This is a genomic window from Herbiconiux sp. (assembly GCF_023264855.1).
In the GTDB taxonomy this organism is placed as follows: domain Bacteria; phylum Actinomycetota; class Actinomycetes; order Actinomycetales; family Microbacteriaceae; genus Herbiconiux.
This window is the reverse complement of sequence record NZ_JAHFUW010000006.1, coordinates 54,088-110,723: the sequence shown is the minus strand read 5'-3', so window position 1 is coordinate 110,723 and position 56,636 is coordinate 54,088. Positions and strand designations below refer to the sequence as shown.

Genomic DNA, 56,636 nt, shown 5'->3' with positions numbered 1-56,636 from the left:
CCAGTCGCGCAGTTCCCGCTCCTGGGCGCGGGCGAGCCGCGCCGCCTCGCTCTGCGGCCCAGCCTTCTGCTGGATGAGCGCAAGCGTCTGCAGCACGGAGTCGTGCAGGTGCGCGGCGATCTCGGCCCGCTCGTTCGCGCGCTCGTGCGCGGCCCGCTCCGCGCCGAGATCGCGGGAGAGCCGCACCACCCAGGGCAGTGCCACGAGTCCCACGCCCAGCAGCACCGAGACGGCGGCCACCACGACGGTCCACACGTTCGGGGTCTCGCCGGTGATGAAGAACAGCAGGATGCCCGTGGCCACGAGCACGAGTGCGCCGAGCGAGCGCACCACGAGGGTCGGCGCCGTGGCGGCGGCGCCCGCCCGCAGGTCGGCGAACTGCCGCCAGGCCAGCGCGACGCCCGCGAGCACCACGATGCCGGGGATCACGACCGCGAGCGGCACCTCCATCCCGAGCCGGCTCGCCACGAGCGCACCGCCCGCGCCGATCAGCGCGAGACCCAGCAGGATCTCGGTGACGGGGGCTCGGCGCAGCTGCTCGGCGCTCACGCCGTCCTCCCGGCCGTCGTCGGCGCGGGGCGGGGCCCCCGGCGCCGTGAGGCTCGCACGCAGGAGAGGATCCCGTTCGGCCTCCGCCACGGGCGTCGCCGCCCACAGCCAGGCATAGAGCAGCAGGCCGGCCCCGCCGCAGAGCGCCAGCAGCACGGCCGCCGTGCGCACCACCGCGACCGGCGCACCGAGATGCGCGGCGGTTCCCGCGCACACGCCGCCGACCACGCGCAGGCGCGGGCGCACGATCGATGCGGCGGTCTCCATTCCAGCATCCAACCAGGTCGGGCAGCCCGCCCACGCATCGCGGCCCCGATCTCAGGGCCGATCTCAGGGTCGGATCAGGGTGCTCCCCCATATCGGACACTCCCGGTGCGTCGCCAGACTGGGAGCATGTCCACTCCGCCTCCCCCGTCTGCCGAATCGGCCCAGCCCGCATCGCCCCCTTTCACACCTCCGCAGTCCGCGCCGTCGCAGTCCGCACCGCCGCATCCCGGCGCCCGGCCGGTGGGGGCCCCGTTCTTCGGCTGGCTGCGCGGCCTCGGCATCACCCGCCGCGACGACGCCTGGGTGGCCGGCGTCTGCTCCGGCATCGCGGCCCGCACCGGCCTGGACCCGCTGCTGGTGCGCGGAGTCGCGATCGTAATCGCCGTGCTCGGCGGCCCCGTGTTCCTCGCCTACGCCGTGGGCTGGGCGCTGCTACCCGACTCCCGCGGCCACATCCACGCCGAGAGCGCGGTGAACGGCGTGTTCACCTACCCCATGGTGTTCATCGGGCTGGCGGCCGCGCTCACCTTCGTCCCGTTCATGCGGGGCATCTGGTTCGACGCCGTGCCGGGGGTCTGGGGCATGCCGGACTGGCTCGAGGCGACGCTGCGCACCCTCTGGGTGCTCGCCCTGATCGCCGCCGGCATCTGGCTCACCGTCGCGATCGCCCGGCGGGTGCCCCGCTCAGGCGCGCACGACGTGCCCGGTGCGCAGGCTCCGGATGCCGCCACTCCCGGCACCCCGGATGCCACGACTCGCGACATCCCGCACGCCGACGCGCCCGCGCCGGCTGCCGCACCCACTCCCCCGCCCGGAACGTGGTGGACCCACCAGGGCGCCACGCAGCACGGCACGAGCCGCGAGCGCCACGAGCAGGCGCGCGAGGCGGCCCGGGCCCGCGCCGCGGCCTGGCGCGCGGCGCATCCTCAGCCTCGAGGCGCGGGTGCAGCGTTCTCCTCTGTGGTGCTCGGCATCGCGCTCGTGGCGGCGGCCCTGGTGGGCATCGGCTACGGCGCCGTGGTGCCCGAGGGTTCGCTCGTGCTCGTCATCAGCACCGCGGCGCTCGTGGTGGTGGCGGTCGGAATCGTGATCGCGGGCATCCGGGGCCGCACGAGCGGTGGGCTGGGAGGTATCGCGGCGCTGCTGGCGATCGTGGTGGTGTTCACGGGCATCGTGCCCGCCGGCACCCAGGTGCAGCCCTTCGGAACCCAGCGGGTGGATGCGGTTCAGGCGCTGACGGGCTCGCCCGACGGCTACCTGCTCGTGGCCGGCCGCACCGTGGTGGACGCGGACGACCTCACCGCCCGCACCGGCGGCGGATCGATCGACGTCTGGCTGGGCGCCGGCAAGACCGAGATCGTGCTTCCCGAGGGTGTGCCGGTGCGCGTGGAGTCGCACGTGCTGGCCGGAACCGTCACCTCCTCGCTCGGCACCGAGCGCAGCGGCGTGCTCATCGACGACGACCGCCTGTTCACGGCGACCGGCTCGCCCACGGGAATCCCGGCCGATCCGGATGCGATCGGCACCGCCGACTCCGCCTTCGACGGCCTGACGGCGGCTCAGCTGGCGCGCATCCCGGTGATCCACATCTGGCTGCTCGCCGGCACCGTCGAACTGGTCGGCGACACCGACGCCGACACCGAGAGGTAGGCGATCATGACCGACGACGCGACCGCGGAATACCCCGCTCCCACCGCTCCTACGAGCAGCACGACGACCGAGTCCCCCGCAGCGTCCGGGGCGACTCCCGGCGCCGCTGCCGGCTCAGCTCCTGCTCCTGCTCCTGCTCCTGCTCCTGCTCCTGCTCCGCAGCCGACGCCGCCTCGCCGGCATCCTGCGCAGTTCGGCACCATCGTGTGGGGGATGCTGCTGCTGGCCCTGTGCGGCTTCGTGGCGCTCACCCGCTTCGGACCGGGGGTCGACGCCGACCGCTTCCTCTGGGCGTTCGTGGGCGTGATCGCCGCCGGCGTCGCCCTCGTGGTGGTGGGCATCGTGGCCGCGTTCCGCCGCTAGTGCTCGGTGAAGGCGGTGAACTTGGGCAGCGTGAAATCGACGGGGTCGACGATCGGGATCTTCGTGGCCCCCTCGATGATCGCACCCAGGCTCTCCCCCTCCTCCACGCCGTGGCCGACCTTACTGCCGTGGGTGGTGGTGGGGATCGCTTCCGAGGGAGGCCTCCAGCCGAAGTCGGCCGGCGCGGGGATGGTGCGCACGATGCACTGCGTCTCGGCCTGGATGTCTTCGATCTTGAGGCCGGAGTAGGTGCCGGTCACCTCGAAGTCGCCCGACGTCGTGATCGACGTGCCGTCGGCATCCGTCGCCGTCGCGGCCACCGTCACCCGGTAGCTCTCGCCCGACCCCGAGGTGAGTTCGAGCGTGCGGCCGCCCGGCACCAGGCGGCAGGCGATGCGGAAGATCCCGCCGTCGACCCAGGCGTCGACGAAGGTCGTGGATTCCTCCACCGCGAGCCCGGCGACGCTCCAGGCCACGCTCGGGCGGGCGAGACCGGTGGTGCGCACCACGAAGGCGGCGCGCGTGCTGCTGGTCCAGATGCCGGTGCGCTTGGGCTCGCCGCACTTGTTCTGCGTCTGCGACTGCATCTCGCCGCCGGTGGTGGATGACTCGGCGTCGACCGTCAGGCTCGCGGTCTTCGGTGTCGAGGGAGGAGGGATGGGAACGCCGCCGGGCGGCACCTTCGGCACGTAGGCATCCATCACCAGAATTGCGAAGATCTGCACCCCCTCGTCTTCCTCCCGGCCGTTGTGGCGGGTCACGGTGATGCCGTGCGAGGTGTCGATGGTGTCGAACTCGTAATACAGGTCGTCGGCGAGAGCGGGAGACGCTGCCTGCTTGGGCACATTCGGGTCGTAGACCCAGAGCTTCACGGTCTGCGCGCTCTGCTCGTAGGCGTAGGCGAGCACTTGGTGGTTGGCCCCGATGTCGAACTCGTCCGACTGCACCAGGCCGAGCGGCACCAGGCGCCCCTCGTCGAGTTCGCGGCGGATGCGCGGCCACTCCTCCCGGTAAGTCACCCACGCCTTCCCCTTCATCACGCCAAGGGTCTGCAGGGCACCCTCGTCGTCATCCGGATAGACGGGCGAGGAGTAGGAGAGCCAGCGCGAGCCGCGCCCGGTGACGTCGAAGCTGTCGAGAAGGCGGTCGCGCACGTGCCGGAACAGCGGGTCGCTCTCGGAGGAGGGCGAGACGAAGCTGCCCGTCGCATCCATCGCCGGCAGGTCGGGCAGGCGGCCGGCGAGGAAGTAGTCGATGGCCGTGAAGGTCATGCCGCCGCAGAGACCCGCGTCGGCGTGGGTGATCGGGATCCAGTCCTCGGGCACCTCGCCGATGCCGAGCCTGTCGGCGAGCTCGCCACCCAGCCCCAGCTCCTCGGAATTGTCGCGCAGGATCGCCTCGCGCATCCGGTTCCATACCCAGCCGAGGGTGACCACGGGCAGGTCGTCGCTCCAGGTGTTCGCGAACCCGAAGCCGTTCACCGACGGCACGAATCCCGGCACGGCGACGCGGGCAGTGTTGCGGAAGGCGATCCGCAGTTCGGCGCGGTTGTCGTGCTTCTGGCCCTCGGCATCCACGTACGCCGCGTAGTATCCGGCCGGTGCGTGCACGTGGAAGGTGTTGCCGTACTGCGACTCCACCCACGGGCTGTTCGCGAAGATGTAGAACTCGCCCACGACCGTTCCGGATGCATCCACCACCTCGTACCACGCGCGCGCCTCCACGCCGCTGAACGCGACGCCGACCGCCGAGTCGCCCTCGGCCTGCCACTGCAGGGTGCCGCCCGGCGTGGTGGTGAGGAAGCTCGCGGGCGTCCATCCTCCCGGCGTCCACTCGCCCGAGGTCGCGGCATGGTGCAGCCGCAACGTGGCTCCCGACTCGTTCGACACCACGACCCGCATGTAGTTGCGCGACATCACGCACCTCGATCCGCTCCCTCGATGCAGCTCATGATCCTCGCTGGGAGGCCCCGAGGGAAGAGCCGTTCGGGTCGCGTCTCAACTGCGCTTCTCCGACCTCCGCTGACGCGGCCCCGCACAAGCTGTGGTGCAGAAAAAGCTGCAAATAACGAGGACCGACGCCGTATATGGCCTCGGTCCTCGTTATTTGCAGCCTTTTCGACGCCATGGCCCTCTAGGTGCGCTTCACGCGCTCGCGCGTGGTGCGCTCGCCCTCCACTTTCCGCTTGCCGGAGTCGACCGCCGAGAGCGGGTTCGTGATGGCTTCGAGGGACTTGCGCTCGGCGTTCACCCCGAAGATGAAGGCGACGATGCCGCCCGCCACCATCAGCAATCCGGCGCCGATGTAGCCGATGGCGATCGGGCCGCGGTCCGAGCCGTCGCCGATCAGGGTGGCGAAGAGGAGCGGAGCGACGGATCCGGCGATCTGGCCGATCGAGAAGAAGTACGAGATCACCTGCGAGCGCATCTCGAGCGGGAACAGCTCGCTCACCGTGAGGTACGCGCTCGAGGCCCCGGCGCTGGCGAAGAAGAACGCGACGCACCAGAAGATCGTCTGGCTGGTGGCGTTCAGCACGTCCGCCTGGAAGAGGAATCCGGAGACGGTGAGGATGATGCCCGACAGGCCGTAGGTGGCGAGGATCATCTTGCGGCGGCCGATGGTGTCGAACAGGTGCCCGAGCACGAGTGGCCCGAGCAGGTTGCCGATGGCGAACGGGAAGAAGAAGTACTGCACGGCGTCGTTCTCGACCCCGTAGAAGTTCTGCAGCGCCAGCGCGTAGGTGAAGAAGATGGCGTTGTAGAGGAAGGACTGCGTGATCATCATCGTGAGGCCGACGATGGTGCGGTTCGGGTAGTCGCGGATGAGTACGCTGGCGATCTTCTTGAACGGGATGCGGTCCAGCGGCGTGACCTCGATGGCCTGATCGTCGGGTACGGGCTCGAGTTTCTTGCCCGTGGTCTTCTCGACCTGCGCCTCGATGTCGTCGACGGTCTTCTCGGCGACGTCCTCCTTGCCATGGGTCATCAGCCAGCGCGGGCTCTCCGGGATGTGCCGGCGCATGTAGATCATGATGAGGCCGATCACCGGGCCGATGAAGAACGCGAGCCGCCATCCGATGTTCTCGGCGAAGTTGTCGGGGTTCAGGAAGAACAGGTTGGCGACGGATCCGAGGGCCGCACCGCCCCAGTAGGTGCCGTTGATGGCGATGTCGACGCGGCCGCGGTAGTGGCTCGGGATGAGCTCGTCGATGGCGGAGTTGATGGCCGCGTACTCGCCGCCGATGCCGAGGCCGGCGATGAAGCGCATCGCGAACAGGAACTCCATGTTCGGGCTGAGGCCGGCGAGCGCCGATCCGACGAGGTAGATGCCGAGGGTGATGATGAAGAGCTTCTTGCGCCCCCACTTGTCACTCAGGCGCCCGAACACGAGGGCGCCGACGACTTGGCCGACGAGGTAGATGGTGCCGGCGAGACCCACCTGCTGCGAGTCCATGCCGAGCGACTCCTGGAAGCCGTTCGAGGCGATGATCTGGATCTCGAGTCCGTCGAGGATCCACGACACCCCGAGACCGAACACGACCATCCAGTGGAACCTCGTCCACGGCAGCCGGTCCATCCTCGCGGGCACGAGGCTCCGCACCTTCTTCGGCTTGGGAGTCGCCCCCGCCGCATCCGTCGTTCGTGACACGTCGCACCTCCGTCTCGCCGGTCGATCGTCGGGCGGAAGCGGGGCTACGCCGGCGGCGCGTCCGAACGTACGCCCGTGTTAACGATTTCGCACGCGTGGATTCCATCCCGGTCACGATTTCCCCCGCCGCAGCGACGAGACACTACCGATGAGTTGATGTTCCGGCGAACGACCGATGGCGGCGATGCGGGAGAACAGTGCGCGGCGGATTGGTGTCTGAGCGGGCGCCTTCTCTATGAGAGTCATGTCACTGGGACTGGCGCACGTTACTGTTCGATTGTGACCCAGAGTGTGTCCGGTAGTGAGCTAGCGAAATTCGAATCGCCATGGCCGATGAGCCGCGATACGGATCTAGAGGCATGGAAACAGCAGTTGGCAAATCTGTCGCAAGCTAATGCATCACTCCGCCCTGCGAAGACGGGCGGACAGGATGCTCGCCGAATGTGGGATCTTCAACTCGTTTGCGCCCCAATTCAGCCTCGATTCCTACGAGACAACGAATCGGAGATCGAGAAAGAGCGGGTAGTCATGGCGGAGATCGAAGGAGTGCACGTTGGATTCTGCTTGTCGGCTCCGGGTCCGTCAGAAGCCGATCCGCTATTCGTTCAGGTAGTAGCGGTCGCTCCGGAGGCACGAAAGCGGGGGGTGGGCTTGTCGCTATTGTCAGCAGCCGCAGCGAAGGAGCCCCTGCGCGACATTGCGCTAGCAACCCAACCCGACAATGTCGCTGCCTTGGCCATGAATGAGAGGTTTGCCGTCTCACTCGGAGCGAACATCAGGCGAGTTCCCCTCGGCACTTTTCGACACGGTGACCTAGGAATTCGACGAGGCGACGGGTACCGCTCCTGGCATATCCAGCGCTAGGTCTAGAAATCGACGTGAGATGGCGCTTCATCTCATCAGGTATGCGCGGCGGAGCTGATGACTATGCATCAGACCTGTGCCGGTCAACGTAGGCCGCCAGCGCCTCCCGTACTACGTCGCTGATTGTCCGCCCTTCGGCTTGCGCCGCTGCTTGCGCAGCCTCATAGAGGTCTGTTGGGATTCTGAATCCACGAATTGGCGTCTTTGGCTGATTGGGCACGTGATCAGTGTGCCATGATGCCACTGAACATTACTCAGATTAACCTTGCGCCGGTGTTGTAACACCGGTAAATTCGTACGCATGACAGCCAATAGAACCGAGCTGATCGTCGGGGTTCCCGACCAGCTCGAACGGACGGCTCGTCTTATTGCCGCGGCACGAGGCGAGGACATCAATGCAGTGGTTTGCGCGGCCTTGCGCGAGTACGTCGGGACGGTGCCACTTTGAGCGCGCACGAGCGGTTCGGCAACCGGCTGCGGCGGTGCCGGCACTGCGGCATCCGGGTGCCCCGCGGGGAGATGGTCTACTACCACCGGGCGTGCTCCGAGGACTGCGCCGACGAGCTGTGGATCAAAGACACGTTCAAGCACGACCTCGATTAGCGCCCCTGAAGCCTTAGCTCGCCCATCGTCTATCTCGTCAGCTCAACATGTTCAAGGGTTGAGCCAGCCGCCCGGCAGGCAGATCGACGCTTCGAGAGGCTGCTTCCGACCATGGCGTCGTGGCGTTTTTCTGCTGGTTGACCCGCTTACTTGTCACACCCTGCCAACGAACCAGCGGCGGCTATCCTGGCGAAATGGGATGGGTGCGCGTTTATGACCTCCGAGACGAAACAGCCCGTATTCGCCAGGTGCAAGAGGCGTCTCTGAACAAGCCCGGCTTTGGGTTGGATACAGATCCAGCGCTTTTCGGGAGCCACGAGTGGTGGAGCGCCGTCCGAGATGGCCAGATTCCAAACCGTGTCATCGAAGGTACTGTCGTTGACGTCCAGTGGGGCAGCATGGGCGACTGGCCGATTTGGAAGTTCGGCGCCTCGGACGGCACGGTCACAGAGTGGACGCGCGAAGGTGAGCACACGCGGTACGTGACAGGTCTCGCGGCGCAGGTCCACCTCGTCACTGTGCGCTGGAAGACGGATGCGGTGCTCGCTCCGGGCGCTCAGCGCGAGCACGAAATGCTCGTCAGCGTCGACCTTGAAGACAGCGATGAACGGTCCGCTCGGGTCGGCCCGGGGCCATTCCCCGGCGCATACGACTTGCCGACCAAGCGATCATGGTGGATGGCTTCGATCCGTCACTTGCTGCAGCGCAGGACGTAGCAGCGCAACTCCGAGATCGAGGCACTCCATTTGTTGAGGGATCGCAGTTCGGGCCATCTCTTCGGCGAGTGTCCATCTCGCCGAAGGGATCCCGTTGTGCCGGCTCCGTAAGCTGAGATCGTGGGGAACGGTCGATTGCGCAACGAGAAGTGGTGGACTGGACGTGCGCACCACCTCGCCCGCATCGGTGTGATCGCAGTGGTGACGGGCGCGCTGTGGATTCCTTTGATTGTGTTCCTGCAGCTTCCTGAGCGCTCGCTGCTCGGGCCGCGCGGTCATCTCGGGGTTGCCCTGACGGCGATGGTGCAGTTCGTGGCACTTGGAGCGGGCCTCGCCGTCGCCGCGTACCAGCCGACGGACGAATTCCGTGCCCGGCGTAGATCGTGGATCTGGGGGTTCTTGGCGGTTCCCCCTGCGCTGCTGCTTGCCTAGGCGATTCCCCTCTTCCTCGAGAGAACGGTGCTTGCTGGGCTGTTCCAGGACGCGGTGGGATGGTGGGTTGGGCTCGCGGCAGGAGCCGTCCTATTCTCCGCCGCGGCACTCGTCAGCCCTCGTCACGCGCGCGTGGTCGCCGTGCTTACGGCCGTACTGACCGCGTGTGCCCTGGGGCTCGCATCCGTCGTCACGTTCACCTATTTGACGGTCCCGATCGTCATTGGCCCGCTGACTGTCTACTGCGTAGCGCTCGCCCTGAAGTACGCTTCGGCGTCCTATGCGCACGCCATCGACCCGCCGAGACCGGTTCGCACGAAAGCAAGCTCCTGAATCGCAGGGGTGGATGGCGGATTTTTCCGAGCATGGCGCATACCCGACTTCACCTAGGCCGATCCCCCAGCGAGCACTTGGTCGGTTGTTGAGCTGACGCCGATGAAAAGGCGCCTTCGGCTTTTCCGGCGGCGGCGGTGCCAAGTCAGCTCCGGCTATCGTGAATGACTCGGGGATCTAGCGGCGAGAGGGCGTGCTCCGATGCCGATGTGGTTCAAGGGTTCACGCCGACGGGCGGTCTCGTTTGCAGCAGTTGCTGGTGGGGCCGCTTTGATGTGCGGATGTGTCGATTCTTGGGAGCTCGATCCGGAAAGCACAGTCGTCTACGAGGGGGAATACTCAGCCGTCGTCGAGAGATGCGCCCGCGTCACATATTCGTTCGATGACCTAGGCGAGACTGTCGGGGTCAATGTGGTGGCGGACGACGTCTCGGTCTCCTCGCCCGAGCTGCAAAATGGCCTTGAGCTGGTCACCGTTGCTGGCACATCCACCGCGCGAAACTCAGGTACCAGGCCAGACCTCGTTCGCGATTGGACGTGCCGCATCGATGTCGGAACCGTTGGGAAGTCATACATCACAGTCGAATACGGCATCTTGCGAGAAGTCGAGTAGCGATTTGCCCCTCCCGCTGAATGCACCCAGGACGGTGCTCCACCCGCATTGGCCAACCGAGAGAATTGGCCTCCAGAATAGGAACCTGGGGCAGGCGCCGGCTGTCGACGCCGCTGAACCGAAAGCGACTGCCATGCGACACCGCAACGCCATTCACGAAACGGTCGACAGTTATTGCACAAGCCGGGAGATGGTCAAGAAGTCCGGCAGCTGGTTTAGCCGCAGCGAGAGCGTGACAACCGTCGTGAATCTCCAGAAGTCGCAGCACGGGCCCAGCTACTACATCAACGTCGGATTCTGGTTTCAAGAGATTGATGAGCAGCAATTCCCTCCACCGAACAAATGCCACATCGTGTCCAGACTCTCGTCGTGGTTGCCCATAAGCGAGGAACGGGAATTGGTCGACCTTCTGAACCTGGAAACACCGATACACGACGACCCGAGGGCTGAGGCGCTGACGGGTCTCTTGGACAGGCATCTGTCGCCAGTACTCGCTGAAGCCCGAACTGCGGATTGGTTCCTGAGTCCGGACGGGGAGGCGATTCGATCGCGATCCGGAGTGAAGGCTGCTGCGCAGCAGCTGCTCGCAGGCCAGACGTGATTCTCGATTGGCATGTTTGATAGGCCTCGGCGCGTTAGACAGGGTCCGAAGCGTGCGTAGCGTCCGACTGGCCGATCTGCGAGTCTCTTGGCTATGTCTTTCGGAACGTTTTCGGCTGGCGAGACCTTCACCGCCACTCATGCCTACGCGTGGTTTTCGTCAGCAGCGGATACCGCGGAACTCGCTGGCGAAGTCCGTGGTGAGACGGGGCTGCGCTTGTGGCAAGCTTCGCTCACCTACGTCAAGAACTGCCAGCCGTCGCTTGAAAACACTGGCGATGTTCGTGCCCCATCAGCCGAGAGACTGAATCAGCTGACGGTACAGCAAGGCCGTGTGGTGTTCGTCAGGTATCTGGACGCCTACAACCGGCTATCACCAACCGCCACATCCGACTTCGCGTTTTACATTGATTCTGACCCCGCGGCTTGGCCGGATTGGCTTACATGTCTCGAGTCCGTCGACTGACCAGAGCCCGATGAGGGCTCCGTGAACGGGCATTTGATCTTGCGGCGCGAGCGTCACTGGAGTTCAAGTGCTCGAATCCTGAACCCATCGAGCCGTCAGCCGCAAGGCGTCAGAGTCTGCACGGAAGCGCGCAGGCTTTGGACTCCACCGATCAGGGTGACGGTGGATGCGCCCTGGGCACTCAAAACTCCGGTCGTCGACGGTTCGACGCAATCGGAGTGTGACAGCATCAACGGCGACCCGCTGGCACCGGCGAGGACGCCGCCGCTCAGAGCATCCGGGAACTTCTCTCCCGTCGCGAAATAGATCGAAGTCGCATTCGTGAAGTAGGCCGAGTTGATGGCGTCGGACACTTCGTAGCGGTTCGCGCCGCCGAATCGGACGACCTCGCCCGGATAGAGACCCGTCAATTGCTCTTCGATTCCGGTGGGGCTGATACCCTCCAAGTCATCTCAATGACGCGCCTTGCATCGCAGGCCCATACAACGCTGGAGGTCATTCGGTGAAGCGCACGACGCATCCGAAATCCCGACAGGCCGCGGGCTTCGTAGTCTGCGCGCTCGTGGCAGCCATCAGTGCGGGATGCGCGAATCAGATCGATACGGCGCTCCCCGCGACCGCGGTGGCCTCGACACCAGCGGTGACCCTTCCGGCGCCAATTCCAACCCCCTATCTCAGCAACGATGCGCCGGGAGAACTCTCTGGTGAGGTCGTCACTGCTTTGCTTAGCGTGCGGGATGCCGCTCCCGCGCTCTATCCGGCGAATTATGCCGGCATTGCCAGCGGCACAGCGGCTTCGAAAGACATGCTCGTGATCTACCTCGCCGACACGACACCCGCGATCGAGGCAGAACTCTTGGCCATGTCAGGGCTACCCGCCGACAAGATCGTGTTCGAGCCGGCATATCAGTCACTCGAAGCCGCAGGCGTGATCGACCGCAGAATCATGGCCGGCGTCCCAGCGCTGCGCGCCCAAGGGATCGACCTGCAAACCTTCGGGGTGGGGGTGGACGGAGTCGAAGACATCGGGATGGACGATCCCACAGACGAACAGATCGCCTATCTGTTCGAGCAATACGGCCCATACCTCCGGATCGATCGAAACGTCACGCCGGCCAGACTCCTTTGACGTGCAGCGACGTCGGCGGCAAGATCCAGGTCGATGGCTCGATCCATGTCAGAACGACAGCTCTGGAGACGGCGGGTTCGTGGACCCGGATCCCTACTCGTACGTCGTGAGGGCGAGGTCGAGGAAGGGCAGGCTGTCACGAGGAAGGACGGTCGTGCACACGACATACTCGTCGACCAGGAATCCGACGGCGTAGACGAACGGGTCGGTGTCGATCTGTAGGGCGGGGAGATCGTGCCCATCGACGTTCACGGTGGTCTCGGCCACCGAGGCGGCCGTGACCTTCCATTCGGTGCTCGTGCTGGGGCCGGCCGGGAGACCGAGTTCGGCTCGGAAACTGTTCCGCAGAACATGATTCGTATGGTCGATGAGCTGCTGCGGCAAGGAGGCCAGCTGCGGGTCCGGCGATGCGTGCCATGCCGTGCGAACGGCTTCCCAGAGCATCGGATACCGAAAGATCTGGGCTTGTTCGATCAGCCACGCCGGTCGCCCCCACGGGGGCTCCTCCTCGATCGCGCGACGTATCCGTTCGTCCAGTTCGACCTCGTTGCGGGGGTCGGAGCGATCTTCGGGATACCTCCAGAGCGTGTAGGTGAAGAGAACGGCCAGTTCCTCCCGGCCCGCCGCCCCGCGGCTCTCCATGAAGCCGGCGATCGGAGCGCGGGATAGCGACGGCTGGGGTTTGAGCTGGAAAACCGGGAATGACACGCTCCGTACGCGCGCTTCGGCTTCGACGCTCGGGTCAGGGGCATCCGTCGGTACGACTTCGCCGTATTCCATTCGTCCAGTCTGCCCTCCACCCCAGTTGATTGCCAGGCTCCGTGGCTCAGGCGTCGCCATCGCAACATCCCGACAAGTGTTGAATATTGCGACCGGGTGACCGATGCTTGAAGCATGTATGTGATCGTTTCCGTGGTGACCCTGGCTGTCGTCGTCATTGCGTTGGTGGACATCATCACTCGACCGGAGGGCGACACGAAGCACCTGCCGAAGATCGTGTGGGTGCTGCTGGTGGTCTTCCTGCCGTTGATCGGCAGCATCCTGTGGTTCGCCATCGGCCGGGAGTACAACACCCGCAGGCACGACCCGGTGAGCTTCGGCGACCCCCGCCGCTGGGCCGGCCGTCAACGCACCTCGCCGCGCGCCAATACCTCGTCGAGGTCGACCGAGCAGCAGCTTGCCGACCTGGATGCCGAGATCGAGTACTACAAGCAGCGCGGATCATCCGGGCCGAAAGAGTCCTGAACAGGGAGCCAGTGCCCGCGGGACAATCGGAGTAGAACAGTGGACGGGGGGTGCTGTGTCCATCAACGAGAAGGTCGGCGTCGGCTTTCTGGCGGCGTTCGCCATAGCCTGTACCCTCTGCCTCTTTCTCGTCCCTGATCTCGGATACGGAAAACCCGGTCATGGCCTCTTCCGGCTGCTTCCCGGCAAGTCGCTGTTTGTAGTCGGGATCGTTTCCAGCGTGGCGATGATCGTGATCGTCTTCGTGAACAAGCGCCGACAGAAGAAGGGAAAACCGCCCATCTAAGCCGTCAGCGGACTGATCAGCGGGCCCGTTCGAGTCGGCGCAGACTTCGCGAGATCAGGAAAAACGTGACCGGGATGGGCAGAACAACTACGGAAACGACCCATCGGTCGGAGCCGGGATCGACAATCCACCAGATGAAGCTCCCGACAGCGATGGTGAGGCCTGCCACCGTGCTCGCCAGGGCCTCTCCGGAGCTCCACCCCCGCTTCCAGAACCACCAGACGATGCGCCCGGGTTTTCTGGGAGATTCACGGTCGTTCGTCGTCTCCATATGTCGAGCATCGCACTGACGGCGTCGTAGCGGATCGAGGGCGGCTCTGGTCTGCGGAGTCTCTACGATCGTCATCGGGGGTGGCTCATGGTCGACAGGCGTCGTGATGCGGGAAGTGCGGGTTCGTTGTCGAGCGACGACCGGCCGAAGGCCGTAGTCGCGTGCTGGATCGCCTTCGCAGTCGGCAGCCTCGTCATCGTCGGGACCCTTGTCTTCTCCGGCAACAGGCTGGCCCTCGCGCCTCTTCTACTCTTCGGCTTCCTCGCACTGCTCATCGGGGTCTTTCTGGTTCTCGTGCTGGCGAAGGACCCCTACCGTCGCGGCGCGCGGCCACGGGCCGGAGAGGGCACGAAGGCCCACTACCTCAACTTCACGGTGGGCGAGCACGAAATGCACCGGATCGTGTATCGATGGGATCAGACGTGGGGCTGGCTCACCGTGACGGTCGACGATGCGCTGGTCGTGAGGCGGCTCGTCACACTGAGCGTGAGCTTGGTGCGCGTGGTGGAGTTCGATGCGGGTGAGCAGGAAAAGCACCATGTCCGGATCGAGAAGCGCCGGTCTCTGTTCGTCTCGTTCGCAAGACCGCAGCCGATCGAAGCGTTCATCGATGGGGTTCCCCTTGCCACACGAGGCGACTCCGGAACAGTCTGAATTCTCGTCAGAGCGAAGGCTCTGGGCCGCACCGCCTCTCGCCGGTCGCGTCGAGGATCCGGAGGCGGCCGCAGGCGGCCGGGCGGCTAGAGGCGGTACCCGATCCGACCGGAGTCGATCTGGGCCTGCAGTTGGCGGAGCTCTGCGGCGAGAGCGGGATCGGACGCGGAGACTCGGTCGGCACGTCGGCCGATGCCGGTCGTGCGACAAGAAAAGGCGATGAGTCCGACGAAGGCTGCAGCAAGGCCGACCGATCCTGCGGCGATTGCTGCGATGACTGCACCCATGAGCACGTTCCTTTCATCCTGTTCACGCAAGGCTAACTTCGACAGCTGACGATTGCATGCAGGCCGATCCTCTGCCGGAGCCTGTTGGTGCGCCCGCGGAAAGCGTAGCGTCTGCCCATGGGTTGGCTACTGGGACTGGGCGTGGTTGCCATTGCGTTGGTACTTGGCATCGCTGGCGGTCGGGATGAAATCCGGGCCTATCGATCGACGACAGCCGGTAAGAGGGCGATGCTCCCAGGCAATGGCCCCCAGAAACGGCCTTCAGATGGACCTGACGCCGAGAGGTGATTCGGGGCGGGAGGGTCGCCACCAAGACGGGTCGAGGGCGGCTTCTCGCGGAGGGTGGGATAAGCGAAATCGGGCTCCAGTCCATCACCGGAATCGACGAAGACGCGCTTCGATCCTTCATCGGCGGTCAGTCACGGAGCGGAATGACGACCGATCCTCAGGCGGTCTCTACCGAGCAGAGCATGCGCCCGTCCATCTTCACCGCACAGCTCACGGACGGGATTGCGATACCGACGATGAACGACTCAGGGGAATGCTCGAATCGCGCACAATCGCGTGCCACCTGACGACTCAGAACATCGCCCACCTGGCGGGACTCGACGCCCGGGACGTGGACAAGGCTCTGAGCGACCCACAGGCCGTCCCGATCGAGCAGCGGTATGGGATCGCGATGAGATGCTCCTACCTGATCAATTCACTCCACCTTGCCGGCAATCGGTGACGGAGTTTCCTTCTATCCGGGTATCGCACGTCCTCTCCGTGGACGATCGGTACGCTGCCGAAGCTGCTGGCCCCACTCAGGGCGCCGGCGCCGGCGACTCCGCTGAGGCGCCGAGTTGCACGGAGAGTTCCATGCAGCGACGCGAAGCCCCGACTCCCGCCGCGAGGCGCGCAGCTGATCGGATGATTGCTCGTACCGAGGCCTACGTCGATGGCTCCCCGCCCACGCGGGTCGCGAGGGGTCGCTCCACCACGAACATCAGCATCACCCCGGCCAGCGCCGCGATCGGTGCGATCAGGAGGAAGATCGGCACGAGGGCGTCGTTGTACGCGGCGACCACGATGGTGCGTTCCAGGGTGGGCAGCCCGGTGACGATCTTGGGGGTGAGCGAGTTTATCCAGGTGCTGCCGGTGGCCTCTCCCGGGAGGGTGCTCGCCAGGATGCCGCTCAGCCGGGCGACGAAGACACTTCCGACGACCGCGGCACCGAAGGCCGCCCCGATCTCGCGAAAGAACGTATTGGCGCTCGTGGCGACACCGACGATCGCGTCGGGCGTCGAGTTCTGGACGATGAGGATGAGGATCTGGGTCGACATGCCGAGTCCGGTGCCCATCAGCGCCAAGTACAGGCACATGATCCAGGTGGGGGTCTGCGCTGTCAGATTCGAGAGCAGGAACAGGCTGAGCGCCGTCACGAACATGCCGATGATCGGGATCGCCTTGTAGTGGCCGGTGCGCGTCACGATCTGACCGGAACCGATCGAGGCGAGGAGCACCGCGGCCGTCGCGGGGATCATCAACAGGCCGGCGTGGGCTGCGCCGACCCCGGTCACCATCTGCAGGTGGGTGGGCATGTAGGCCAACACACCGAACAGGGCGATGCCCGCGATGAGCCCGGCGCCGGTGGCGAGGACGAAGTTGCGATTGCGGAACAGTGTCAACGGCAGCACCGGCTCGGCCGCCCAGAATTCGACGAAGATGAACAGACCGGTCGACACGATGGTGGCGATGATCAGCCCGAGGATGACCGGCGACCCCCAGCCGTAGGTCGTGCCACCCCAGGTGGTGAACAGCACCATGCTGGTCGCCGCCACCGAGAGGAGGGCGATACCGGCCAGGTCGATCCTGGCCCTCACCCGGGGGCGGACGGGAGGCCTCAAGAACGCGGCGGCAAGAACGATCGCCACGGATCCGAGGGGGAGGTTCATCCAGAACGCCCATCGCCAGCCGGGGCCGTCGGTGAAGAATCCGCCGAGCAGCGGGCCGGCCACACTCGATACCGCGAAAACCGCACCCATGACTCCGGCATAGCGACCCCGCTGGCGAGCCGGCACGATGTCGGCGATGATCGCCCACGCGAGCACCATGAGACCACCGCCGCCGAGGCCCTGCACGGCTCGGCCCGCGATCAGTACCCCCATCGAGTCGGCGATGCCGCCGACGACACTGCCGAGCATGAAGATGCCGATCGCTGTGATGAACAGCCTCTTACGGCCGATGAGGTCGCCGAGCTTGCCGTAGACCGGCAGCACCACGGTCGACGCCAGAACATAGGCCGTGGTGACCCACAGCACGTGCTCCGCGCCGTCGAGCTCGCCGACGATCGTCGGCAATGCGGTGCTGAACACGGTCTGATCGAGCGACGCGAGCAGCTTCGCCACCACGAGGCCGGCGAAGACCAGGCGCACTCGCTGAGCGGAGGCGGGTGCCGTGGGTCGTGCACCAGCCAGACGAGTCACGTCGACCGGCTGCCTTCGATCCCGCTACTCCGGTTGTGCCGCCGTCTGACGGCGAGCGACAGCCCGGTCAGCATCAGGGCGGCTGCCCCCGCGAGGGGAAGACCGATGCCGATGCCTGTCGCGGCCAGCCCGGCCGGCGGCTTCGGAGGAGTGCCGGCCGGCGCGCCCGGGGCGGGAGGGGCGGGGCTGACGGCCGGCGGCTCCGGAACGGAGACGGAGGCCGCCCGGATGTGGAGCTTCAGCGATGCTGTCCTCGCGGCCGGCGCGATGCTGCTGCCTGCGATGACGACGTAGACAGAGCTGCCTGCCTTGGTGGGGGTTCCGGAGAGCACGCCCTCAGGGCTGAGCGTCAGGCCGTCGGGAAGTGTGCCGTCGGCGGAGAAAGTGGGGGCGGGGTCTCCGGTCGCGGTGAAGGTGTAAGTGTACGGGGTTCCGACGGTTCCGGTGGTCGGCGGGCTGGCTGCAGTGAACACGGGTGCGGCGGGCGCAGGGCTGATCGTGACGACCTGCTGCACCGTCGCCTCGGGATCGGTGCCGTTGCGGGCGGTGACGCTGTACTCCGAGACCTCCGGTCGGGTCGGTGTTCCCGACAGCAGTCCGCTCGGGCTGAGCGTGAGACCCGCGGGCAGTGAGCCCGACGAGACGACGAAGGTGATCGTCGGTGTCCCGGTCGCGGCGAATGCATACGAGTAGTCGTCGCCGACGACTGCCGCGGGCGGCGGACTCGACGCGGTGAACACCGGAGCGGCACGGTGCAGCACGATCATCGAGACCGTGTCGTCGCCGGAGTTCGCCACGGCGAGGGTGCTGCCGTCAGGACTCACCGCGACCCACATCGGCGCGGCCCCGGCCGGGAGAGAGGGCTTCGTGGTGGCGGTCGCGACGTCGATCACCGAGACGGTTCCGTCGTCGTTGGCCGTGTACGCGGTGGTTCCGTCGAGGCCGAACGCCACCGACTTCGGGCGTTCACCGACGGTGATCGGGGTGCCCACGGCATCCGTGGCTACATCGATGACGGAGACGCTTCCGCCGTCGCCGCTGCTCCCGCCCGTCCCGGTCACGTACGCCGCGGTGCCGTCAGGGCTGAAGGCGACCGAGGTGAGCTCCTTTCCGGCTGCGATCGAGGTGACGAGTGCGCCGCTTCGGATGACCGACACGGTGCCGTCGTCGTTCGCGACGTAGACGGTCGTGCCGTCGGGGCTGAACGCCACGGAACCGGGCCCCGATCCCACTGCGATGGGAACTCCTGCGACGCGGTCGTTGATCACCGATACGGAGTCGTCGAGATAGTTCGTGACGTACAGCGTGAACCCGTCAGGGCTGACGGCCACCGATGTGGGTTCGGTTCCCACGGCTATCGTGGCCGTCACAGCAGCAGTGCCGAGGTCGATCACCGACAGGGTGTCGTCGTGCAGGTTCGTCACGTAGAGGGTCGACCCGTCGGGGCTCATCGCCACCGCGCTCGGACCGACGCCCACCTCGATGAGGCCACCCGTGGTGCCGGTGGCGACATCGATGACCGACACGGATTCGGCGCCGAAGTTCGCGGCGTACGCGGTTCTCCCGTCGGGTGAGAACACGACAGCGACGGGGAACTGCCCCACTGCGATGGCTGCGGGGCCCACGTTGATGCTGTGCGTCGTTCGCGAGACGTTCGGATTGGCGCCGTTGCGTGCGGTCACCTCGTAGTCGAACACCCCGGCTGCGGTCGGCGTTCCAGACAGCAGCCCCTCCGTGCTGAGATCCAGGCCGTCAGGAAGGCGACCGGCGGTGATGGCGAACCTCACCGGAGACACGGCCGTGGCTTCGAAGGTGTAGCTGTAGGAGGATCCGATGGCCGTCACGGCCGGCGGGCTGTCCGCGGTGAAGACCGGGGCGGCAGGGTTCAGCAGCACGATCGACACGGAGCCGCCGGTGTAGTCGGCCGTGTAGAGCCTGCTGCCATCCGGGCTGACCGCGACCGACGACGGCTGGGCGCCGACGGGGATGGCGGCTTCCGTCGTGCCGGTCGCCACATCGATCGCGGAGACGGTGTCGTCGCCCTTGTTCGCGGTGTACGCCGTCGCCCCGTCGGGACTGAACGCGACGGACAGGGGAGACTGACCCACCGGGATGGTGCGGGTCGTGGAGGCCGTGCCGACATCGATGGCCGAGACGGTGCCGTCGTCGGCGTTCGCGACATAGGCCGTCGTGCCGTCCGGGGCGAAGGCCACCGCCGAGGGATTCGATCCCACCGCGATGGGGTCGCCGACGGTGGAATGCGTTCCGGCGTCGATGACGGTCACGGATGCGGTCAGCAGGTTCGTGGCGTAGACCTTCGTTCCGTCCGGGCTGACGGCGACGGCGGAGACCAGCGAGCCGACCGGGATGGCGGTGCTCGCGGTTCCGGCGGCGACATCGATCACGGACACCGTGGCATCGAGACGGTTCGCAGCATACGCCTTCGTTCCGTCGGGGCTGAACGCCACCGAGACCGGATATCGGCCCACATCGATCGTTCCGCTGACCGTGCCCGTGGTGACGTCGATGACGAACACCTTGTCGGCCGTGCTGTTCGCGACATAGGCGAGCGGCTCCGTCGGGCTGAAAGCCACCGCAGCGGGCTGGAGACCGAGGTGGATGCGAGAGGGCGCTGGCTCGGCCGGAGCCGAGCCTGTGGCGACATCGATCACGTGGACGTCTCCGTCTTGGTTCGCGGTGTAGGCGATCGTTCCGTCGGAGCTGAAGGCGACAGACACCGGGAAGGAGCCGACCGGGATCGCGGCGGGATTGGTGGCAAGAGACAGCCGAGCGCTGACCGCATCGGGACTCACACCGTTGGTCGCTGTCACCTCGTAGTGCGCGAGCCCGGCCTTGGTGGGTGTGCCGGACAACATTCCGTCGGGGCTGAGAGCCAGGCCGTCGGGCAGTGCTCCCGAGCTCACGGAGAACGTGGGCGCGGGGATGCCGGTGGCTGCGAACGTGTACGAGAACGGCGCACCGATCGTGCCCAGGGCGGGAGGGCTGGCGGCGGTGAAGACCGGTGCCAGCGGAGACACGACGACGATCGACACCGAACTGTCGTTCGAGTTCGCCGTCGCGAGCTCCCCACCGTTCGGGCTGAGTGCGGTCGAGACGGGCTCGCTGCCGACGGCGACCGAGGCGGTGACCACTCCGGCGTCGAGGTCGACGACGGACACGGAGTCGTCGTAGGAGTCGGAGACGTAGGCCGTCTTCCCGTCAGGCGAGATCGCCACCGATGTCGGGGAGGTGCCTGTCGAGATGGACTCGGTCGTGCGGGCGGCGAGATCGATGACCGACGTCGTCCCGACGTTCTCGTCGGCGGTCAGCGCGGTCGATCCATCGGGGCTGACGACCACGGCTTGCGGGCCGGAACCGACGGGGATCCGGATCGTGACCGTCGCCGTGGCGACGTCGACCACCGACACCTGGGAGTCGATGGATTCCGCCACGTACAAGATCGAGTCGTCGGGGCTGAGTGCCACCGAGGAGGGGCCGTTTCCGACCTGGATGGGGTCACCGGTGCTCCCACTGGCGACGTCGATGACCGAGACGGAGGCGGCGTCGCGGTTGGCGACATAGGCGAGCGCTCCGTCGGAACTGAAGGCCACCGAGCTGGGCGACTGCCCGACCTGGATGGTGGTGCGCACAGTGGCGTCGGCGACGCTGATGACCGAGACGTCGTCGGTGATCGAGTTCGCCACGTAGGCGAGCAGGCCGTCGGGGCTGAACGCAACCGCGACGGGGCTGCCTCCGACGGGGATCGTCGTCGTGACGACACCGCTGGCGACGTCGATGACGGAAACCGAGTCACTCCCGCTCTCGCTCGTGGCGTAGATGGTCCGCCCATCCGGACTGAACGCCACGGCGGACGGACCCGGAGCGACCGGCACCGTCGTGGTGATCTCCGACAGGGCCCGGCCTTCGGCACCGACCGAAGGCACGATCGCCCCGAGGGCGGTGAGGGCGGTGGCTGCGGTGAGGGCGACGAACGTGCGGATCACGGGGTGACCGCGACAGACGTGTCGAGCGTGCTCACCGTGGAGGTGTCGTTCTCGTTCGTCGTCGAAGTCATGGGCGCAACGTAACACGGCGGAGAGCCCCCGCCTAGGACGGAAGACAGATCGGATCGACAATTGTCGATCGCTCTCGCGGGCGCGCACGAAGGCCCCCGCGGGCGCCCGCGAGACCCTGTCGTGAGCAACGCGAAAGGGCGATCTCAGCGAGACGAGAACCCGAGCGTGTCGTCTCGCCGTGACCCCCATCCGGGGCCTATCCCTGTGTGTTCGACAGGCGTAGGTTGCGCTCCGAGGCGTACCGCAGCGCAGGGACACCGCGCTCGGGCCCAAACCTTGGTGACCGCCTCTGACCAGATTGTGACAATCATGTCGACCTCCGATCATCACCCCCGTGCGCGACCGAATCGTTCGAGATGGATCATCGGCCTCCTGGCCGTGCTCGGTGCGACCCTGCTGATCTTTGGAGCGATCGGAGGGATCAACCTGATCACCAGCGCCGACGGCCCCGACTGCGAACCGGACTACGGCAACTGCATCCCCGTCGCCGACATCGGCTGCAACGTCGACACCGACCCGAATTGCATCCCGGTGGGAGACGTGGACTGCCCGGATGTGGGCGGTGACGGTCCCCGCTTCGCCCCGGGGCCGGTTGCCGTGACCGGCTCCGACATCTACAACCTGGACAGCGACGGAAACGGAATCGCCTGCGACTAGACGATGGTCCCGGGCGCGGGGCTGCCTCGCCACCAGATCGGCGGCGAGGTGGCTCGCATCCACGACGTGGACCGGGCCGGATGGCCCACCGATCAGAGGCGGGCGATGCGGCTGAGGAGTTCGGCGTAGAAGGGGTCGGCGTCGACGTCTCGGGCGTAGAAGATGTTCTTCGGGAGGTCGGTGATCTGCCACCAGTCTGCGACCAGCATGCCCATCGTCAGCTCGCTCGCGGTTTCGATGCGGGCGTTGATCTGGCGGCCGTGGAAGAGTTCTGGGCGCAGCAGGTAGAGGGGCACGACGGGGCCGTGCAGCGGGGCGCCGTCCCAGCCGTACTTCTCGAGGTCGAAGGTCTCGCTGAAGGTGAGCATCGCATCCACCGCCCGGCCGGGCTCGGTGCCGAGGGCCGAGAAGGCGTCGAGTCGAGCTCGCGTGTTGCGCAGCTGGTGGGTGATGTCCAGGGGCAGCATGACGATCGGGATGCCCGATTCGAGCACGATGGATGCCGCGTGCGGGTCGACGTAGATGTTGAACTCGGCCGCGGGGGTGATGTTGCCGACCTCGAAGTAGGCGCCGGCCATCATGACGATCTCAGCGATGCCCTCGGCGATGTCGGGCGCCTCGGTGAGGGCGACCGCGAGCGTGGTCATGCTCGAGAACTGGGCGATCGTGAGGGAGTGCGGTTCGCGGGCGGCGGCTTCTCGGCAGAGACGGATGATGGCGGCGACGCCCGACTCGTCCTCGGCAGTGCCGGTGACGGGCGGGAAGTCGTAGCCGTCGAGGCCGGTCTCGCCGTGCACGTGCGCGGCGGTGACGAGCGGGCGGAGCAGGGGCTTCGGGACCCCGCGGTGCACGGGGATGCCGCGTCCCGGTTCGCCGGCGAGCTCGAGCACCTTGAACACGTTCTCGACCGTGTGATCGAGAGTGGTGTTGCCGGCGGAGGCCACGATGGCCTTGATGCGGAAGTCTTCGGGCGACGCGAGGATCGCGAGCAGCGCGACGGCCTGCTCCTGGCCGGGGTCGGTGATGCAGATGAGGTCGCGCACGGGCGCATCCTTTCGAGGTTCGCCACCTATCGACCCGTCGCATATGGCCCGATACCGAAGGTTTTAGGGGCCGAATGTGACGTGTCGATGGGGGCTTTGGGTGGGACCGGGGTGGGGGCGCTTGGAGGTCGCCTCCACCCCGGGGTCTTGGGAGGTGCGGGCCCGAGGTTCGGGCCGCAGAGGCCGGGCCGCATGGGCCCGGCCGGCTGGCAGGGGCCGCTGTTTACGGGGCCGAAGGGGTCTCGATCTTCAGCGAGCCGTCGATGATGGCGGCCTGGATGGTGTCGAGCTCGCCCTGCAGGGTGGGCGCGACCTTCGACTCGAAGGCGTGGAACGGGCTCATCAGCACACCGCCGTTGTCGAGGGTTCCGACGTACTCCTCGTTCGAGAAGTCACCGGCGGCCGCGGCCTGGATGACCTCGGAGATCGACTTGGGCATGTCACGGGCGATCGAGGTGAACCAGATGTCGTCGTACTCGGGGTCGCTCAGGTACATGTCGGTGTCGACACCCACGAGGGCGACCGGCGTGCCACCGTCACGGATGGCCTGCGCCGCACCCTGGTAGATCGGGCCGCCCACCGGCACGATCACGTCGGCACCCTGGCCGAGGATGCCCTGCGAGAGCACCTTCGCGGCGTTGATGTCGCTGAAGTTGCCGGTGAAGAGGCCGGTCTGCGCATCCGGATCCCAGCCGATCACCTGCACATCGGTGCCCTTCTGCTGGTTGTGGTACTCGACGCCACGGGCGAAGCCGTCCATGTAGAGCGTCACCGGCGGGATCTGCGCTCCGCCGTAGGTGCCGACCTTTCCGCTCGTGGTGTAGTCGGCGGCGGCGTAGCCCACGAGGAAGCCGGCCTGCGAGGTGTCCCACACCACGCCCTTCACGTTGTCGGCCGTGATGGTGTTGTCGTCGACCATGATGAAGTTGATGTCGGGGTTGGCCGCCGCAGCCTCTTCGGTGGCCGCCGCGAGCAGGTAGCCCATGGTGACGATGGTGGTGCAGCCCTGGTCGACGAGGCTCGCGATGTTGGGCGCGTAGTCGCTCTCGGCCTGCGACTGCACATCGATGTGTTCGGTGCCGAGCGTCTCGGCGGCGTCGGTGACGCCTTCGAGACCCAGCTGGTTGAAGGACTGGTCGTCGAAGCCGCCCTCGTCGCTGACAATGCAGGGGAGGAAGTCGGCGTCGGCCGCGGCGCTTCCGGCGGCTCCGGATGCTGCGGTGTCGCTGGGTGCGCTGGCACAGCTGGCGAGGGCGAGGCCGCCGACCAGGGCGAGAGCGCCGGCGGCGATCAGGCGCCGGGCGCGGGTGGAGGTGGGGATTGCGGGGGACATGGTGTTCTCCTCGAGGGTATCGGTGGTGCTGCGGGATGGGTTGGTGCGGGTGACGCCGGTGGAACGGGTAGCGCCGGTGGTGCGGGTGGAACGTCGTGGGGCCCGGGTGGGGCGGGTCATCGTGGTCATCGCGGGGTCTCTACCCACGCGTAGATCTCCCAGATGTAGCCATCCGGGTCGATGAAGTACGTGGAGCGGGCGCCCCACTCGTAGACGGCGGGCGGGCCGGAAGCCGCGAGACCGCGGGCGGTGAGGTCGGCGTACAGGGTGTCGACCTGCTCCCCCGTCTCGAGTTCGACGGCGAGCATCAGGTGGCCCCCGGTGCGGGTGAACGACTCGCGCTCGGTGTGCGATAGGGCCGGGTCGTCGACGGTGGATGCGTCCCGGATCATCAGGGTCACCTCGCCGCCGTCGAAGCGGATGCGGCCGTCGGGATTCGAAGGCATCGCCTCGAAACCGAGCCGCCCGAGGAAGTCGGCCGTGCGGGCCGGGTCGCTGACGGCGAGTTCGACCTCGGCGATGCGGGGGCGACCGCCGGGGGCGGGTGCTCGCAGCACCGTCACGAAGCCGTCGGGGTCACTGACGGCGAGGCTCGCAGCGCCGGTAGCGGCGTTACTCAGCGGCGCCGCCTCGGGGAGCCGGGCTGCGATCGCGTCGAGCTCCACAGCATCCGGAATCTCCAGAGTGACGCGGAAGGGCAGGCCGGGAGCGGTCGGATACGCAGGGCCGACGGTCTCGGTGATGCTCGGGCGCATCCAGAGGGCCAGGCGGGGGCCGACGCCGAAGTCGTAGTCGACGAAGCGCACGTTGCGCATGCGGCGGGGCAAGCCGAGGCGGTCGGTGTAGAACGCGTCCGAGGCTGCGACCTCGGCGTCGACCAGGCAGATGTCGTCGAGTTTCATGGGTGCTCTCCTTCGGCGTCTTCGGCCCAGGCGCGGAGGTGGGCCTCGCGCACGTAGGGCTCGATCTCGGTCTGGCGAGCGCGCCACGACGGCACCCGCGCAAGGTAGGCCGCGGCCTCCCGGCGGAACTCCGCCAGGAGCGCGAGGTCGTCGATGCGGGTGCAGCGGCCGTCTTCGACCACGAGCCGGCCATCGACCCAGACCTGATGGATGGACGAGCCGTTCTCGGCGAAGACCAGCTGCCGGGCGGCGTCGTTCAGCGGGGTGAAAGCGGTGTCGCGGGTGAGGTCGACCACCACGAGGTCGGCCTTCAGGCCAGGGGCGATCGCGCCCACGGTATCGGCCCAGCCGGCCGCCCGCGCTCCGGCGACGGTCGCGGCGTGCAGCACCTCGGCGACCGTTGGCCACTGGCGATAGTCGGGGTCGGTGAGGGTGTGCAGGGTGGCGGCGGCCTTGATCACCTCGTGCATGCGCAGCGAGTCGTTGCTCGAGGCACCGTCGGTGCCGAGCGCCACCCGCACGCCGGCGTCGTGCAGCGCCCGCCAGGCGAGCACGCCCGAGCCGAGCTTGAGGTTCGAGAGCGGGTTGTGCACCACGGTGGCTCCGGATGCGGCGAGCAGGTCGAGATCGCCGGGCGTCAGCCAGATGCCGTGGGCGAGCACAAGGTTCGGCCCGAGCACGCCGAGGTCGTGCAGGTGCTGCACGATCGTGCGGCCCTCGTAGCGGGTGCGCGCCAGCTGCTGCTGCAGCTTCGTCTCGAGCAGGTGGGTGTGCAGCACCTCGCCGTGCTCGCGAGCCTCGGCGGCTGTGCGCAGCAGCAGCTCGTCGGTGACCCGCTGCGGGGCGCTCGGGGCGACGGCGTAGCGCAGGCGGCCGTCGCCGTGCCGGGCGGCGAGCTCGCGGGCTTCGGCGCAGAACGCGAGGTAGGCATCCTGGATCGCGGCGGACGGGGGCATCGCCGCCCGGCTCGCCTCGATCAGGGCCGGCGGCAGGACGTCCTCGGCGTAGGCAAGGCGGTCGACCATGGGCACGTCCACCGCGGTACCCGTGCAGGTGGCTCGTATGCCGGCGTCGGCATACGCCTTGAGCACCTGCGTGAAGGTGGCGGGCGTCGCATCCGGGAGCTCGCCGGTGTCGTCGAGAACCGTGGTGACGCCGCCGCGCAGGGACTCGATCGCCGCCACCGCGGTGCGCAGATAGACGAGGCGCTCCGGCACGGGGTCGACATCGGCCGGCGGGTAGCTGAGGAGGGTCCACACCTCCAGCGGAAGGGGGTCGCTCGTGCCTCGCAGCAGGATCTCCCATGAGTGGGTGTGCGCGTTCACGAAGCCCGGGTGCAGCAACAGGCCGGTGGCGTCGATGACGTGGGTGGGGCCGGTGGCGGCGCCTGCGGCGGCGGCCGAGGTGGCGGTGGCGGTCAAGGTCGAGGTCGAGGTCGAGGTCGCGGGGGCGGGGGCGGCGATGATTTCGCTGGGGTCGAGGGCGGGCGGGAGCGGGCATCCGTAGGGCGCCGTGACCGCCGTGATGCGATCTGCGTCGATGAGCACGTCGGCGCGGAAGGGCTCGGCGCCGTGCTCATCGTCGAGGGCGATGACGAGGGCGTTCTGCCAGAGAGTGGGCATGGTGCTTCCTGGTGGGGCGTGGGCACGCGGGCGCGCCGAAGAGAGGGGGCTGACGGCTAAGCCGTCGAGGAGGCCTGGTGATACGCGGAGCGCAGTCGACCGGGCTACCGCATCACGGGATCGCGGTCGACGGACGCCGGAGCCGGCGGCCGCGAGTACGCGAAGCACGAGAGAGAAGCGCCGCGCATGGTCGTCAGCGCGTCACCGGGCAGGGCTGCGATGGCAGCTCGGCCGGGGATGGCGTGACGTCCGCGCGGGGCGTGCGCGCAGCATCCGGAGCCCTCAACGGGCCGGTGGGCGCACTTCTCCCCCGGTGCGGGGCGGGGTCACCTGTTGAACGAGAAGACAGAGGTGTTGTGGTGGCCGCTCTGGCGGCGCAGGCAGAACCACGGGCAGAACCCCTGTGACTCGTGCGACAACCTCATGCTCCGACGGTAGCGGGCGTGTGTGACGGCGACGTTTCGGCGGTGTTTCTTTTCGCTTTCACGGATGCCCTCGACGACGGGCTGCCCGGTCCCGCTCAGGTCAGGAAATGACCAGCGAGACGAGGAGGGTCATGCCGAGGGCGATGACCGAGGCCAGGGAGACGCCGACGGTGACGGTCTTGAGGGCGCCGCGCACCGACTGGTCGAGGAAGGTCTGCAGCAGCCAGAAGGTGTTCGAGGTGACGTGGATGCAGAAGAGCGCCCCGGATCCGGCGGCGAGGGCGATCAGCAGCGGGTCGAGCCCCATCGTCGCGGCGACCGGCGCGATGATGCCGGCCGCCGTGATGGCCGAGAGCGTCACGGAACCCACGGCGATGTGCAGGATGGCGGCCATCGCCCACACCAGCAGGAGGGGTGCGAACGAGGTGGCCGAGAAGTAGCCCTGCAGCACCGCGCCGAGATCGCCCTTCGCGATCACTGCCGCTAGCGAGCCGCCGATACCGGTGAGGAGGAAGATCTGGCCGCCGTCCTGGAAGCCCTGCACCACAGCCTTCTCGATGCGCTTGGTGCCGACGGCGGAGCGGCCGATGACACCCGTGGCGATCACGGCCAGCAGCAGCGCGATGATCGGGCTGCCCAGGAACTGCAGCGTGGGCACCTCGATGCCGATCACCGTCAGCACGGCCTGGGCGGCGATCAGCAGCAGGGCGATCAGCATGGGTGCGAACAGCAGCAGCAGCGGGCGCTCGCGCTCCTCGCGGTCGACCGGGCGGGTGCTCGCCGGGCCGCGGGGAACGCCGCCGACGGTGGTGCGGATCGATCCGGTGGAGGTGCGGAGCAGCATCCGGTCGGTCGAATCGGCGACCGAGGCGCCGGCATCCGCAGCACCCGCAGCGCCCGTAACACCGGCAGCCCCGGCAGCGCCCGCAGCACCGCCAGCCGAGGCACCCACCTCAGCGCCCTCCTCGTCATCGCGCACCACCGCCTGCTCGTCGCGCTCGGGGTTCCAGAAGCCGAGCCGGAAGAACAGCGACATCAGCAGGATGGTCAGCACCACGGCGGGCGCCACCACGGCGAACCCGCCGAGCATCATCACGCCGAGCGGCACCCCGAGCAGTCCGGCCAGGGCGACCGCAGCGAAGCTGGGCACCATCATCACGATGCCCATCTCGAGCCCGACCGCGAAGGTCACGCCCACGATGCCGGTTCCGACGCGACCGAGCCGTGGCGCGATGCGGCGGGCGAGCGGGGCGGCGATCACGATCAGCACGTCGACGAAGATCGTCTGCAGGTAGGTGGCGAGCGACAGCCCGAGTGCGTAGGGGATGCCGCGTCGGCCGAAGATGCGCATCAGGCTCTCGACCAGCCGCGTGATGGCGCCCATCTCGTTCAGCATCGCGCCGATCAGCACACCCCAGCCGATCAGGATGCCCGCCTCCATCATCACGTCGCCGAACCCCTGCGACATCGTCTGCACGGTGTCGACGGGGCCGAGACCGGTGAGCAGGCCGATCGCGGCGGCGCCGAGCGCCAGGGCGATCACGGGGTTGACGCGGAAGCGCACGATCACGACGACGACCGCCACGATCACCAGCGCGACGACGCCGAGGGTGTACCACTCGGGCATGACGGGTCTCCTCCGAAGGCGCGCCCCCTGCGCGTCACTCACACAGTAGGGGCGAGCGGCCTGCTTGAGGGAGACCTTCCGTGCCCTCATCCGGACATGTCCTCAAGCGGCTGCGGGCACGGGCCCAGCCCGGCCGGCACTGCTCGCCAGCCGCGATACGGTTCACGAGTGAGCACCACGACCGGCTCGGGAGACAGCGCGAGCGACGATGGCCTGGCCGAGTTCGGCTACCGCCCGGCACTGTCCCGCCGCATCGGCCGGTTCGGCAGCTTCGCCGCCGGTGTCAGCTACATCTCCATCCTCACGGGCACGTTCCAGCTCTTCTATTTCGGCTTTCTCAACGGCGGCCCCGCCTACTGGTGGTCGTGGCCCCTCGTCTTCGCCGGCCAGCTCACGGTGGCGCTCTGCTTCGCCGAGCTCGCCGCCCGCTACCCGGTGGCCGGCTCGGTCTACAACTGGAGCAAACGCGTGGCCGGGCCCACCGTGAGCTGGCTCGCGGGCTGGATGATGCTCGCCGCCTCGATCGTGACCCTCGCCGCCGTGGTGCTCGCCTACCAGGTGACCCTGCCGCAGATCTGGAGCGGCTTCCAGCTCGTGGGCGACGGCACGGGCGCGAGTTTCGGCATCAGCGCCGTGATCTGGGGCGGCATCCTCATCCTCTTCACCACCGTCGTGAACGCCTTCGGCATCACGCTCATGGCCCGCATCAACAGCATCGGTGTACTGATCGAACTCATCGCCGCCGTGCTGCTCGTGATCATCCTGGCCGCGCACGTCGTCAACCCGCCGAGCGTTCTGCTCGACACCGCCGGGTACGGGGTCGGCCTGCCGGGCGGCTACTTCGGCGCCTTCCTGGTCGCCGCCATCGCCTCGGCCTACGTGATGTACGGCTTCGACACGGCCAGCTCGCTCGGCGAAGAGACCGTCGACCCGCGGCGCACGGCCCCCCTCGCGATCCTCCGCGCGGTGATCGCGTCGTTCGTGATCGGCGGACTCATCCTGCTGTTCGGCATCCTCGCGGCCCCCGAGCTGGGCGACCCGGCCCTCGGCGAGGCATCCGGTGGCCTGCAGTTGATCGTTCTGCAGGCACTCGGCGGCCCCCTCGGCACGGCGTTCCTCGTCTGCATCGTGATCGCCGTCACGGTGTGCGCCCTCGCCGTGCACACCGCGGGCATCCGGCTGATGTTCGCGATGGCCCGCGACAACGCCCTCCCCGGCAGCCCGGTGCTCGCCCGCATCGACCCGAAGCGCAAGGCGCCGGTGGTGCCCGCGGTGGTCATCGGCGTGCTGGCCGTGCTCATCCTGGCCATCGACATCGGCGCCGCCGAGATCTTCACCGCCATCACGAGCGTGGCCGTCATCATGATCTACCTGGCTTACCTGCTGGTGACCGTGCCGCTGCTGATCACACGCCTCAAGGGCGGGTGGGGGCCGACCGGGCGACCGGCGCGATCCGAGAGCTCGCAGGGTGCGGATCGTGCGAAGGGGCCAGCGGATGCCGCGTCCCGCCCGCACTTCTCACTGGGCCGCCTCGGCCTGCCCATCAACATCGTCGCCGTGCTGTGGGGTGCGGGTATGGCGGTCAATCTCGCCTGGCCCCGGGTGGAGGTCTACGGCGACAACGGCCCGCTGCGGTACATCGCCGTGCTGTTCATCGGCGCGGTCGTCGTGGTCGGTCTGGGCTGGTACCTCCTCCGCGGCCGCCACCACGTGGGCACCCTGCCTGACCACGCCCGCTAGGCGAACCCGCGAGAAACCGGAAGGTCGCAGGTCCCCCTTCGGATGCGAACCCCCTTCGGAAGCGGGCCATCTCCGAATGCGAGTCGTCTCAGAAGGGCGCCTCGTCGGGAAGGGGGCCGATCGACCGCAATAGTCTTTCGAGCCGTGGGCGCGGCCCATCCGAATCCAATGCGTGATCGGGCGGCCGAGTCGCGTGCCTGGCGCCGGATGGAGAAGTCCAGTGCAACGCTCTTCCCGCGGCGGCGCTGACAGTCCAATCCGTCTGGTGCTTGAGGGTGTGATGTCGCCGGCAGAGGGCGGCGAGGTTGTCGAGTCCGGTCTCGCCGCCGTGGGCCCAGTCGGTGGTGTGGTCGAGGTCGCAGCGATCGGCGCGACGGGCGCAGCCGGGGAAGCGGCAGTTCTCGTCGTCGAGGATGACCGCGGCACGCAGGTCGGCAGGCACCTTGTAGCGGTCGCGACCGACCGAGAGCCGGACGCCCGTGATCGGGTCGGTGAGGATGCGGGTGACCGTGGGCGCCGCTGCTGTGAGCCGGCGAGCGGTGTCGAGGTCGATCGGACCGTAGCCGCGGAGCTCGGCCGGCCCTCCAGCCCGCCCCAGGAGAGTCAGCACCGGTACCGTGACGGCGATGTTGGCCGCGATGCCACGGGCCCGGGTGGCCGTGCCGCCATCACGGTGCAGGAGGAGATCGGCCAGCGCGTCGGCGCGGAGCTGGGAGTACGTGCGCGCCTCGTCGGGTGCACGGAGGGACCGGGCGAGCTGATCGAGGGTGTCGTCGATCGCGAAGGCCGCGACCGCCGGGAGGTGGCAGACCAGGGTGGCCATGCCGTCACGCTCCTTCTCGAGCCAGACCGCGCGCTCGTCACGGGCTGCGCGGTGCCGATCGTCGATCGATTCGGGATGCATCCGCTCGCGCAGCTTTCGGGCATGAATGGCGAGCTGCGCAGCTGTCTGCGTGGCGGCCTTCGGTACCACCGCTGCCTCGAACTCGGCGTGTGCCGACTCGGGCAACGAGCCGGCCTGCCGGATCACCGCCTGCGCGTGCCGATAGCTGATCTCGCCGTGGGCCAGTGCCGCGAACGTGGCGGGCAGGAAGTCGGACAGCATCTCGGCCTCGTCGATGCGCTGCGCCGCAGTGACCTCGGGAATCAGGAGGGTGGTGGCGACCTCAGCGACCAGCGAACGCCGCGTGTGCTCGAGCGATCCACCGGGAAGGCGGGCCAGCCGGTCGGCCTTGCGGGCCGCTGCCGCGAGGAACGCGACCGTGTCGGCCTCGAGCATTGCCTGCCGGCGCTGAATCACCGCGGCCGAATCCACATCCGCTCCCAAGGCCTGCAACAGCGACACGCGGCTGGGCTCGCCGGTTTCTGCGGGGGCGAAGCAAGGGGCTGGAGAGGGGTTCATGAGAGTACCTCGATTTTAGTCGGATCCGGGATCTGGCACAAGCCGAAATCGCAGATCAAGGCTGCAATTCAGAGTTCCTGGGAAGAAGGGCTTCGCAGCGCGCCGCCTGGCGCCGATGAATCCCGATCAGGCCCGACCCTCCGCGCGCAGGCGCCCCGCCTGACAGGTAGTGCCAGTGCCTCCCCCGGCGGGCCGCGGAGACGTACCGTTGTGGCATGGGAGACGTACGCAGCGACATCCGCGAGTTCTTGAGTTCTCGGCGCGCGCGCATCACGCCCGAGCAGGCGGGGCTGCCGGTCTACGGCGGCAACCGCCGGGTGGCGGGGCTGCGACGCGAAGAGGTGGCGATGCTAACCGGCGTCTCGGTCGACTACTACGTGCGCCTCGAGCGCGGCAACCTGGCCGGGGCATCCGAGAGTGTGCTCGACGCCCTGGCGAACACGCTCAACCTCGACGAGGCCGAGCGGCAGTACCTCTTCGACCTGGCTCGCGCATCCGGGCCCACCCATCGCCGCGCCCCGAAGTCGAAACCCGGACCGGTGCGCGCCTCGGTGCTTCAGGTGCTCGACGCGATGTCGGATGCTCCGGCCTGGGTGCGGAACGCCCGGCACGACATCATCGCCGCCAACCGGATGGGGCGCGCGCTGTACTCGCCCGTCTTCGACGACCCGCACCGCCCGGTGAACACGACACGGTTCACCTACCTCAACCCGGCCGCGCGGGAGTTCTGGCGCGACTACGACCAGATCACGCGCGATGCGGCCGCGATGCTGCGCCTCGAGGCCGGACGCACTCCGCACGACCCCGACCTCATCCGGCTCATCGGCGAGCTCTCGACGCAGAGCGAGCTGTTCCGCGAGCGCTGGGCGTCGCGCGACGTGATGTTCCACCGCAGCGGGCTCAAGCGCCTCCACCACCCCGTGGTCGGCGACCTCGACCTCACCTACGAGTCGATGGAGCTGCCGAGCGAGCCCGGCCTCGTGATGAATGTCTACACGGCGCCGGCCGGCTCCCCCACCGCCGACGCGCTGCGCGTGCTGGCCTCCTGGGCAGCGACGCAGGAGCAGGCCTCTGCGCTGGTGGAGTAGCGCCCACCCACCCCACCCGCCGCCCACCCCGCATCCGAATCGCCCAGTATCCCGGAGCCCCGCAGCCCGAAGCCCCGCATCCCAAAGCTGCGCATCCCGAAGCCCCGCATCCGAAACGACGGAGATTTTGGATGGCGCGCCGGCGCACGGGGACCCCGATCGGCGTGGCGCCCAAGAACTCCGTCGTTTTGGATGGGGGTTTCGGGATGGGCGGCGGGGGTCGGGCACGGAAGGGGCGACTGGGGGCGCCAGCACCCCGATCAGGGGCGGGGCGTGACCTTCAGGGTGGTGTCGAGCACGTCGGGGCCCGTGATCGCCGCTACGGGGCCAGGTCCGAAGCGGTCGTAGCGCTGGTGCAGCGCGGTGTCGAGGGCGGTGCAAATGCTCGGGTCGGCCAGCTCGAACGTGACGTCCTTCTCGACACCACCGGCGGTGATGCGGCCCGTGCCCGAGGCGAGCGCGCGGCGGAACCATCCGTTGTCCGGCCCGTGGGCCGAGCGGATGTAGAGGGCGTCGCCGAGCGGGCTGTGCCAGATGGTGGCGTAGGGGCGCAGCGTGCCGTCGGGGCGCTGCGAGGTGACGCGCAGTTCGGTGGCCGCGCCGATGCGGTGGAGTTCGTCTGAGGTCCAAGCGCTCATGGTGTGCTCCTTCTGATGCGTCGTCGGTCGCGGTGGTGGGGCGGGGCTACTCTCCGGCGGGGTACTCGCCGGCGGTGAGCTTGTCGCCCCACACGGTTTCGGGTTCGGCGGAGTCGGAGTCGGCCGGCGCCTCCCACAGGGCGAGGTGGCACAGGAACTGGTCGTGGGTGGCGCCGTGCCAGTGCCACTCGCCCGCGGGGGTGTAGACGGTGTCGCCGGGGTGCAGTTCGATGAGCCCCTCGCCGCGGGACTGCACGTAACCGCGACCCTCGGTGACGTGCAGCGTCTGGCCGACCGCGTGCTTGTGCCAGGCGGTGTGCGCTCCCGGGGCGAAGCGCACGAGGTTGAGGCGAGCCCGGCTGGGCGCGGTGCCGGAGTAGTAGGAGTTGAAGTAGACGTCGCCGTCGAACCACTCGCCGGGGCCCTTGACGGTCGGGGTCTTCGGCTGCATCTCGGTACTCATCGGCTTCTCTTTCCCTTCTGGTTCTGGGGAGCGATCGGGGTGCGGAGCGTCAGAACGCGACGAGCACTTTCAGCGCCTCGCGCGCATCCATCGCCGCGTAGCCGGCGGGCACGTCGTCGATGCCGACGGTGCGGTCGAAGACGCGGCCGGGGTCGATCGTGCAGTCCAGCACGAGCGGGATGGCCTGCTCGAGGTAGGCGCGTACGGGGGCGGGGCCGCCGGTGAGCGTGATGTTCTTGCCGAACAGCGAGCCGAAGCCGATCGGCGCCTCCTCGTACTGCGGAACACCGACGCGCGAGATGGTGCCGCCGGGGCGCACGATCCCGTACGCCTGCTCGTAGGCCGGGAGGTGGCCCACGGCCTCGAGCACGATGTGGCTGCCCTCGCCGCCGGTCAGGTCCATCACCTTCGCGATGCCTTCGTCGCCGCGCTCGGCGACGACATCCGTGGCCCCGAATTCGACGCCGAGATCGGTGCGGCTGGCGTGCCGGCCCATCAGGATGATGCGCTCGGCGCCCAGCTGGCGCGAGGCGAGCACCGCGGAGAGGCCGACCGCGCCGTCGCCGATGACCGTCACCGTCGCCCCGGACGACACCCGGCCCATGTGAGCGGCGTGGTAGCCGGTGAGGTACACGTCGGAGAGGGTGAGCAGCGAGGGGTAGAGGGCTTCGTCGACGGTGCCGGGAACGACGACGAGCGATCCGTCGGCCTGCGGGATGCGCTGCAGCTCGGCCTGCATGCCGCCGACCTCGGTGTTTCCGTAGAACCCGCCGTGCGGGCACGAGGTCTGGAACCCGTCGCGGCAGAACGCGCAGGTGTTGTCGCTGTAGGCGAAGGGCGCAATCACGAAGTCGCCCTTCTTCAGGGTGCTGACGTCGCGGCCGGTCTCCTCGACCACGCCGATGAGCTCGTGCCCCATCGGGGTGCCCTGCTCGCTCGCGGGCATCGAGTGGTACGGATGCAGGTCGGAGCCGCAGATGCAGGCGCGGGTCACGCGCACGATCGCGTCGGTGGGCTGCTGGATGACGGGGTCGGCGACGGTCTCGATGCGCACGTCGCCGGCGCCGAACATGTAAGTGGCTTTCATGTCATCCATCACACCGCGTAGAGCGCCCGCGCGGGAGTGCCTGCTGACACAGGTACTGACACACCCTCCCTGCCCGGCGCGGGCAGGCGTAGCGTCACCGGCATGAGCATTCCCACCCTGACTTTGAACAACGGCGTCGAGATCCCCGCGATCGGCTTCGGCGTCTTCCAGTCCGCGCCGGCCGAGACGACGGATGCCGTGGCCGAGGCCCTGCGCGTCGGCTACCGCCACATCGACACCGCCGCCGCCTACGGCAACGAGCGCGAGGTCGGAACCGCGGTCGCGGCATCCGGGATCGCCCGCGACGAACTGTTCATCGAGACGAAGGTGTGGATCAACGACTTCGGCTACGACGAGACCCTGCACGCCTTCGACAAGTCGGCCGGCAAGCTCGGGCTCGAGCAGATCGACCTGCTGATCCTGCACCAGGCGCTGCCGTCGGCCTTCACCCGCACGCTCGAGGCCTACCGGGCGCTCGAGGAGCTCTACGCCGGCGGCAAGGTGCGCGCGATCGGCGTGAGCAACTTCATGCCCGAGCACCTCGACACGTTGCTGACCGTGGCAAAGGTGGTGCCGGCGGTGAACCAGATCGAGGTGCACCCGTACTTCCAGCAGAAGGAGCTGCTCGCCTACGACACCGAGCACGGCATCCTGAACCAGGCCTGGTCGCCGATCGGCGGCATCACGTTCTACCGCGACAGCGGGCACACGAACGCTCTCGAGGATGCGACGATCGTGGCCATCGCCGAGGCGCACGGCAAGTCGCCGGCGCAGGTGATGCTGCGCTGGGGCATCCAGGAGGGGCGCTCGGTCATCCCGAAGTCGGTGAAGCCCGCGCGCATCGCCGAGAACCTCGACGTGTTCGACTTCTCGCTGAGCTCCGACGAGATCGCGCAGATCGACGCGCTCGACACCGGCAAGCGCGGCGGCCCCGAGCCCGAGCAGGTCACGCTCGAGACCTTCAGCCGCGAGATCCCGGAGGCCTGAGCGCTGTGGAGTACCGCCCGCTCGGCCGCACCGGCGTCGAGGTCAGCCCTCTGTGCCTCGGCACGATGATGTTCGGCGCCTGGGGCAACGCCTCGCACGAGGACTCGATCCGCGTCATCCACAAGGCGCTCGACGCGGGCGTCAACTTCGTCGACACCGCGGACGTGTACTCGGCCGGCGAGTCGGAGGAGATCGTGGGGGCGGCGCTCAAGGGCCGCCGCGACGACGTGGTGCTCGCCACGAAGTTCTTCATGCCGATGGGCGAGGGCCCGAACCTGGGCGGTGGATCGCGCAAGTGGATCATGCGCTCGGTCGAGGACTCGCTTCGCCGCCTCGGCACCGACTACATCGACCTCTACCAGGTGCACCGTCCCTCCCCCGATACCGACGTGGATGAGACGCTCTCGGCACTCACCGACCTCGTTCGCCAGGGCAAGGTGCGGTACATCGGCTCGTCGTCGTACGCCGGGAGCCAGATCGTCGAGGCGCAGGTGGTGGCGCGCGACCGCACCCTCGCGCGCTTCGTCACCGAGCAGCCGCCGTACTCGATCCTCGTGCGCGGCATCGAAGCGGACGTGCTGCCGACCGCGCGCCGTCACGGCATGGGCATCCTCACCTACAGCCCCCTCGCGGGCGGCTGGCTCTCGGGCCGCTGGCGAAAGGATGCGGATGCTGCGCCCACCTCCAAGGCCCGTCCGCCGGCGCGCTTCGACATGGCCGACCCCGCGAACCGACGGAAGCTCGAGGTCGCCGAGCAGCTCGCTGAGCTGGCGTCCGCGGCCGGCCTCACGATGATCGAGCTCGCCATCGCCTTCGTGATCCGCCACCCCGCGGTCACCTCGGCGATCATCGGACCGCGCACGCTCGAGCAACTCGACTCGCAGCTGCCGGCGGCATCCGTCACCCTGCCCGACGACCTCCTCGACGCGATCGACGCCCTCGTCCCTCCGGGCGTCACGCTCAACCCCGCCGACAACAGCTACGGCCAGGCCGAGCTGGCACCGGCGGCCCGCCGCCGCTGACGCGCTCGCGGCGGCGGCATCGCCGCCCGCCTTGGCCGACGCGGTCCTGCGAGAGGTGATTCGGCTAGCGGATGTCACCGAGATGTCTTCGGGGTTCGTGCAGGAATAGCGACTGCCGAGCCCGTATCGAGCTCGGTGGTCGCTATTCGTGCACGAACCCCACCAAGGAGGACGGTGAGGTCACGCGGTCAGCGGCGGGCGGCCGTCCGGCCCCGCGCGGCGACGAGGGCTGCACCGAGGAGCAGGAGCAGGGTGCTCGCGGCGATCCAGGGTGCCGGCTCCGCACCGGTGGAGGCGAGAGCCGGGGTGGAACCGGTCGGCTTCGTGGCGCCCGGGGCCGGGGTGGGGGTGCCGGTGGGGGTCGGCGTGGGCGTGACGGCGGCGGCCGTCACGGTGAGCGGGGTGCTCGCGAGGGCCGTGGCCGGGGCGGCCGCGGTGGCGACCGAGAGGGTGTGATCGCCGGGAGCCACAGTGGCGGGAATGGTCGCGGTGAGCGTGAAGGTTCCGTCGGCGTCGGCGACCGCGGTGCCCAACGGGAGCGGAGCGGGGCCGTCGGCAAGCGCGGACGCGGGCTGCGGGGCGTCCAGGGCGACCGCATACTGCGTGCCCTCGACGAGGCCCTTCGCCACGACCGTGGTGGTGGTGCCGGCCTGCACGGTGGACGGGATGGCCGTCACCGAGGGGTCGGACGTGGCAGGCGGGTTCGGGCCCTGGGCACCGAGGCCGAGGTCGCAGGAGACCGTGCCCGACCAGAGCGAGTGGCCGCCGTTGTTGCCGTCGTCCGAGCGGATCACCTCCTTGACGCCGTCGACGCAGGTGGAGTTCGGGGCGAGGGCGAAGCCCTCGTTGTTGTAGTCCGGCAGGCCGGTGGGGCGGTCGTAGATGCGGTCGACCGCGAAGGCTCCGGATGCGTCGATCTTCAGCAGGGTCGACGAGCCGGCGACGCTGTTGTCGGCGACCGCCCAGATGCGCTGCGCATCCGGGTCCCACTGCGTGTCCGCGATCAGCGGCAGGCCGGTGTCGATCGAGGCGACGCGGTGGAAGGTGCCGTCGGCGTTCAGGGCGTAGGCGTAGAGGTGGCCGTTCTTCTCCAGGGCCGTGAAGTAGAGGCCCGATCCGTGGCCCGGGTAGTCGGCCGGGTCGTAGGCGGCGCCCGTGCTCTGGTCGACGAAGGCGTTCGTCGTGAGGTAGCTGTCGGGCACCCAGGTGATGCCCTCGAAGCCGAGGTTGGAGTCGGCCTTGGCCGTGGGGTCGATGGCGTCGGCCAGGTCGTTCGTCAGCACCCACTGCTGGGTGGGCACGAGAGTGGTGCCGGAGGCGTTGGGGTCGAAGCGCAGCACGCTGTCCAGCGGCACACCGCTGTTGCTGTTGTCGCGCTCGGTGGTGATGTAGAGGAAGCCGTCGGCGCCGACGGTGATGCCCTCGGAGTCGGGCTGGCCGCTGCCGTTCGGCAAGACCAGCGTCTTGCCGAAGGCCCATCCGTCAGCCGTGTCGGGCACCCAGAGGTCGCCGCTCTTCACGAGCTTGTAGACGTGGCTCTTGTTCTTGACCGCCCAGAGCACGTCGGGGGCGGAGGGGTCGATGTCGAGGCCGGAGACGTCCTGGCCCGAGAGTGCGGTGACGAACTGGCACTCGTCGTCGGAGACGACGGCGCTCTGGCCGCCGGGCCAGGCGAGGCCGCCGGCGAGGGCCGGTCCGCTTCCGGATGCCGCCTCGGTCTGGCAGGAGACGCCGCCGTTGCCCGGGTCGTCGGAGGGGATGATCTCGCCGGCACAGGCCTCGGCGTTCGAGACGCCCCAGCTCGCGGCCGCGGTGTGCACGAAGGCTCCGGTGGCGTCGCCGCAGCGCGACCAGGAACCGGGCTGGGCGGCATCCGCACCCCAGCCGACGGTGTCGACGATGGTGCTGCCGTCGGCGCGGTAGACCTTCACCGAGTCGCCACCCGAGCTGAGGCCCTGGTTCGAGAGCAGCACGAGGTAGCCGTGGGCCGGCACGACGGTGCCATTCGGGGCGTCGAGCGCCACCGGGAGGCTGGTGCTGTCGCTCTGCAGCCAGCCGGCCACGTCGACATCGGTGTCGCCGGTGTTCACGAGCTCGTAGGCGTCGTGGAACGGGTCGTCGTTGGCCGAGGTGACCTCGTTGATCTTCACCGAGGCCCAGCCGGAGTCGTCGCCGGGGGTGGTGGGGTCGGTGGGGTCGGTCGGATCCGTGGGGTCGGTCGGGTCGGTCGGGGTGACCGACTCGTCGTTCAGCGCGCCCTTGGAGGGCACGGCCTGCTGCACGAAGTCGCCGGTGCCGTTCGGAACACGTCCGTATGAGTCGAGATGGAAGTCGCCCCACTCGTAGGAGTCGAGCAGCGTCGATCCGTCGGCCGCGAACAGGCTCGCCTTGTCGCCCTTCTTGAGCTTGAACGTGGAGCTCTCGGCGACGTACACGGCACCCGCCGCGATGACGGTGTCGCTCGGCAGGGTGAGCGTGACGCCGTTCTCGCGGCCCGTCAGCACGAAGCCGGATGCGTCGAGCGGCTCGGCGTTCGTGTTGATCAGCTCGACCCAGTCAGGGCTGCCGTCGGTCTCGATCTCGTTGATGCGCAGGCCGGATGCGACGGCGGCGGTTGCGCTCGCGTCGGCGTCACTCGCGACGGCGGGCGCGGCCGAGGCGGCGGCCGGAACGGCGAACAGTCCGGCGAGCACGAGGGCTGCTCCGGAGATGAGGGCGAGGGGACGCGAGGCAGGCTTCAGCACCCTCCGATGCTTCCGGCGCTCGGTGAACGTGCGGTGACGGGCAGGTGAGCGGGCGGTGGACCGAAGCCGACCAGGGCGCGTCCGTCGGAGATTCGCTGCCGCGCGCGACGGATTACCCGCGTGCGATCGCAGTGACCGAATCTGCCGGACGGCTCACCCGCGGCCGAGCACGTCGGTGATGGTCGCGGTGGCCGAATCCCAGCGCCGGAGGGCGACGGCCGAGGCCTCCGGCGGCTCTGCCCGATCCGGGCGATCCGGTTCGACGGATGCCCGCACCTCGTCGAACAGGCGGAGAGCGCGCGGGAGGTCGTCGATCCGCAACCGTCGGGCGAGGGTGATGTGCGGCGTCCAGTCGCCGGGCCGGGTGTGTGGGGCGTCCTCCCCCGGTCCGGCCAGCCGATGGAGGTCGGCATGCGCGCGCAGCAGTTCCCGGGAGGCGAGCACGCTCCGGGCGACCACGCGCCGCTCGCCGACCCCGAACAGGATCAGCGGCCCCAGCACGAGGCGCAGCGGCAGCCGCACCGCCTCCTCCAGCGCGGGCCGAGCCGGCGTCGGCACCGCGGGGCGCACGAGCATCGTGACGTGCGGGCGGTTGCTCGCCGACGGATGCGCGGCGAGGCTCGAGAGCCCGGCGGCGGCGAGCGCCTCCCATTCCGCGCGCACCCCGAACTCCGTGCGCTCGTCAAGAAGCAGTTCGAAGCTGACGATGCCGGTCACGGTCTCAGCATCCTGCGATCAGAGCCGGTCGCCAAGTCGCGATCGCTCGCCACGGCGCAGCCACGAGCTCGTGCTCGCGGTCGCTCTCGCTCTCGCGGGCCCGCAGTCACTCGTGCTCGCGGTCGCTCTCGCTCCCACGGGCCCGCAGTCACTCGTGCTCGGGCAGCACCGGCGTCGACCAGCCCGGATCGCGGCCGAGGTGCACGGCCCGGGCGACCGAGGCCGCACCGAAGCGGTCGTGCAGCGCATCGAGCACCGTGTCGAGTCGAGCGCTGTCGTTCCAGTCGATCGGCAGCTCGGGCTGGATGCTGTCGGCCCGGCCCAGCTGCCCGAACGAGAGCCCGATGAGGGTGATCCCGCGTTCGTCGAGTTCCGGTTGCGCGGCGACGAGCAGCTCACGGGCGACGGCGAGCAGCACCGCGGTGCGATCGGTGGGCGTGCCGACGGTGCGCGATCGGGTGGCCTTGGCGAAGTCGCCGAATCGCAGCCGCAGCACGACCGTGCGGCACACCCGGTCGCCGTCGCGCAGCCGCCGGGCGAGCCTGTCGACGATCTGGCTCAGGATGACGTCGAGCTCGGCGGGCGTGCGCGGGCCCCGGCCGAGCGCGCGCTGGGACCCGATCGACGAGCGCCGCCGCGCCGTGTCGACGGGCCGCGGGTCGCGCAGCCGGGCCAGTGCGTGCAGGTGCGCGCCCGTCGCGCGCCCGAGCAACCGCTCGGCGGTGGCCTCTTCGAGCTCGGCCAGCTGCCCGACGGTGCGGATGCCGAGCCGGTGCAGCTTTTCGGCGGTCACCGCGCCCACGCCCCACAGCCGCTCGACCGGGAGCGGGAGCAGGAACGCCTCCTCGCGCTCGGGCTCGACCACGATCAGCCCGTCGGGCTTGCTGACCGCGCTGGCGACCTTGGCGAGGAACTTCGTGCGCGCGACTCCGACGGAGATCGCCAGCCCGACCTCGGCGTGAACCCGCTCACGGAGCCGCACCGCGACCTGCTCGGGCGTGCCCACGATGCGCCTCAGACCTCCGACCTCCAGGAACGCCTCATCGATCGACAGCCCCTCCACGAGCGGCGTCGTATCGCGGAAGATGGCGAACACGTCTTTGCTCGCCGCGGAATAGGCCTCCATCCGCGGTGGGACGACCACGGCATCCGGACACAGCTCCCGCGCCTGCCGCCCGCCCATCGCCGTGCGCACCCCGCGTGCCTTCGCCTCGTAGCTCGCCGCCAGCACGACCCCACCGCCCACGATCACGGGCCGCCCGCGCAGCTCGGGCGCATCCCGCTGCTCCACCGAGGCGTAGAACGCGTCGAGGTCGGCATGCAGCACACTCGCCTCGCCCCGCATCCGTTCTCCCGCCGCCGCTCGCCAGCCCTAGTCCCGCCCTCCCGCGAATAATCGCACGAACCGGCGACATCGCCCGGCGCCTGAGTAGCATGCTGAGCGTGGGCATCAGGCTGGAGAACGTAGGGATCGCGGTTCGCGACATCGACGAGGCGATCGCGTTCTTCAGCGGCTCGGGCGCGACACGATCAGCGGCGAATGGGCCGACACCGCCGTGGGACTCGACGGCAACCACGCGAAGATCGCGGTGCTGCAGACGCCCGACGGCCACGGGCAGATTGAGCTCTTCGAATACCTGCATCCCGACGCGATCGAGACGGAGCCCACCCTCCCGAACGAGATCGGCATGCACCGCGTGGCGTTCTCGGTCGACGACATCGACGCCGCCCTCGCGATCGCCGCCCGGCACGGCTGCCACCCGTTGCGCGGCGTGGCCACCTACCAGGACATCTACAAGCTCACCTATCTGCGCGGCCCGAGCGGCATCATCGTGATGCTCGCCCAGTCCATCAAGAAGGCCCAGTCCCTCGAGAAGGACTGAGTAAGGACTGAGGAGGACTGGCGAGAATCGGGAGCACCGCGCTCGCGATCGCCGGTCAGGGGCGAGGCGTGCCGGCGCGGATCTGCTCGACCAATGCCCGGATGTGCGGCCACCTCGAGGCGCCGCGCCGCGCCGCGAGCGAGAACACCCACGGCTCGACGGGCACCGCCAGCGGAAGCCGCACGCATCCGGTGGTGTCGATGGCGTCGGGTACGACCGCCACCCCGAGACCGGCCGCGACGCACGGCCCGATACTCGGCAGATCGGCCAGCTCGGCCGACAGGTGACGCCGGATGCCGCGCTCGGCCAGCATCCGCTCGAGCTGCACGCGGTTGCCGAACCCCGGCAAGACGTCGACCCAGTCGTCGGCCGCGAGGTCGTCGAGCGCCACCGACGAGCGCCCCTCGACCGCCAGACGATGGCCGGGCGGCAACAGCACCACGAAGTCGAAGGCGGCCAGCGGCCACGACTCCAGCTCGGGCGGAACCGGCAAGCCCGAGAACGCCAGGTCGAACCGGCCGTGCACGAGGTCGTCCATCAGGCCGGTCGAGCCGGTCGGCGAACTCGCGATCTGCAGGTCGACCAGCGGATGCTCGCGCCGGAACCGGCCCAGCACCGCGGGCAGATCGAGCACGTGCATCACGGCGAAGCTGCCGATTCGCACGCGCCCGCGCAGTCCTGCCCCCGCCTCGGTGGCCATCTGCCGCAACCCGTCGACGTCGTCGAGAAGTGCTCGCGCCAGCGGAAGCAGCGCCTCACCCGGGGGCAGCAGCCGCACCGTCTTCGTGTTGCGCTCGAACAACGACACGCCCAGCTCGCCCTCGAGACTCTTCAGCCCGGCGGAGACCGTCGACTGGGCCACGAACAGGCGCTCGGATGCGCGTGTGACACTGAGGTCGTCGGCCACCGCCACGAAGTACTCCAGTAGTCGGGTCTCCATACGAACAATCATAGATCAAAGCGATGAGACTGACCATGATAATTCGTTGGACTCGATGATGGGCGGAGCGGATGATCGAACTATGTCCACCACCTCGATCAGCTTGCCTCCCACCATTCCCACCCCGGCCGCCCACACCGCACCGGTCGGCAGGACGGCGAGACGCCGCCTCCGCATCACCCACCACGCCGGGTTCTGGGTCACGGCCGTCGCCTTCATCGTGATGATGGCCTTCAACACCGTGCCCACGCCGCTCTACGCCCTCTACCAGCAGCGCGACGGTTTCCCGACCGTCATGATCACGGTCATCTTCGCGGCCTACTCGATCGGGGTGATGGTGTCGCTGTTCTTCGCGGGTCACCTGAGCGACCGGTTCGGGCGCCGGCGCCTCATCCTCACCGCCGTGCTGGTGGAGGTGGCCGCGGCCGTGATGTTCCTGCTCTGGAGCTCGCCAGAGGGCCTGATCGCCGCGCGCTTCGTGGCCGGTCTCGGCATCGGCATCCTCACCGCCACGGCGACCGCGCACCTCGCCGACCTGCGCCGAATCGCACGGCCGGCCGCCACCCTCGGCTTCGCCGCCACCATCGCCGGCGTGGCGAACATGGGCGGCCTGGCGCTCGGGCCGCTGATCGGCGGGGTCTTCGCCGAGTGGATCCCCGCGCCGCTGGTGACCCCGTACCTCGTCTTCCTCGCCGCGATGGTCGCCGTCGGCTTCGCCTACGCCTTCGTTCCCGAGACCGTGGTGCCGGTGCCGGCCCGCGACCGCGAGCCCTACCGCCCGCAGCGGGTGCGGGTTCCGCGGGAGAGCCGCGCCGCGTACTGGGCGGCGGGCATCGGGGGCTTCGCCGCCTTCGCCATCACCGGCCTGTTCGGATCGGTGGCCCCGACCTTCCTGGCCCAGCTGCTGCACCAGAGCGACCGCTTCGTGGCGGGCGCCGTCTCGTTCTCGGTGTTCGGCGCCGCCGCACTCGCGCAGGTGGTGTTCGCCCGGCTGAGCACCCGCCGGCAGGTCGTGCTCGGCGTCGCCTCGATGGTCACCGGGCTGCTCGGCCTCGGTGCGGCCGCGCTCACCGTCTCGGCGGCGCTGTTCGTGGTGGGAGCGGTCGTGGCGGGAGCCGGCGTCGGCCTCGTCTTCCGCGGCGCCCTCGCCACGGCCGGAACGCTCGCCGAAGAGGGCAGCCGCAGCGAGACCACGGCCGGCATCTTCCTGCTCGGCTTCGCCGGAATGACCCTGCCGCCGCTGCTGGTGGGCGTCGCCCTGCTCTGGCTGCCGCTCGTGCCGGCCTTCCTCGGCTTCGTGGTGCTCGTGCTCGCACTCATCCTCTGGGCGGGCCCCCGGATGGTGCGGGCGACCGCCGCCTGATCGGGAGCGCGCCGTCGTCCCGGCGCCGAAGACCACGGGAACGACGTTCGTCCGGCGTCTCGGGGCCTCCGCTAGCGTGGGAGGGCGAACACGACGACGAGGAGCGCAGCCATGAGCACGGTCGACCCGATCCAGGCCCGCGAACGCCGGCAGGCGGCCCGCATCGGATCCCCCGCGGCCGCCGTAGGCATCGTGATCGGGCTGCTGATGATCCTCGTCGGCGCCGCCCTCGAGATGCGCGCGCTGTTCGGGTTCGCCGAGTTCGACGCGATGGGCGAGACGGATGAGCCGCCGCTGGCGATCGTGGGGATGGTGGTCGGCCTGCCGCTGCTGATCATCGGCTTCCTCGTGCACCTCGGCTCCAGCCGCCGTTTCACCGGCAGGCTGCTGTCGGCGCCGGTCGTCGGCCCCGTGTCGATCCTGTTCACCGGGTTGGCCGCCGGCGCCTGGTGGGGCGCGTTCGCTCTCCCCGAGCCCGGAGCGTTCTGGCTGTTGCCGATCGGCCTCAGCGTTCTCTCGGTGCTCTCCCTGCTGCTGGGCGCGGTCGGCCGCGCGCGCCGCCGTTCGCAGAAGGATGTGCTGGCGCACGTTCTCACCCACGGGCGCATCCAGAGCGGCGTCATCACCGAGATCCCCGAGATCGATCCGTCGTCGGGCGGCCTGCTCGGCACGGTCACCGTGAAGTTCACCGATGCGACGGGCACCGACCGCTGGGTGCAGAAGGCGGGCCAGTGGGCGCGCCGCGACCTGCCCGCCACCGGCGATCCGGCCGCCGTGCTCTACGACCCGGCGCGACCGGGCGACACCTCGCGCATCTGGGTCGCCCCTGCGGGCTCCACGACGGCAGCCGACTTCACCCGCTGGCACGCTTAGCGGCCCGAGCCCGCGGGCTCAGCGCGGCTCAGCGGCGGGCGGCGGATCGCCGGGCTGCGGGGCGGATGCGGCGGATCCAGACCCCGGCTGCTCCGACGAGGAGCGCGACGAGCGCCCAGGGCGCGAGCACTCCGAGCGGCTCCGGTCCGGTGGCCGCCAGCTGCGGCGAACCGTCGGCCGCCGGCACCGGCACCGGAGAGGGCGTGGGCGACGGAGCGGGCAGCGCGGCCAGGAACGCGGCCGCGTCGATCAGGCCGCTTCCGGCCGAGTCGGTGGCGGAGATGAGCGGCGACGCGCTCTGCACCGGGCGGGCCGTGCCCAGCAAGGCCGACCGCAGCTCATCCGGAGTCGCCGAGGGCGCGTACTGCTTGCCGAGCGCGATCACGGCCGCCGCCGAGGGAGCCGCCGCGGACGTGCCGAAGAACGCCCAGACGCCCTCCCGCACGGGATGCTTGCTGCTGAAGAAGTCGGTGTGGATGCCGTCGACACTCGCGACATCCGGTTTCGCCACGGTCACCGGGGCGGGGAAGGGCTGCGGATCGGGCGAGACCGCCGGGTCGTAGTCGAAGAAGAGCCGCACCGGTCCGGGTGAGCTGAACGTCTCGACGGCCGCCGTGTCGGAGGCCGGAACCGCGGCGACCGAGATCACCGACGGCAGCCCGGTGTGGCCCGTGATCGACGCGCCCACGCGGTCGTGAGCGGTGGTGCCGAAGTACTCCGCCACCAGGATGTCGTCGTGGAAGGCCCAGATCCACTTCAGGGCCGGGGTGATCGCCGCCGAAGGTCCCGCGGTGAGGTCGCGGACGATCGAGAACTCGTAGACGCCGTCGACCTCGGGGCGGTAGCCGCCGGCCGTGACCGGCATCGGGGGGTTGCCACGGTCGAGCACCGAGACCGTCCCGTCGGGGGCCGTGGCAACCAGGGTGAACGTGCCCTTCGCCGCGTTGTACGGCTCCGCCCACTGCAGCGCCCAGGTGACGGGGTCGTCGGTGGCGCCGAGGCCGAGGTGCGCGCTCGGGTCGGCGACGCCCGATCCGCCGTCGGACACCGGACGGGCGAAGTCCATGCAGTCGTAGACGCCGTCGCCGAGGGCCGCGAGCACCGGGGCGGGGCAGTCGGTGGGGCGGTACGCATCCGTGTCCCAGCCGTTGAGCGAGTACCCGGCGCTGAGGTGGCCCTCCTGGCCGATGTTGTTGTAGTTGCCGGCGCTGGAGAGGTAGGTGACGCCCTGGGCCACCGCGCGCTCGATCGCCACGCCGACCGGCCCCTGCTGGAACCACGGTTCGGTGAACGAGTAGATGTCGTCGACGATCACGGTGGCTCCGGCGGCGGCGAGCGCCGTGATGTTCTGCGAGAACGCGAGGTCGTCGACGCCGTCGGTCGAGATGAGCAGCGTCGCGCCCGGAGCGATGCTGTGCACGACCTGCGCCATCGCGCGGGCCTCGTCGGATCCGCCGGGCCGCTGGGCGAGCACGCTCACCGGGGTCTCGTGACCGCAGGGGTTGCCCGGGCCGGGCAGCAGGCCCGCCGCCACGTCCTGCTCGGGCGTGGTGGGCGAATCCGCGCTGGTGGAGAAGGAGTCGGAGATGATGCCGATCGTCACGCCGCTGCCGTCGACGCCGTGCAGCGCCCCGGCGAGGTCGGCGCGCAGCGGGGCGAGGGCGTTGGCCTCGACCGTGCGGCAGGAGGGACCGGCGGAGACCGACGGCAGGCCGCTCGCGACACCGGCCGAGCCGGAGGTCCCGGATGCCAGCGCCTCGGTCACCGAGGAGACACCGGGCAGCGCCGCCACCTCGGAGAGCCGGCCCGGTGCGATGTACGCGGTGGCGCGCCGGAACTCGCTCGAGCTCGCGACGACCTCGCCGAGCGCGGCCAGGGCGGCGAAATCGGATGCTCCGGGCTGGGTCGCATAGAACACCGAGACGGCCACGCGCCCCTCGTCGAGCTGGAGGCTGCCGACGCCCTCCCCCGCCAGCCCGAGCTGCTCGGACACCGCCTGCGAGCCGGCGTCGAGCGTCTCGGGCGCCGCCGCGAGCTCATCCAGGCGGTCGGAGAGCCCGCCGGCCTCGGCGGCGACACCGGGCTCCGGCTCGTCCGCATGGGCCACCGCCGGCGTTCCCACGATCAGCAGCGCTGCCAGCGCCATCCCGAACACACCGGCAAACGTCTTGCGCATCGTCCGTGAACCCCACCCGTTGATCCCCAAGCGCGGCGACGGATCCGGCCGCGTGCCTCCACCCTATCGATCGTGGAACGGCCATCCGGTCCCGGGCTTCGGCCGGATGCGACGGCAGCGCACGACGGCAACGCTATTCAGCCGCCGATGGCCCGGATGAGCACGGCAGCCGCCAGCACGAGCACGGCGACTCCCACCACGAGGTCGGTCCAGGTGGCCACCGCCTCCTGCGCGTTCTTGCCGCGTTTGGCGACGTGCATCAGCCCCGCGAGGAGCAGGAAGACGCCGCCCGCCGCGCCCGCCGGAAGCGCCCAGCCCGGCACGAGCGCGAGCAGGCCGGCGAGCCCCATCCCGATGTTGGCGGTGCCGAGCTCGCGGGTGAGCTGCTTCTCCTGCACGGTCGGGGCGGACGAGCCGAGGATCGCGCTGGTGGGGCCCTTGCCCGACACCTGGGCGAGACCGGCCGAGAGCAGGCGCGTGCCGACGCCCCAGAACACCCACCACGTGCCGAAGACCAGCACCGGATCGCCGCCCGCGGTGGCGAGCTCGATCACGCCCGACACGATCGGCAGCACCACCGTCTGCGCGATCACCACGATGAAATAGCCCACGAATCCCCCGATCCTCTCGCGTCTCGCCTCGCCTCGTCACGGCGGCTGCACCACGATGCTAGCGCCCACGCGCCGGCACGACTCAGAACACGCTGCGCATCACTCCTCCGTCGATCCGCAGGGCCGCACCGTTGATCGCCGCGGCGAGCGGACTGCTGACGTACGCCACCAGCCCGCCCACCTCCTCCGGCCGGATCAGACGACCGATGAGCGAGGTCCCCCGCGCGGCGCCCGGCCCCATGAAAAGAGCCTCGGCCTCCTCGAACGGCACGCCCGGATAGAGCTCGCCGATGAACGACACCGCCCCATCGGTCTTCGTGGGACCGACCACGATCGCGTTCGAGGTCACCCCCGTGCCTTTCGTGTGCTCGGCGACCCCCCGCGCGACGCCGAGCAGCATGGTCTTCGACGCGCTGTAGTGCACCATCTCGGCCGAGGGCATCACGGCCGCCTCGCTGGCCACGAAGATCATCCGCCCGGAGTCCGTCGCCCGCATCCCGGGCAGGTAGTGCCGGGCCAGGCGCACCCCGCTCATCACGTTCACCTCGAACATCTCCTGCCAGGCGTCGTCGGTGATGTCGAGGAAGTCGACCGCGCCGTAGATGCCGAGGTTGTTGACGAGGATGTCGACCGCCGGATACGCCTCCACCGTGACGGCGGCACCCTCGGCTGTGCCGTTGTCGGCCACCAGCCCCTCGAACCGCGCCGAGGGGATGCGCGCCGAGAGCTCGGCGACCGCGGCGTCGACCGATTGCGGCGAGCGGCCGTTCACGATCACATGGGCGCCTTCGGCCGCCAGCGCGGCCGCGATCTCCTTGCCGATGCCCGCGGTCGACGCGGTGACCAGGGCGAGACGCCCTGCCAGCTGCAGGTCCATCGTTCAGTGCCCGGCGCCGGCGGCCGGCGCGTGGTCGTGCGGATCGCCCTTGAACGACCACACCCTCTTGTACGAACCGTAGGTGAGGTCTTCGAGCAGCGAGGGGCCGAGCGGATTCCAGCCGAGCTCCTCCCGCGCCTTGGTGGAGTCGACCCGGCTGTTGCTGGAGAGCGCGACCTCCACCCAGCGCTGCCCGAAGGCGTCGAACGCCTCCTGCGCCGAGCACGACTCCGCCGCCCCCAGACCGATCAGGGTCGCCACAGCTCCCGCGATGTCGGCCATCGCAGCCTCGCCCGAGCCGATGTTGTACACCGAGCCCGCCGGCGCCTTCTCCAGCGCCAGCGCATAGACCTCGGCGAGGTCGGGCAGGTAGACGTTCGACCACCGGTTCAGTCCGTCGCCCACGTAGACGCTCCGGTTCGAGATGATCGCCCGGCGGATCAGCAGGGGCAGCTGCTCGCTGGCCCCGTCGCCGTAGATCATCGAGGGCCGGATGACCACGGTGCGGATGTTCCGCTCGGCCGCCGCCTGCACAGCCGCATCCGAGGCGTAGCGGGTGGCGACCACCTCCGCCGGAATATGTGGAGTCTCCTCGGTGAACACGGCATCGGATGCGGCGCCGTGCGCGAGGTCGGTGTACACGCCCGTCCCGCTGGTGCGCACGTACGTCTTGCCCGAGCCGTCGAGGCCGCGCAGGAAGGCGGCGGTCGACTCGGCGTGGTCGGCGGTGGCGGTGTCGACGATCACGTCGAACTCCCCCGCCAGACGCTCGAGAAGGGGCGCGTCGTCGAGGTCGCCCTGCACGGGGGTGATGCCGCGCGCGTCCAGTGCGCGCAGCCCGGCCCTCGAGCGGGACAGGCCGCTGACGGCGTAGCCGCCGATCTGCAGGCGCTGACTGACGGCCTGGCCGATGTAGCCGACCGCTCCGGTCACGAGCACGCGGGTCTTGGTCATTGTGGGGGTTCCTATCTGATGGTCGGAAGGGGAGTCTGATGGTGCAGGCGCGTCGGGGATGTCACCGAACGCGGAGCAGGTGCGCGACCGGCGGAGAGCTCAGACACTGCGCGAACCCTGCCAGCAACGCCTCGACGGCCGTGGATCGGTCGTGCGCCGCGACGGCCTCGTCGTCGGCGAAGGCTTCGTAGAGCGCGAACGACCAGGCGCCGTCGAGGTCGTCGTGGAGTTCCCACTGGAGCGTTCCCGGCTCCTCGGCGCTGGACCGGCGCGTGGCCTCGAGAAGGGTGAGCAATTCGTCTCGCCGGTCGTCATGCACCGCCAGGAAGACCATTTTGGCGATCGTCGCCGACCGCGGCGGCGGGGTGGCAGCCACTCTCACACCTCGCTCGGGATCAGGCTGTACTTGGTCTCGAGATACTCGTGGATGCCCTCGGCGCCGCCCTCACGACCGAGCCCGGACTGCTTGACGCCGCCGAACGGCGCGGCCGCGTTGGAGATGACGCCGGCGTTGATGCCCATCATCCCGGTGTCGATCAGGTCGATCATCCGTCGGGCGCGCTGGAGGTCCTGGGTGTAGACGTACGCGGCGAGCCCGTATTCCGAGGCGTTGGCCAAGGCGATCGCCTCGGCCTCGCTCGCGAACGGGACGATCGACACCACGGGCCCGAAGATCTCCTCGGCGACGATGCGCGACCCGGGGTCGACGCCCGTGAGCACCGAGGGCTGGTAGAAGCTGCCAGGTCCCTCGATCGCGGCGCCCCCGGCGAGCAGCCGGGCACCGCGGCCGAGCGCATCCTGCACCAGGGAGTCGGCTTTCGCCACGGCCGCGTCGTCGATCAGCGGACCGATCACCACACCGGGCTCGGTGCCGCGCCCGACGGCGAAGCCCCGCACGCGGGCGGCCAGCGTCTGGGCGAACTCCTCGGCGATCGACTCGTGCACGAAGAAGCGGTTCGCCGCCGTGCAGGCCTGTCCGGTGTTGCGGAATTTCGCGGCGAGCGCCCCCTCCACGGCGGCGGCGAGGTCGGCGTCCTCGAACACGACGAACGGCGCGTTCCCGCCGAGCTCCATCGAGGTGCGCAGCACGGAGTCCGCGGCCTGGCGCAGCAGAGCGCGCCCGACGTCGGTGGAGCCGGTGAAACTGAGCTTGCGCAGCCGCGGGTCGGCGATGATCGGCGCGCAGACGGCACCCGAGCGGCTGGTGGTGATCACAGTGACGACGCCGGCGGGCAGCCCGGCCTGCTCGAGCAGCCGCACCAGATAGAGAGTGGTCAGGGGTGTCAGCGCGGCCGGCTTGATCACCACCGTGCAGCCGGCGGCCAGTGCGGGCGCGATCTTGCGGGTCGCCATGGCGAGCGGGAAGTTCCACGGGGTGACCAGCAGGCACGGTCCGACGGGGCGGTGCGTCACCACCATCGTGCCGGTGCCCTCGGGCACGGGTGTGTAGCGCCCGTTCACCCGCACCGCCTCTTCGGCGAACCAGCGGATGAACTCGGCGCCGTAGCGGATCTCGCCGTGCGACTCGGCGAGCGGCTTGCCCATCTCGAGCGTCATCAGCAGGGCGAGCCGGTCGGCGTGCTCGTGCACCAGGCCGTACCAGCGCTGCAGCAGGTCGCTCCGCGTGCGCGGTGCCGTGCGGCCCCAGGCCGCCTGCGCGGCATCCGCGGCGTCGAGGGCGCGCATCCCGTCGGCCGGGTCCGCATCCGCCACGGAGCAGAGCACCTCCCCGGTCGACGGATCGACCACGTCGAAGCGCGCTCCGCCCGAGGCGGTCTGCCACTCGCCGCCGATGAAGAGGTCGCTCGGGATCGCGTCGATCAGCTGTCGTTCGTGGTCGTTCATGCGTGTGCTCCTGTGAGACCGGACACCGTGCGGATGGCCGAGGGCTCCGCGAGTGCCTGATGGGACTGGACGGGTTCGGTGGCGACGAGTGCTCGCACCGGGAGCTGGGGCGGCCTGGTGGTGGAGTGCGCGACGGCGAGCGAACCCCAGGTGGCTCCGATCGCGATCGCCTCGTCGAGCGGATGCACCGGGTCGGTGGGGTGGTCGAGGGCGCTGAGTACTCCGGCGAGCGCGGAGTCGCCCGCTCCCGTGGTGTTGACCACGGGGACCGCGAGGGCGGGTGCCCAGCTGACCGCATCGGCGCGCACGCCGAGCAGACCGTCCTCGCCGAGGCTGACGACGACCGTAAGCGGGCTGCCGTGGCGCCGGATCACGGCCCGGGCGGCCTCCACGACGTCACCGAAGGTGCGCAAGGTGTCGTGCGCGATGCCCTGCAGTTCGCTGAGGTTGGGCTTGATCACATCGACCAGCGGATGCCGGGCGTAGCGGGAGAGCGCGGTGCCGCTCATGTCGATGGCGATGCGGGCGCCGAGCGCGTGGGCGGACTCGAACAGCGGGCCGAGGTCGACGTGGCCACCCGTCTCGGTGGCGCGGGGAAGAGTCCCGCCGACGACGAGCCGATCCGCCCCGATCCACTCGATCATCGCCAGGGTGCGGTCGACGGTGCGGGCCCACTCCGCGCGGTCGAGCGAGGGTGGCTCCTCGTTGAGGTTCGTGGTGTGTCCGTCGACCGTGGCGATGATGGCGTTCTGCCGCACCGGCCGGCTCACGGGCACCACTTCGACCACGCCGTCGGCCACGTCGGGCCACCATCCGCGGTGCGGCGGAGCGCCGTCGACCGCGCCGAGCGGCACGACCGCCTTCACGTGCGGGGAGACCAGCGAGAGGCCGTAGGCGATGTTGAGGCCTTTGCCCGCCAGGTAGGAGTTCTGGTAGCTGACCCGGTTGACCACCCCCGGAACGATCCCGTCGCCGGAGTAGACCCGGTCGATCGCCGGCGAGGGGGTGAGCGTCACCACTCGGGGAGCGGTGCGTGCGCCTGTGGGGGCGTGCGGCCGGCTCGCCATGATCAACCCGCCCGGGTCGGTAGACCGACCAGCAGCGAGGCCACCACGCGCACCGCGACCTGCTCGGGCGAGAGGCCGTACTTCTCCAGCAGGAACCCGTTCGGCCCCGACTCCGACCAGGAGTCGGCGAGCCCCAGCCGGGTCACCGGCAGAGCGAGCCCGTGCGTGGTGAGCGTCTCGGCCACCAGGCCGCCGAGGCCGCCGATCACCGAGTGCTCCTCGACCGTGATGACCTGGCTGCAGCCCTCCAGGGCATCGAGCAGCGAGCACTCGTCGAGCGGCTTGATGGTGGGAACGTGCACCACCCGCACGTCGACGCCGTCGGCCTCGAGCAGTGCGGCCGCCTGCATCACCCGGCTGGACTGCACCCCGGTCGAGACCAGCGCGATCGGGCCGCCGGGGCGCAGCTGCACCACCCGGCCGAGCTCGAACTCGTAGTCCTCGGGCAGCACGGGAGCCACGGCGTCGCGGGCGAGCCGCACGTAGACGGGCCCGTCGTGCTCGCAGGCCCAGCGCACCACGGCGGCGGCCTCGACCTCGTCGGCCGGTGCGATCACGGTGAGGTTCGGCATCGCCCGCATGATGGCGAGGTCTTCGATGTCCTGATGCGTCTTGCCGCTGCTGCCGTTGAGCAGGCCGCTGTACGCGCCGGCCAGCCGCACCGGCGCGCCCGTCTGCGACACCAGCATCCGGATCGGGTCGAGCGCGCGATGGGTGAGGAACACCCCGAACGTCGACAGCCACGGTCGGTAGCCGAGCGTGGAGAGGCCGAAGGCGATCCCCACCATGTTCTGCTCGGCGATGCCCACCTCGACGAAACGGTCGGGATAGGCCGCCGCGAACAGATCGGCCTTGGTGGAGTTGGCCAGGTCGCCGTCGACCACCATCACCGTCTCGTCGGTGCGGGCGACCTCGACGAGGGTCTCGCCCCAGACATCGCGCTGCGCTTTCATGACCGGTCTCCTTCTGTCAGTAGTGCGGCTTCCGCCACGGGTTCCGGCTCGGTCAGCAGCTCGGCTCGCGCCAGGGCGAGCTGCGCGTCGTCGGCCACGCCGTTGTGCCACTTGTAGGTGCCCCGGGTGAAGGAGATGCCGTGTCCCTTCTCGGTGCGGGCCACGATCACCGAGGGGCCGAGACCGGCGGATGCCGCCTCCCGCACCCGGTCGAACGCGCCGAAGATCTCCTCGAAGGAGTGGCCGTCGATCTCGATCACGTTCCAGCCGTGACCGCGGAAGATCATCGGCAGGTCGGCGTGACCCCACGGCTCGCTGCGATCGAACCGGTCGCGACCGGCCTCGGCCGCCCAGCCGTACTGCTGGAGTCCGTTGAGGTCGACGATGGCCGTGAGGTTGCTCAGCCCGAAACGTTTGGCGGAGTTCACGGCCTCCCACACCATGCCCTCCTGCAGCTCGCCGTCGCCGAGCACCACCCAGGTGTGGAAGGGCTGCTGCCGGGCCCGGGCACCGAGTGCGATGCCCACCCCTGCCGACAGCCCCTGGCCGAGCGACCCGCTCGACACGTCGACCCCGGGCGTCAGCCGCATGTCGGGATGCCCCTGCAGCCGTGAGTCGCCGTGATCGAAGCTCGAGAGCTCGTCCACCGGGAAGTAGCCCCGCAGCGCCAGCACCGAGTAGAGGCCGATGGCCGAGTGGCCCTTCGAGAGCACGAAGCGGTCGCGATCCGGGTCGTCCGGCCGGGCGGGGTCGATGGAGAGCTCGGAGAAGTACAGCGCCACGAGCAGGTCGGTCATGGAGAGGGGGCCGCCGATGTGGCCGGCCTTGCTCTGCGCGACGGTGTTGAGCACATGCCAGCGCACGAGTCGAGCGAGCCGCTCCAACTCACCCAGCGGTGGTCGTTCGCTTCGTTCGGTCATGTTCTCGCTCCTACGATCGGATTGGAATGGCTCTAAATTACCATATTTCGGACGTTGTGTCCGCTTTTTGTCAATTGGCGGGGATGAAGCGGTGTCGGCGCAGCTGCAGCAGGTGATCGCGCAGGCTTTCGTGCGAATCGATGGCGTCGCCGAAGCCGGCGATGCGGATCTTCACGGTGCTCTGCACCATGTCGTAGCCGGTGTCGAGCCAGCCCTGAACGAACGGCCAGCGCACGAAGTCGTCGAGTTCGGTGATGCGCAGGCCGTCGCGCTCGGCAAGACGCCGCCAGCGGGCCGATTGACCGCGCATCTGCCCGGCCAGGTCGAGCGGTTGCGGCTCCCCCACCGGAAGGTCGAAGAATTCGGCGATGTCGGTCCAGAGGTGCTTCCAGCGGAAGGTGTCGCCGTTGGTCACGTTGAAGACCTCGTCGCGCGCGGTCTCGGCGTCCAGCGCCCATCCCACGGCCCGCGCGAGAATGCGCGCGTCGGTGGCCTGGTGCAGCGCACCCCAGCCGGCCAGCGAGCCGGGGTAGCGCAGGGGCACGCCCTCCTCTTTGCTGAGGGTCGCGAACGCCGCGATCCCGGTGAGGATGTTCATCGGCGAACCGATGCTGTGCCCGAAGATCCCGTCGGGGCGCAGCACGGTCCAGCTCCAGCCGAACCGGGCTGCGGCGCCCTGCACCAGATCCTCCTGCGGGTTGTACAGGATGGGGCCGAGCAGTCGCGGATCCGACTCCTTGGCGGGCGTGCGATACGGCCCGAGGTGCTCGCCGTAGGATTTGTCGCCGCCGATCAGCACGAAGCGCTCGGGAGCGGCCCCGTCGCGCTCCAGGGCGTGCAGGAGCCCGGCGAGCATCCGTTCGTTGAGTTCGGTCGTCTCGGCGAACCCGGCTCGCTCGGCGTAACCGGCGTAGACCACCGCGGTGATGCCGGAGAGCGATTCCGGCGGGAGGGAGTCCGGATCGAGCAGGTCGGCCTGCAGGTGCGAGCGGATGGCGGCCGGGTCACCCGGTGCCGGCTCGACAGGCCGGCGCCCCAGGGTGGTGACCGGCCGCCCCATCGACGACAGGTGCGCCGCCGCCGCCCCTCCGGCCACGCCGTGCGCCCCCACCACGAGAACGCTCACGACGCCATCCCCAGCCGGCGGCGGATGCCGAG

The 56,636-nt window shown here is 69.2% G+C and carries 53 protein-coding genes and 1 pseudogene (2 of these 54 only partly in view); 21 read left to right on the top strand and 33 right to left on the bottom strand.

The window, feature by feature from the left end; translation table 11 throughout:
* On the bottom strand, window positions 1–816 hold the 5' portion of the coding sequence (locus tag Q0D75_RS04330; protein WP_291049811.1) for an ATP-binding protein. Its footprint begins 474 nt before the window's first position; only the first 816 of its 1,290 coding nucleotides appear in the window; the start codon lies at window positions 814–816; the stop codon falls past the left edge of the window.
* Between the two features lie 126 nt (window positions 817–942).
* Between Q0D75_RS04330 and Q0D75_RS04325 the strand changes: the two genes are divergently transcribed.
* A complete protein-coding gene (locus Q0D75_RS04325) occupies window positions 943–2,466 on the top strand; it encodes a PspC domain-containing protein (RefSeq protein WP_291049809.1) in 1,524 nt (507 codons plus the stop codon).
* A 6-nt stretch (window positions 2,467–2,472) separates the two neighbouring features.
* Window positions 2,473–2,829 (top strand): hypothetical protein, encoded by a 357-nt coding sequence (locus Q0D75_RS04320; RefSeq protein ID WP_291049808.1) that lies wholly within the window; start codon window positions 2,473–2,475, stop codon window positions 2,827–2,829.
* Here the strand turns inward: Q0D75_RS04320 and Q0D75_RS04315 are convergent.
* Window positions 2,826–4,745, bottom strand: a complete 1,920-nt coding sequence (locus Q0D75_RS04315; protein ID WP_291049806.1) for a hypothetical protein — start codon at window positions 4,743–4,745, stop codon at window positions 2,826–2,828. The two genes, Q0D75_RS04320 and Q0D75_RS04315, sit on opposite strands and share 4 nt — an antisense overlap.
* A 217-nt stretch (window positions 4,746–4,962) precedes the next feature.
* Window positions 4,963–6,477 carry an MFS transporter gene (locus Q0D75_RS04310; RefSeq protein ID WP_366513406.1) on the bottom strand — a complete coding sequence of 505 codons (1,515 nt, stop codon included), beginning with the start codon at window positions 6,475–6,477 and terminating at the stop codon, window positions 4,963–4,965.
* A gap of 156 nt (window positions 6,478–6,633) precedes the next feature.
* On the opposite strand from Q0D75_RS04310, the gene Q0D75_RS21005 reads away from it, so the two are divergent.
* Window positions 6,634–7,341, top strand: a complete 708-nt coding sequence (locus Q0D75_RS21005; protein ID WP_366513405.1) for a GNAT family N-acetyltransferase — start codon at window positions 6,634–6,636, stop codon at window positions 7,339–7,341.
* Window positions 7,342–7,402: 61 nt separating this feature from the next.
* Here the strand turns inward: Q0D75_RS21005 and Q0D75_RS21000 are convergent, their stop codons facing one another.
* Window positions 7,403–7,561, bottom strand: coding sequence for a ribbon-helix-helix protein, CopG family (locus Q0D75_RS21000; protein WP_366513404.1), 159 nt, complete (start codon window positions 7,559–7,561; stop codon window positions 7,403–7,405).
* Between the two features lie 224 nt (window positions 7,562–7,785).
* On the opposite strand from Q0D75_RS21000, the gene Q0D75_RS04305 reads away from it, so the two are divergent.
* The 5 genes from Q0D75_RS04305 to Q0D75_RS04285 all read left to right on the top strand — a co-directional run bounded on the left by Q0D75_RS04305 (window position 7,786) and on the right by Q0D75_RS04285 (window position 11,103).
* On the top strand, window positions 7,786–7,944 hold the full coding sequence (locus Q0D75_RS04305; RefSeq protein ID WP_291049804.1) for a hypothetical protein: 159 nt from the start codon (window positions 7,786–7,788) through the stop codon (window positions 7,942–7,944).
* A gap of 194 nt (window positions 7,945–8,138) precedes the next feature.
* Entirely contained in the window at window positions 8,139–8,660 is a 522-nt protein-coding gene (locus tag Q0D75_RS04300; RefSeq protein WP_291049802.1) for a hypothetical protein, read from the top strand.
* A gap of 135 nt (window positions 8,661–8,795) precedes the next feature.
* Window positions 8,796–9,092: a hypothetical protein gene (locus Q0D75_RS04295; protein ID WP_291049800.1), complete on the top strand. Its 297-nt coding sequence runs from the start codon at window positions 8,796–8,798 to the stop codon at window positions 9,090–9,092.
* Window positions 9,093–10,170: 1,078 nt separating this feature from the next.
* Window positions 10,171–10,638 (top strand): DUF4304 domain-containing protein, encoded by a 468-nt coding sequence (locus Q0D75_RS04290; RefSeq protein ID WP_291049798.1) that lies wholly within the window; start codon window positions 10,171–10,173, stop codon window positions 10,636–10,638.
* 93 nt (window positions 10,639–10,731) lie between these two features.
* Window positions 10,732–11,103 (top strand): hypothetical protein, encoded by a 372-nt coding sequence (locus Q0D75_RS04285; protein WP_291049796.1) that lies wholly within the window; start codon window positions 10,732–10,734, stop codon window positions 11,101–11,103.
* A gap of 95 nt (window positions 11,104–11,198) precedes the next feature.
* Here Q0D75_RS04285 and Q0D75_RS04280 read toward each other — a convergent pair whose 3' ends face one another.
* Entirely contained in the window at window positions 11,199–11,549 is a 351-nt protein-coding gene (locus Q0D75_RS04280) for a cell wall-binding repeat-containing protein (RefSeq protein WP_291049794.1), read from the bottom strand.
* Window positions 11,550–11,605: 56 nt separating this feature from the next.
* Between Q0D75_RS04280 and Q0D75_RS04275 the strand changes: the two genes are divergently transcribed.
* Window positions 11,606–12,232, top strand: coding sequence for a hypothetical protein (locus Q0D75_RS04275; RefSeq protein WP_291049792.1), 627 nt, complete (start codon window positions 11,606–11,608; stop codon window positions 12,230–12,232).
* Window positions 12,233–12,325: 93 nt separating this feature from the next.
* Here Q0D75_RS04275 and Q0D75_RS04270 read toward each other — a convergent pair whose 3' ends face one another.
* Complete coding sequence (locus Q0D75_RS04270) at window positions 12,326–13,072, bottom strand: hypothetical protein (RefSeq protein ID WP_291049790.1); 747 nt, start codon at window positions 13,070–13,072, stop codon at window positions 12,326–12,328.
* 54 nt (window positions 13,073–13,126) lie between these two features.
* Between Q0D75_RS04270 and Q0D75_RS04265 the strand changes: the two genes are divergently transcribed.
* Together Q0D75_RS04265 and Q0D75_RS04260 are read left to right on the top strand one after the other, a co-directional pair.
* Window positions 13,127–13,477 (top strand): PLD nuclease N-terminal domain-containing protein, encoded by a 351-nt coding sequence (locus Q0D75_RS04265; RefSeq protein WP_291049788.1) that lies wholly within the window; start codon window positions 13,127–13,129, stop codon window positions 13,475–13,477.
* Window positions 13,478–13,532: 55 nt separating this feature from the next.
* Window positions 13,533–13,763, top strand: a complete 231-nt coding sequence (locus Q0D75_RS04260; protein WP_291049786.1) for a hypothetical protein — start codon at window positions 13,533–13,535, stop codon at window positions 13,761–13,763.
* Window positions 13,764–13,779: 16 nt separating this feature from the next.
* Here the strand turns inward: Q0D75_RS04260 and Q0D75_RS04255 are convergent, their stop codons facing one another.
* A complete protein-coding gene (locus Q0D75_RS04255; protein WP_291049784.1) occupies window positions 13,780–14,034 on the bottom strand; it encodes a hypothetical protein in 255 nt (84 codons plus the stop codon).
* 87 nt (window positions 14,035–14,121) lie between these two features.
* On the opposite strand from Q0D75_RS04255, the gene Q0D75_RS04250 reads away from it, so the two are divergent.
* Window positions 14,122–14,688 carry a hypothetical protein gene (locus tag Q0D75_RS04250; protein ID WP_291049781.1) on the top strand — a complete coding sequence of 189 codons (567 nt, stop codon included), beginning with the start codon at window positions 14,122–14,124 and terminating at the stop codon, window positions 14,686–14,688.
* Window positions 14,689–15,159: 471 nt separating this feature from the next.
* Window positions 15,160–15,705 carry an HTH domain-containing protein gene (locus tag Q0D75_RS20995; protein ID WP_366513407.1) on the top strand — a complete coding sequence of 182 codons (546 nt, stop codon included), beginning with the start codon at window positions 15,160–15,162 and terminating at the stop codon, window positions 15,703–15,705.
* 202 nt (window positions 15,706–15,907) lie between these two features.
* Here Q0D75_RS20995 and Q0D75_RS04245 read toward each other — a convergent pair whose 3' ends face one another.
* On the bottom strand, window positions 15,908–17,443 hold the full coding sequence (locus Q0D75_RS04245) for an MDR family MFS transporter (protein WP_291049778.1): 1,536 nt from the start codon (window positions 17,441–17,443) through the stop codon (window positions 15,908–15,910).
* Window positions 17,440–21,447, bottom strand: a complete 4,008-nt coding sequence (locus Q0D75_RS04240; protein WP_291049776.1) for a beta-propeller fold lactonase family protein — start codon at window positions 21,445–21,447, stop codon at window positions 17,440–17,442. The genes Q0D75_RS04245 and Q0D75_RS04240 overlap by 4 nt, the downstream gene beginning before the upstream one ends.
* Window positions 21,448–21,828: 381 nt before the next feature.
* Between Q0D75_RS04240 and Q0D75_RS04235 the strand changes: the two genes are divergently transcribed.
* Entirely contained in the window at window positions 21,829–22,176 is a 348-nt protein-coding gene (locus Q0D75_RS04235) for a hypothetical protein (RefSeq protein ID WP_291049773.1), read from the top strand.
* A 92-nt stretch (window positions 22,177–22,268) separates the two neighbouring features.
* Here the strand turns inward: Q0D75_RS04235 and Q0D75_RS04230 are convergent, their stop codons facing one another.
* The 5 genes from Q0D75_RS04230 to Q0D75_RS04210 all read right to left on the bottom strand — a co-directional run bounded on the left by Q0D75_RS04230 (window position 22,269) and on the right by Q0D75_RS04210 (window position 29,128).
* A complete protein-coding gene (locus Q0D75_RS04230; RefSeq protein ID WP_291049770.1) occupies window positions 22,269–23,219 on the bottom strand; it encodes a nucleoside hydrolase in 951 nt (316 codons plus the stop codon).
* A gap of 223 nt (window positions 23,220–23,442) precedes the next feature.
* Window positions 23,443–24,681, bottom strand: a complete 1,239-nt coding sequence (locus Q0D75_RS04225; RefSeq protein ID WP_291049768.1) for a BMP family ABC transporter substrate-binding protein — start codon at window positions 24,679–24,681, stop codon at window positions 23,443–23,445.
* Window positions 24,678–25,454, bottom strand: a complete 777-nt coding sequence (locus tag Q0D75_RS04220; protein ID WP_291049764.1) for a VOC family protein — start codon at window positions 25,452–25,454, stop codon at window positions 24,678–24,680. The genes Q0D75_RS04225 and Q0D75_RS04220 overlap by 4 nt, the downstream gene beginning before the upstream one ends.
* Window positions 25,451–27,076: an amidohydrolase family protein gene (locus tag Q0D75_RS04215; RefSeq protein ID WP_291049762.1), complete on the bottom strand. Its 1,626-nt coding sequence runs from the start codon at window positions 27,074–27,076 to the stop codon at window positions 25,451–25,453. The genes Q0D75_RS04220 and Q0D75_RS04215 overlap by 4 nt, the downstream gene beginning before the upstream one ends.
* A 525-nt stretch (window positions 27,077–27,601) precedes the next feature.
* Window positions 27,602–29,128 (bottom strand): SLC13 family permease, encoded by a 1,527-nt coding sequence (locus Q0D75_RS04210; RefSeq protein ID WP_291049759.1) that lies wholly within the window; start codon window positions 29,126–29,128, stop codon window positions 27,602–27,604.
* Between the two features lie 168 nt (window positions 29,129–29,296).
* Here Q0D75_RS04210 and Q0D75_RS04205 point away from each other — a divergent pair, with 168 nt between their 5' ends.
* Window positions 29,297–30,868 (top strand): amino acid permease, encoded by a 1,572-nt coding sequence (locus Q0D75_RS04205; protein WP_291049757.1) that lies wholly within the window; start codon window positions 29,297–29,299, stop codon window positions 30,866–30,868.
* 88 nt (window positions 30,869–30,956) lie between these two features.
* Here the strand turns inward: Q0D75_RS04205 and Q0D75_RS04200 are convergent, their stop codons facing one another.
* The gene (locus tag Q0D75_RS04200) at window positions 30,957–32,213 is read right to left on the bottom strand and encodes an HNH endonuclease signature motif containing protein (protein ID WP_291049755.1); all 1,257 of its coding nucleotides are present in this window, start codon (window positions 32,211–32,213) and stop codon (window positions 30,957–30,959) included.
* A gap of 272 nt (window positions 32,214–32,485) precedes the next feature.
* Between Q0D75_RS04200 and Q0D75_RS04195 the strand changes: the two genes are divergently transcribed.
* Window positions 32,486–33,358: a helix-turn-helix transcriptional regulator gene (locus Q0D75_RS04195; protein WP_291049753.1), complete on the top strand. Its 873-nt coding sequence runs from the start codon at window positions 32,486–32,488 to the stop codon at window positions 33,356–33,358.
* A 260-nt stretch (window positions 33,359–33,618) separates the two neighbouring features.
* Here the strand turns inward: Q0D75_RS04195 and Q0D75_RS04190 are convergent, their stop codons facing one another.
* Genes Q0D75_RS04190 through Q0D75_RS04180 form a run of 3 tightly spaced genes read right to left on the bottom strand, consistent with a single transcriptional unit; the run spans window position 33,619 to window position 35,546 of the window.
* Complete coding sequence (locus Q0D75_RS04190) at window positions 33,619–33,996, bottom strand: DUF2255 family protein (RefSeq protein ID WP_291049750.1); 378 nt, start codon at window positions 33,994–33,996, stop codon at window positions 33,619–33,621.
* Between the two features lie 46 nt (window positions 33,997–34,042).
* Entirely contained in the window at window positions 34,043–34,459 is a 417-nt protein-coding gene (locus Q0D75_RS04185; protein WP_291049748.1) for a cupin domain-containing protein, read from the bottom strand.
* 49 nt (window positions 34,460–34,508) lie between these two features.
* On the bottom strand, window positions 34,509–35,546 hold the full coding sequence (locus Q0D75_RS04180; protein WP_291049746.1) for an alcohol dehydrogenase catalytic domain-containing protein: 1,038 nt from the start codon (window positions 35,544–35,546) through the stop codon (window positions 34,509–34,511).
* 102 nt (window positions 35,547–35,648) lie between these two features.
* Here Q0D75_RS04180 and Q0D75_RS04175 point away from each other — a divergent pair, with 102 nt between their 5' ends.
* Both Q0D75_RS04175 and Q0D75_RS04170 read left to right on the top strand, forming a co-directional pair.
* Window positions 35,649–36,533 carry an aldo/keto reductase gene (locus Q0D75_RS04175; protein ID WP_291049744.1) on the top strand — a complete coding sequence of 295 codons (885 nt, stop codon included), beginning with the start codon at window positions 35,649–35,651 and terminating at the stop codon, window positions 36,531–36,533.
* A 5-nt stretch (window positions 36,534–36,538) separates the two neighbouring features.
* Window positions 36,539–37,555 (top strand): aldo/keto reductase, encoded by a 1,017-nt coding sequence (locus Q0D75_RS04170; RefSeq protein WP_291049741.1) that lies wholly within the window; start codon window positions 36,539–36,541, stop codon window positions 37,553–37,555.
* Window positions 37,556–37,743: 188 nt separating this feature from the next.
* Here the strand turns inward: Q0D75_RS04170 and Q0D75_RS04165 are convergent, their stop codons facing one another.
* From Q0D75_RS04165 to dinB, 3 genes are all read right to left on the bottom strand, one after another.
* The gene (locus Q0D75_RS04165; protein WP_291049738.1) at window positions 37,744–40,299 is read right to left on the bottom strand and encodes a lamin tail domain-containing protein; all 2,556 of its coding nucleotides are present in this window, start codon (window positions 40,297–40,299) and stop codon (window positions 37,744–37,746) included.
* Between the two features lie 153 nt (window positions 40,300–40,452).
* Entirely contained in the window at window positions 40,453–41,016 is a 564-nt protein-coding gene (locus Q0D75_RS04160; RefSeq protein ID WP_291049736.1) for a 2'-5' RNA ligase family protein, read from the bottom strand.
* A gap of 148 nt (window positions 41,017–41,164) precedes the next feature.
* Window positions 41,165–42,361, bottom strand: coding sequence for a DNA polymerase IV (gene dinB / locus Q0D75_RS04155; RefSeq protein WP_291049732.1), 1,197 nt, complete (start codon window positions 42,359–42,361; stop codon window positions 41,165–41,167).
* A 98-nt stretch (window positions 42,362–42,459) separates the two neighbouring features.
* On the opposite strand from dinB, the pseudogene Q0D75_RS04150 reads away from it, so the two are divergent.
* A pseudogene (locus Q0D75_RS04150) lies at window positions 42,460–42,899 on the top strand (VOC family protein).
* Between the two features lie 55 nt (window positions 42,900–42,954).
* Here the strand turns inward: Q0D75_RS04150 and Q0D75_RS04145 are convergent.
* On the bottom strand, window positions 42,955–43,839 hold the full coding sequence (locus tag Q0D75_RS04145) for a LysR family transcriptional regulator (protein ID WP_291049730.1): 885 nt from the start codon (window positions 43,837–43,839) through the stop codon (window positions 42,955–42,957).
* A gap of 82 nt (window positions 43,840–43,921) precedes the next feature.
* On the opposite strand from Q0D75_RS04145, the gene Q0D75_RS04140 reads away from it, so the two are divergent.
* A complete protein-coding gene (locus tag Q0D75_RS04140; RefSeq protein ID WP_291049728.1) occupies window positions 43,922–45,202 on the top strand; it encodes an MFS transporter in 1,281 nt (426 codons plus the stop codon).
* 111 nt (window positions 45,203–45,313) lie between these two features.
* Complete coding sequence (locus Q0D75_RS04135; protein WP_291049726.1) at window positions 45,314–46,075, top strand: hypothetical protein; 762 nt, start codon at window positions 45,314–45,316, stop codon at window positions 46,073–46,075.
* 28 nt (window positions 46,076–46,103) lie between these two features.
* Here Q0D75_RS04135 and Q0D75_RS04130 read toward each other — a convergent pair whose 3' ends face one another.
* From Q0D75_RS04130 to Q0D75_RS04080, 11 genes are all read right to left on the bottom strand, one after another.
* A complete protein-coding gene (locus Q0D75_RS04130) occupies window positions 46,104–48,251 on the bottom strand; it encodes a S8 family serine peptidase (protein ID WP_291049724.1) in 2,148 nt (715 codons plus the stop codon).
* Window positions 48,252–48,388: 137 nt separating this feature from the next.
* On the bottom strand, window positions 48,389–48,862 hold the full coding sequence (locus Q0D75_RS04125) for a hypothetical protein (RefSeq protein WP_291049722.1): 474 nt from the start codon (window positions 48,860–48,862) through the stop codon (window positions 48,389–48,391).
* An 82-nt stretch (window positions 48,863–48,944) separates the two neighbouring features.
* Entirely contained in the window at window positions 48,945–49,739 is a 795-nt protein-coding gene (locus Q0D75_RS04120; protein WP_291049720.1) for an SDR family oxidoreductase, read from the bottom strand.
* Window positions 49,740–49,742: 3 nt separating this feature from the next.
* Window positions 49,743–50,693: an NAD-dependent epimerase/dehydratase family protein gene (locus Q0D75_RS04115; protein WP_291049718.1), complete on the bottom strand. Its 951-nt coding sequence runs from the start codon at window positions 50,691–50,693 to the stop codon at window positions 49,743–49,745.
* A 61-nt stretch (window positions 50,694–50,754) separates the two neighbouring features.
* Window positions 50,755–51,069, bottom strand: coding sequence for an antibiotic biosynthesis monooxygenase (locus tag Q0D75_RS04110; protein ID WP_291049716.1), 315 nt, complete (start codon window positions 51,067–51,069; stop codon window positions 50,755–50,757).
* A gap of 2 nt (window positions 51,070–51,071) precedes the next feature.
* Complete coding sequence (locus Q0D75_RS04105) at window positions 51,072–52,538, bottom strand: NAD-dependent succinate-semialdehyde dehydrogenase (protein WP_291049713.1); 1,467 nt, start codon at window positions 52,536–52,538, stop codon at window positions 51,072–51,074.
* The gene (locus Q0D75_RS04100) at window positions 52,535–53,557 is read right to left on the bottom strand and encodes a PfkB family carbohydrate kinase (RefSeq protein ID WP_291049711.1); all 1,023 of its coding nucleotides are present in this window, start codon (window positions 53,555–53,557) and stop codon (window positions 52,535–52,537) included. The genes Q0D75_RS04105 and Q0D75_RS04100 overlap by 4 nt, the downstream gene beginning before the upstream one ends.
* Before the next feature lie 50 nt (window positions 53,558–53,607).
* Window positions 53,608–54,558 carry a transketolase C-terminal domain-containing protein gene (locus tag Q0D75_RS04095; RefSeq protein WP_291049707.1) on the bottom strand — a complete coding sequence of 317 codons (951 nt, stop codon included), beginning with the start codon at window positions 54,556–54,558 and terminating at the stop codon, window positions 53,608–53,610.
* Window positions 54,555–55,478, bottom strand: a complete 924-nt coding sequence (locus Q0D75_RS04090) for a transketolase (RefSeq protein WP_291049704.1) — start codon at window positions 55,476–55,478, stop codon at window positions 54,555–54,557. The genes Q0D75_RS04095 and Q0D75_RS04090 overlap by 4 nt, the downstream gene beginning before the upstream one ends.
* A 70-nt stretch (window positions 55,479–55,548) precedes the next feature.
* Window positions 55,549–56,604: an SDR family oxidoreductase gene (locus tag Q0D75_RS04085; RefSeq protein WP_291049702.1), complete on the bottom strand. Its 1,056-nt coding sequence runs from the start codon at window positions 56,602–56,604 to the stop codon at window positions 55,549–55,551.
* Window positions 56,601–56,636: the 3' portion of a NifU family protein gene (locus Q0D75_RS04080; RefSeq protein ID WP_291049699.1), read on the bottom strand. It continues 252 nt past the right edge of the window; only the last 36 of its 288 coding nucleotides appear in the window; the start codon falls outside the window, past its right edge; it ends in the stop codon at window positions 56,601–56,603. Before Q0D75_RS04080 ends, Q0D75_RS04085 begins: the two co-directional genes overlap by 4 nt.

What these genes read in the sequence shown, in the direction of transcription:
- Q0D75_RS04325 (WP_291049809.1), top strand. Translation starts at nt 943, where the DNA reads ATGTCCACTCCGCCTCCCCCGTCTGCCGAATCGGCCCAGCCCGCATCG.
- Q0D75_RS04320 (WP_291049808.1), top strand. Translation starts at nt 2,473, where the DNA reads ATGACCGACGACGCGACCGCGGAATACCCCGCTCCCACCGCTCCTACG.
- Q0D75_RS04315 (WP_291049806.1), bottom strand. Translation starts at nt 4,745, where the DNA reads ATGTCGCGCAACTACATGCGGGTCGTGGTGTCGAACGAGTCGGGAGCC.
- Q0D75_RS21005 (WP_366513405.1), top strand. Translation starts at nt 6,634, where the DNA reads ATGTTCCGGCGAACGACCGATGGCGGCGATGCGGGAGAACAGTGCGCG.
- Q0D75_RS04300 (WP_291049802.1), top strand. Translation starts at nt 8,139, where the DNA reads ATGGGATGGGTGCGCGTTTATGACCTCCGAGACGAAACAGCCCGTATT.
- Q0D75_RS04290 (WP_291049798.1), top strand. Translation starts at nt 10,171, where the DNA reads ATGCGACACCGCAACGCCATTCACGAAACGGTCGACAGTTATTGCACA.
- Q0D75_RS04285 (WP_291049796.1), top strand. Translation starts at nt 10,732, where the DNA reads ATGTCTTTCGGAACGTTTTCGGCTGGCGAGACCTTCACCGCCACTCAT.
- Q0D75_RS04270 (WP_291049790.1), bottom strand. Translation starts at nt 13,072, where the DNA reads ATGGCGACGCCTGAGCCACGGAGCCTGGCAATCAACTGGGGTGGAGGG.
- Q0D75_RS04265 (WP_291049788.1), top strand. Translation starts at nt 13,127, where the DNA reads ATGTATGTGATCGTTTCCGTGGTGACCCTGGCTGTCGTCGTCATTGCG.
- Q0D75_RS04255 (WP_291049784.1), bottom strand. Translation starts at nt 14,034, where the DNA reads ATGGAGACGACGAACGACCGTGAATCTCCCAGAAAACCCGGGCGCATC.
- Q0D75_RS04250 (WP_291049781.1), top strand. Translation starts at nt 14,122, where the DNA reads ATGGTCGACAGGCGTCGTGATGCGGGAAGTGCGGGTTCGTTGTCGAGC.
- Q0D75_RS20995 (WP_366513407.1), top strand. Translation starts at nt 15,160, where the DNA reads ATGAAATCCGGGCCTATCGATCGACGACAGCCGGTAAGAGGGCGATGC.
- Q0D75_RS04235 (WP_291049773.1), top strand. Translation starts at nt 21,829, where the DNA reads ATGTCGACCTCCGATCATCACCCCCGTGCGCGACCGAATCGTTCGAGA.
- Q0D75_RS04225 (WP_291049768.1), bottom strand. Translation starts at nt 24,681, where the DNA reads ATGACCACGATGACCCGCCCCACCCGGGCCCCACGACGTTCCACCCGC.
- Q0D75_RS04220 (WP_291049764.1), bottom strand. Translation starts at nt 25,454, where the DNA reads ATGAAACTCGACGACATCTGCCTGGTCGACGCCGAGGTCGCAGCCTCG.
- Q0D75_RS04215 (WP_291049762.1), bottom strand. Translation starts at nt 27,076, where the DNA reads ATGCCCACTCTCTGGCAGAACGCCCTCGTCATCGCCCTCGACGATGAG.
- Q0D75_RS04210 (WP_291049759.1), bottom strand. Translation starts at nt 29,128, where the DNA reads ATGCCCGAGTGGTACACCCTCGGCGTCGTCGCGCTGGTGATCGTGGCG.
- Q0D75_RS04195 (WP_291049753.1), top strand. Translation starts at nt 32,486, where the DNA reads ATGGGAGACGTACGCAGCGACATCCGCGAGTTCTTGAGTTCTCGGCGC.
- Q0D75_RS04190 (WP_291049750.1), bottom strand. Translation starts at nt 33,996, where the DNA reads ATGAGCGCTTGGACCTCAGACGAACTCCACCGCATCGGCGCGGCCACC.
- Q0D75_RS04185 (WP_291049748.1), bottom strand. Translation starts at nt 34,459, where the DNA reads ATGAGTACCGAGATGCAGCCGAAGACCCCGACCGTCAAGGGCCCCGGC.
- Q0D75_RS04180 (WP_291049746.1), bottom strand. Translation starts at nt 35,546, where the DNA reads ATGAAAGCCACTTACATGTTCGGCGCCGGCGACGTGCGCATCGAGACC.
- Q0D75_RS04175 (WP_291049744.1), top strand. Translation starts at nt 35,649, where the DNA reads ATGAGCATTCCCACCCTGACTTTGAACAACGGCGTCGAGATCCCCGCG.
- dinB (WP_291049732.1), bottom strand. Translation starts at nt 42,361, where the DNA reads ATGCGGGGCGAGGCGAGTGTGCTGCATGCCGACCTCGACGCGTTCTAC.
- Q0D75_RS04145 (WP_291049730.1), bottom strand. Translation starts at nt 43,839, where the DNA reads ATGGAGACCCGACTACTGGAGTACTTCGTGGCGGTGGCCGACGACCTC.
- Q0D75_RS04140 (WP_291049728.1), top strand. Translation starts at nt 43,922, where the DNA reads ATGTCCACCACCTCGATCAGCTTGCCTCCCACCATTCCCACCCCGGCC.
- Q0D75_RS04135 (WP_291049726.1), top strand. Translation starts at nt 45,314, where the DNA reads ATGAGCACGGTCGACCCGATCCAGGCCCGCGAACGCCGGCAGGCGGCC.
- Q0D75_RS04130 (WP_291049724.1), bottom strand. Translation starts at nt 48,251, where the DNA reads ATGCGCAAGACGTTTGCCGGTGTGTTCGGGATGGCGCTGGCAGCGCTG.
- Q0D75_RS04120 (WP_291049720.1), bottom strand. Translation starts at nt 49,739, where the DNA reads ATGGACCTGCAGCTGGCAGGGCGTCTCGCCCTGGTCACCGCGTCGACC.
- Q0D75_RS04115 (WP_291049718.1), bottom strand. Translation starts at nt 50,693, where the DNA reads ATGACCAAGACCCGCGTGCTCGTGACCGGAGCGGTCGGCTACATCGGC.
- Q0D75_RS04105 (WP_291049713.1), bottom strand. Translation starts at nt 52,538, where the DNA reads ATGAACGACCACGAACGACAGCTGATCGACGCGATCCCGAGCGACCTC.
- Q0D75_RS04095 (WP_291049707.1), bottom strand. Translation starts at nt 54,558, where the DNA reads ATGAAAGCGCAGCGCGATGTCTGGGGCGAGACCCTCGTCGAGGTCGCC.
- Q0D75_RS04090 (WP_291049704.1), bottom strand. Translation starts at nt 55,478, where the DNA reads ATGACCGAACGAAGCGAACGACCACCGCTGGGTGAGTTGGAGCGGCTC.